Consider the following 57,364-nt stretch of genomic DNA (forward strand, 5'->3'; position numbering starts at 1 on the left):
CCGCGCCCTGCTCGGCGGTCTCGCCCGCGGGGGCCTCACCGGCGGGCGGCGGGGCCACTCGCCGGCCGGGGTCGGGCGCCGACCCGGTGGAGAAGAAGATGCCGGCCCACAGCTTCTTGAACACGTCGTCGGGGAACAGGGCTTCGGCGAGGTTCCAGTACGTGATCCGGGGGGCGATGGCGTCGACGCGCCTGTCGTACCCGGCGCCGAGCAGCGAGATCGCGCCGCCGTACGAGGAGCCGGTCATGCCGACGCGTGGATCGCCGTCCTTGTCGAGCTGCACCTCGGGCCGCCGCGCCAGCCAGTCGATCAGCCGGGAGACGTCCTTGACCTCCCTGTCGGGATCGTTGAGACCGATGCGTCCGGTGGACTGCCCGAAGCCGCGTGCCGACCAGGTCAGGACGGCGTAGCCGTCCTGGGCCAGCTTCTCCGCCTGGGCGCGTACGTCCTCCTTGGTGCCTCCGAAGCCGTGGCCGATGAGCACGGCGGGCCGGCGGCCGTCACCGCCGGCGGTGAAGTACGAGGTGTCGATCCCGGCCCCGGGCATGTCCAGCACCCGGTCCTCGCGGTGCACGGCGGGCGGGCCGTCGTCGGCGACCGCGGTCCAGGTGCCCGCGCCCGCGAGGACGGCGAAGGCCGCGACACCGGCGAGCCATCGGCCGCGTGGTCCGGTCCTGAGCCGGCCGAGGGACCGGGGAAGTCGGATCTCCATGGGAAAACCCTAAGCGGACAACCTGTGCGAGCTCGGCTGCCGTCAGGCGGAACCCATGGACCTTCCCGAGGAGTACGCGGCAGGGTTCCCGTACACCGGACGCGGTATGCCCACCGGACATTCCGGGCACGTGGCAGGGGCACACAAGACCCACACTTACTGACGAGTAGTCAGATGCCTTTGTTCACGCGGATCCCCTCCGCTTCCCGCCCTCTTGTGTCACAGGTCACAGCACACGACTCTGGTGGACGCAACCGCACGTCCTGGCACCATGCACGCCCGTACTTGCCCGTAACCGGTCAACGAAAGGTACAGGTGCACGAGATGGGCCCCACTGCCCGTCGCACGACGGCGCTGATATCAGCAGTCGCCGCAGCGACCGGTCTCCAGTTCGCCATGTCCCCCACCGCGCAGAGCGTGAACCTCGGCGATCTTCGTCTCGCCCCCACTGCAACCGCCGTACACAACAGCTGGATCGTCGTCCTGAAGGACGGCAGCACACGTGCCGCCGATCTCGGTGTCACGACCGAGCACACCTATCGCAGCGTCCTGACCGGCTTCTCCACCACCATGTCCATGGACAGAGCCAAGGAGGTCGCGGCCGACCCGCGGGTGGCGTACGTCGAGCAGAATTCGATCGTCCGCCTCAACGAGACCCAGCCGAACGCCACCTGGGGCATCGACCGCATCGACCAGCGCAGCCTGCCGCTGTCGAAGACGTACACGTACAACACGACCGCGTCGACCGTGAACGCGTACATCATCGACACCGGGATCCGCACCTCCCACAGCGAGTTCGGCGGACGCGCACGCGTTGGCACGGACACGGTGGGCGGCGGCCAGAACGGCCAGGACTGCCAGGGCCACGGCACCCACGTGGCGGGCACGGTCGGCGGCAGGACCTACGGCGTCGCCAAGAACGTCAACCTGATCGCCGTACGCGTCCTGGACTGCAACGGCTCCGGCACCACCGCCGGTGTGATCGCGGGCGTCGACTGGGTGACCGCCAACGCCAGGAAGCCGGCCGTGGCCAACATGAGCCTCGGCGGCTCGGCCAACACCTCGCTCGACAACGCGGTGAAGAAGTCGATCGCCTCCGGCGTCAGCTACTCCATCGCCGCGGGCAACGGCCTTCCCGTCCTGGGCCTGCCGGCCGACGCCTGCAACTACTCGCCCGCGCGCGTCCCCGAGGCGATCACGGTCGGCGCGACGGACAGCGCGGACCGCCGGGCGTCGTTCTCCAACTACGGCACCTGCCTGGACCTGTTCGCCCCGGGCGTGTCCATCACCTCGGCGTGGAAGGACAACGACACCGCCACGAGCACCATCTCGGGCACGTCGATGGCGGCCCCGCACACCGCGGGCGCGGCCGCGCTCTACCTGTCCACCCACCCCACGGCGACCCCGGCCCAGGTCAGGGACGCCCTGGTCGCCAACGCGACCGGCGGCAAGGTCCAGAACGCGCTCACGGGCTCCCCGAACAAGCTGCTGTACTCGCTGTTCTGAGCGCCCGTGCTCACACCGAAGGCGGGCCCGGCGACGGGCCCGCCCTCGGTCATCCGCGTCAGTGGTTGCGCGGGAAGCCCAGGTCCACGCCCGCCGGGGCGTCGGCCGGGTCCGGCCAGCGGGTCGTGACGACCTTGCCGCGGGTGTAGAAGTGCACGCCGTCGTTGCCGTAGATGTGGTGGTCGCCGAAGAGCGAGTCCTTCCAGCCGCCGAAGGAGTGGTAGCCCACCGGCACCGGGATCGGCACGTTCACACCGACCATGCCGGCCTCGATCTCCAGCTGGAAGCGGCGGGCCGCGCCGCCGTCACGGGTGAAGATCGCGGTGCCGTTGCCGAACGGCGAGGCGTTGATCAGCGCCACGCCCTCCTCGTACGTCTCGGCGCGCAGCACGCACAGCACGGGACCGAAGATCTCGTCGCGGTACGCGTCGGAGTCGGTGGAGACCTTGTCGAGCAGGGACAGGCCGATCCAGTGGCCGCCCTCGAAACCGTCCACGCGCAAGCCGGTGCCGTCGAGGACGACGTCAGCTCCCTGGTCGGCGGCGCCCTTGACGTAGGAGGCGACCTTGTCGCGGTGGGCGGCGGTGATGAGCGGGCCCATCTCGGAGGTGGGGTCGTTGCCCGGGCCGATCTTGATCTTCTCGGCGCGCTCGCGGATCTTCTCGACCAGCTCGTCGCCGACCGCGCCGACGGCGACCACCGCGGAGATCGCCATGCAGCGCTCGCCCGCCGAGCCGTACGCGGCGGACACCGCGGCGTCGGCCGCCGCGTCCAGGTCCGCGTCGGGCAGGACCAGCATGTGGTTCTTCGCGCCGCCGAGCGCCTGGACGCGCTTGCCGTTGGCGGAGGCGGTGGTGTGGATGTAGCGGGCGATGGGGGTGGAGCCGACGAAGGAGACCGCGGCCACGTCGGGGTGCGCGAGCAGCGCGTCGACCGCGACCTTGTCGCCGTGGACGACGTTCAGCACGCCGTCGGGCAGGCCGGCCTCGGCGGCGAGCTCCGCGAGCAGGTTCGCGGCTGACGGGTCCTTCTCGCTGGGCTTGAGGACGAAGGTGTTTCCACAGGCGATCGCCAGCGGGAACATCCACATCGGCACCATCGCCGGGAAGTTGAACGGCGTGATGCCGGCGACGACGCCGAGCGGCTGGCGGATGGCGGCGACGTCGACGCGGCTGGAGACCTGGGTCGACAGCTCGCCCTTGAGCTGGGTGGTGATGCCGCAGGCCAGCTCGACGATCTCCAGGCCGCGGGCCACCTCGCCCAGCGCGTCCGAGTGGACCTTGCCGTGCTCGGCGGTGATCAGGGCGGCGATGTCGTCGCGGCGGGCGTCGAGCAGCGCCCGGTAGCGGAACAGCACCGCCGTGCGCTGCGCCAGCGACGACGTGCCCCACGTCGCGAACGCCTCCCTGGCCGCGGAGACGGCCGCGTCGACCTCCTCCACGGAGGCCAGGGCGACCCGGGTCGTGGCCTCTCCCGTCGCCGGGTCGGTCACCGGACCCCAGTTGCCGGACGCACCCTCGACGGTCTTGCCACCGATCCAGTGGTTGACGGTCTTCGTCATGGCGAGAAACTCCTTCAGAGATGGCGGCGTCGGGATGCGACTTGCCGGTCGTACTCCTCCCGGGCCGAGGCCGCCGACGGGCGGGTCGCGGTCTCGGCCACCGGAACATCCCACCACGCCTGTGCCGCGGGCGCGCCCGACACAGTGTCTGCCGTTCCGGTCTCCACGTAGACACATGTGGGGGCGTCCGCCGCCCGTGCCTCGGCCAGTGCTTCGCGCAGGTCACGCACGGTCCCGGCGCGGATCACCCGCATGCCCAGCGACTCGGCGTTCGCCGCCAGGTCGACGGGCAGCGGCGGTCCGGAGTACGTGCGGCCTGGGCCGGTCCGCTGCCGGTAGTCCGTGCCGAAGCGCTCGGCACCGACCGTCTCGGACAGGCCTCCGATGGACGCGTACCCGTGGTTCTGCAGGATCACCATCCGGATCGGGACGCCCTCCTGCACGGCGGTGACGATCTCGGTGGGGTTCATCAGGTACGTGCCGTCGCCGACCAGCGCCCAGACCGGGCGTCCCGGTGCGGCCATCGCCACGCCGATCGCGGCCGGGATCTCGTAGCCCATGCAGGAGTAGCCGTACTCGACGTGGTACTGGTCGGCGGAGCGGGCGCGCCACAGTTTGTGCAGGTCGCCCGGGAGGGAGCCGGCGGCGTTGATCAGGATGTCGTCCCCGGTCACGAGGGCGTCGAGTGCGCCGAGGACCTGGGGCTGGGTGGGCGCCGCGTCCTCGTCACCCACCGCGTAGGCGGCGTCGACCCGCTGCTCCCAGCGCTCCTTGCCCCGCGCGTACTCCTTTTCGTACGCCGCGTCCACGCGATGGCCCGCGAGGGCGGCGGCCAGTTCGCCGAGTGCGGCGCGGGCGTCCGCGACGAGCGCGAGGCCGGACATCTTGTGGGCGTCGAACGCGGCGACGGAGATGTTGACGAAGCGGACGTCCGGGGCGGCGAAGAGGGTCGAGGACGCGGTGGTGAAGTCGGTCCACCGGGTGCCGACGCCGATCACCAGGTCGGCGGTGCGTGCCAGGTCGTCGGCGGTGGCGGTGCCGGTGTGGCCGATGCCGCCGAGGTCGCAGGGATGGTCGTGGGGCAGCGATCCCTTCCCCGCCTGGGTGGAGGCGACGGGAATGCCGGTGGCGTCGGCGAGCGCGCGCAGCGCCTCCTCGGCCTCGCTGTGGCGGACGCCCCCGCCGGCGACGATCAGCGGCCGGCGAGCCCGGCGCACCGCGTCGGCGGCCTGGGCGAGCGCGCCCGCGTCGGGGCGGGGACGGCGCACGTGCCACACCCGGTCGGCGAAGAACTCCTGCGGCCAGTCGTACGCCTCCGCCTGCACGTCCTGCGGCAGCGCGAGCGTGACCGCGCCGGTCTGCGCGGGGTCGCAGAGCACTCGCATCGCCTGCAGCGCGGCCGGGACCAGGGCCTCGGGGCGAGTGATGCGGTCGAACCAGCGGGAGACGGGGCGCAGGCAGTCGTTGACCGACACGTCGCCCGCGTACGGCACTTCGAGCTGCTGGAGCACGGGGTCGGCGGGGCGGGTGGCGAAGACGTCACCGGGCAGCAGGAGGACGGGCAGGTGGTTGACGGTGGCGAGTGCGGCGCCGGTGACCAGGTTCGTGGCCCCGGGGCCGATGGAGGTGGTGACCGCGTGCGCGGACAGCCTGCGGGACTGGCGGGCGTAGCCGACGGCGGCGTGCACCATGGACTGCTCGTTGCGGCCCTGCACGAACGGCATGTCCGCGGAGGACTCGACGAGGGCCTGGCCGATGCCGGCCACATTGCCGTGCCCGAAGATGCCCCAGGTGGCGGCGATCAGCCGCCGGCGGCGGCCGTCGCGCTCGGTGTACTGGTGGGACAGGAAGCGCACCAGAGCCTGGGCCGTGGTCAGCCGCGTCATCGGTAACCCTCCGCGTGGTCGGGGTGGAAGCGGATCAGCCATTCCCTCTCGGCGCCCGGTCCCGCCATCACATTGAGGTAGTACATGGCGTGTCCGGGCTCCGCGACGGACGGCCCGTGCCAGCCGTCCGGGACGAGCACGGCGTCGCCGCTGCGGACCTCGGCGAGCACGTCGGCGCCGCCGGGGCGCGAGGGCGACACGCGCTGGAAGCCGACGCCGCCGCCGTCGATCTCGAAGTAGTAGATCTCCTCGAGCTCGCTCTCCTCGCCGGGGACGCGCTCGTCGTGCTTGTGCGGCGGGTAGGAGGACCAGTGGCCGCCGGGGGTGACCACCTCGACGGCGATCAGCCGGTCGCAGGCGAACGCGCCGGCCGCCGCGAAATTGCGCACCTCGCGGGCCTGGATCCCGCTGCCGCGGGCCTCGACGGGTACCTCCGGCGCGGGGCCGTAGCGAGCGGGGAGTCGGCGCTCGCACCTCGCTCCTGCCAGGGCGAAGCGGCCTCCCGCGCCGGAGGCGATCTGGGCATGGGCGTCTGGCGGCACGTACGCGAAGTCGCTCACTCCGCCGAACACGCCGTCCCGCCCCTGCAGTTCAAAGATCTCGTCTTGCGTCTGCACCGTGCAACCGCCGCTGAGGGGCAGCACGATCCATTCGCTGTCGCCGGTGACGAACGGATGCGAACCGCCCGGTTCCAGCTCCAGCACGCGCAGCTGGGAGTAGCCCCAGCCGGCCTGCTCGGGGGTGACGCTCAGGGCGTACGGTCCGTGGGCGGCGCTGCCCGCGGGGACGTGCAGGCCGGGCAGCGCGCCGGCCGGCCCGCCGCCGCGCGGTGTGCCCTCGTGGGGTGTGCCCCGGTGTGGTTGGTCGTGGCTCATGCCTTCTCCGTACCCCCTACAGCAGGCCCACGGCCGTGTCGACCGCGCCCGTCACGTCGCCGTCGACCGGATAGAGCAGCGCGCGGCCGGCCACGAGCCCCTGGACCGTGGGCAGTTGCAGGGCCGCGCGCCATCTCTCGTACGCCCTGTCCTGGTCCTTGCCCGCGTCGCCGCCGAGCAGCACCGCGGGGAGGGTGGAGGTCTCCATCACGGCTCGCATGTCGTCGGGGTCCTCGGTCACGGGCACCTTGAGCCAGGTGTACGCGGAGGTGCCGGCCAGCCCGGAGGCGATGGCGATGGACCGGGTCACGGCCTCGGCCCCGAGATCGTTGCGCAGCCGGCCGTCGATCCGGTGACATATGAACGGCTCGACGAAGACGGGGAGCTGACGCTCCGCCATCTCGTCGACCGCGCGGGCGGCCGCGGCCAGGGTGTCGAGCGAGGCCGGGTCGTCGTAGTCGATGCGCAGCAACAGCTTTCCGGCGTCGAAGCCCAGCCGGTCCAGATCACGGGCGCGGTAGCCGGTGAACCGGTCGTCGAGTTCGAACGACGCGCCCGCGAGACCGCCGCGGTTCATGGAACCCATGACCACCTTGTCGTCGAGGGCGCCGATGAGCAGCAGGTCGTCGAGGATGTCGGAGGTGGCGAGGACGCCGTCGACCCCGGGACGCGAGAGGGCGAGGCAGAGCCGCTCCAGCAGGTCGAGCCTGTTGGCCATGGCGAGCGGGCGGTCGCCGACGGCGAACGTGCCGCGGGCGGGGTGGTCGGCCGCGATGATCATCAGCCGTCCGCCGTCGCCGACGAGACGCGTGCGTCTGCGACGCCGCGCAGCGGCCTCGGCGACGGCTTCGGGGTGCCGGGTCCGGATCCCCACGAGCTCGCCGATGTCGACGCGGCTCACGACGCCCCCCGCGTCCGGTCGGTGCGGCTGGGGTCCGGGGGGACGGGGCCGCCCGCGAGGACCCGGGCGACCTCCTCCTCGTACGGCATGGCCGTCGAGCAGGCGAGGCGCGCGGCGACCACCGCTCCCGCCGCGTTGGCGAAGCGCATCACGCGCTCCACATCCCAGCCGGCCAGCAGCCCGTGGCACAACGCCCCGCCGAACGCGTCCCCCGCTCCGAGCCCGTTCACCACGTCCACGGGCACGGGCGGCACCTCGGCGCGTGTGCCGTCCCGGTGCACGGCGAGCACCCCCTTGGGGCCCTGCTTGACCACGGCGAGTTCGACGCCGGCGGCCAGCAGCGCCTCGGCGGCCGCGTCCGGCTCGCGCTCGCCGGTCGCGACCGCGCACTCCTCGAGATTGCCCACGGCGACGGTCGCCAGGGCGAGTGCCTTCGCGTACTGCGCGCCGGCCGACCGCGGGTCGGCCCAGAACATCGGCCGCCAGTCGAGGTCGAACACCGTCGTCCCCGACTTCGCCCGGTGCGCGAGCGCGGCCAGCGTCGCCGTCCGGCTGGGTTCCGCGCACAGTCCCGTGCCGGTCATCCAGAAGATCCGCGCCGCCCGGATCGGCTCCGGCTCCAGCTCGCCCTCCCGGATCTCCAGGTCGGGCGCCTTGGGCTGCCGGTAGAAGTAGAGGGGGAAGTCGTCCGGCGGGAACACCTCGCAGAAGGTGACCGGCGTCGGGTACTCCTCGACCGGCGTCACCCACCGGTCGTCCACGCCGAACTCGCGCAGCGCCTGGTGCAGGTACTCGCCGAAGGGGTCCTGTCCGGTCCGGGTGATCACGGCCGTCCGCCGGCCCAGCCGGGCCGCCGCGACCGCGACGTTCGCCGCCGAGCCGCCGAGGAACTTCCCGAACGTGTCGACCTGCGCCAACGGGACCCCGGTACGCAGGGGATAGAGGTCCACCCCGATCCGGCCCATCGTGATCACGTCGTACGGCAAAGACATGCGCGTCCCTTCGGTCAGGGGGTGACCCCAGGTCTAGCCCTCCCCCATGAACCCTGTCAATGTTTTGTCCGGACATTCGGACCAAGCCTTGACACCCTTCTCCGGCGGCCGGAAAGCTGACCGGCATGACCTCCTCCGTCCCCGCCCTGAACCGCATCCGGGTCGGCTCGGCCCCCGACTCCTGGGGGGTGTGGTTCCCCGACGATCCCCAGCAGGTCCCCTGGCAGCGCTTCCTCGACGAGGTCGCCCGGGCCGGCTACGAATGGATCGAGCTCGGCCCCTACGGCTATCTCCCGAGCGACCCCGCGCGGCTCACCGAGGAGACCGCCCGAAGAGGGCTGAAGGTCTCGGCCGGCACCGTCTTCACCGCGCTGCACCACGGCCCCGACGTCTGGGAGAAGACGTGGGCCCACGTCTCGGACATCGCCGCGCTCACCCGCGCCATGGGCGCGGAGCACCTGGTCGTCATCCCCTCCTTCTGGCGCGACGACAAGACGGGCCGGGTGCTGGAGGACCGCACGCTGACCCCGCAGCAGTGGCGCGACCTCACCGCCCAGAGCGAACGCCTCGGCCGCGAGGTGCGCGAACGTCACGGGCTGAAGATCGTCGTCCATCCGCACGCGGACACCCACATCGACACGGAGGAGAACGTCAGCCGCTTCCTCGACGCCACCGACCCGGATCTCGTCTCCCTGTGCCTGGACACCGGCCACTACGCCTACTGCGGCGGTGACAGCGTGAAGCTCATCGAGACGTACGGCGAGCGGATCGGCTACCTCCACCTCAAGCAGGTCGACCCCGCGGTCCTGGCCCAGGTGGTGGCCGACGAGGCGCCTTTCGGCCCGGCGGTCGGCCGCGGTGTCATGTGCGAACCCCCGGCCGGCGTCCCCGCGCTGGAGCCCGTCCTGAACGCGGCCTCGGCCCTCGGTGTCGAACTCTTCGCCATCGTCGAGCAGGACATGTACCCCTGCCCGCCGGACAAACCCTTCCCGATCGCCCAACGCACCCGCGGATTCCTGCGGTCCTGCGGCGTCTGAGCGCCCGCCGCGCACCTGTGGCGGTTGTCGCCGCCTCATCACACATGTCGCCATTGCGCATGCGTTCCGTCACAGGCGGTCGACAGCCCTGCCCCCACCTCCCTCCACCGTCGTTCACGGGACACAGGCTCAGTTTCGCCAACGTCCGCGCGGCAGCTCCCCCTACGGCAACCCGCCCGCCGCTGCCGCGCGCAGGGAGGTGCCCGACACATGACGGACAGAAGGCTCTGGTCCTACAAGGACATCGCCGTGCACATCAAGGTGCAGACGGACACGGTCCGTTCGTACCGGAAGCACGGCCTTCTTCCGCCCCCCGACCACGTGGAGGCCGGCAAGCCGTACTGGTTCGCCGAGACCATCCGCCGCTGGGTGGCCAACAGGCCCGGCAACCGAGGGCGCCGGACGTGAGGCCCCCGGCACGCGACGCGCGGCCCGGAACCGCCGGCTCCTCGGCGAGGCGTCGCCGACGCCGTTGCCTCATACCCCCTAGGGGTATAGGCTGAGGTGTGTCAGGCAGCCTTGGCGTTCCCCCGGGCTCCTGGCGCATCATGCCTTGTACGTCCCGCTCACGAGGAGAACGCGATGACCGCCGAGACGAAGACCGAGATCGAGACCGTCCAGGGCTCCGGTTCCTGCTGTTCGGCCGACGGCTCCTGCCACGACGCCGGGGCGGACGCGCAGGCCGGCGGTCTCACCACCGTCTACCAGGTCTCCGGCATGACCTGCGGCCACTGCGAAGGCGCCGTCAGCGGCGAGATCTCGGAGATCCCCGGGGTCAGCTCGGTGAAGGCCGTCGCGGCCACCGGCACGGTGACCGTGGTCTCCGAGGCGCCGCTCGACGAGGCGGCCGTGCGCGCGGCCGTCGACGAGGCGGGCTACGAGCTGGTCGGCCAGGCCTGACCGCCACCGCAACCGAGCGCGCCGGGATCTGCCGGCGCATCGCACGGCACGTACCGGGGGACCGGGCCCGACCCGATCGGTCCGATACTGGTCGGGTAAGGCCCGGCCTCGGTACGCATGGAGTCCCGACGTGGAAACAGCCCAGGTGGAGCTCACCATCGGCGGGATGACCTGCGCCTCCTGCGCGGCCCGCGTCGAGAAGAAGCTGAACCGCATGGACGGCGTGAGCGCCACGGTCAACTACGCGACCGAGAAGGCCCACATCAGCTACCCGCCGGACATGCCGGTCGCCGCCCTCATCGCCACCGTCGTCAAGACCGGCTACACCGCCGAGGAACCACCGCCTCCGGCCCCCGAACCGGACGACACGGCTCCGGCGGCCGGGACCGGCGGAGGGCACGGGACCGGGACGGATCCCGAGCAGCGCGCCCTGCGGCAGCGTCTCGTCGTCTCCGCCGCCCTCTCCGCGCCCGTGGTCCTCATGTCGATGATCGGCGCTCTGCAGTTCGACAACTGGCAGTGGCTCTCGCTCACCCTCGCCGCTCCCGTCGTCGTCTGGGGCGGACTGCCCTTCCACCGCGCCGCCTGGACGAACCTGCGGCACGGCGCGGCCACCATGGACACGCTGGTGTCCACCGGCACACTGGCCGCGTTCGGCTGGTCCCTGTATGCGCTGTTCTTCGCGCAGGCGGGCATGCCCGGCATGCGTCACGCCTTCGATCCGGCCGTCTCCCGCACGGACGGGGGCTCGGCGATCTATCTCGAAGTGGCCGCCGGGGTGATCACGTTCATCCTGCTCGGCCGCTATATGGAGGCCCGATCCAAGCGCCGGGCGGGGGCGGCCCTGCGCGCGCTGATGGAGCTGGGTGCGAAGGACGTGGCCGTGCTGCGGAACGGCGCCGAGGTACGCGTTGCGGTCGACCGTCTGGCGGTGGGCGACCGTTTCGTCGTACGCCCCGGGGAGAAGATCGCCACCGACGGCACGGTCGTCGAGGGCGCGTCCGCCGTGGACGTCTCGATGCTGACCGGGGAGTCGCTGCCGGTGGACGTGACCGCGGGCGACGAGGTCACCGGCGCCACCCTCAACACCTCCGGCCGGCTCGTGGTCGAGGCCACCCGTGTCGGCGCGGACACCCGCCTCGCCCGTATGGCGAAGCTCGTCGAGGACGCGCAGAACGGCAAGGCCGAGGTCCAGCGTCTCGCGGACCGGGTGTCGGCGGTCTTCGTGCCCGTGGTGCTGCTGATCGCGCTGACGACGCTCGTGGTCTGGCTGATCGCGACCGACGACGCGACCGCCGCGTTCACCGCCGCCGTCGCGGTCCTGATCATCGCGTGCCCCTGCGCGCTCGGCCTCGCCACCCCGACGGCCCTCATGGTGGGCACCGGCCGCGGCGCACAGCTCGGGATCCTCATCAAGGGGCCCGAGGTGCTGGAGTCGACCCGCACGGTCGACACGGTCGTCCTGGACAAGACAGGAACGGTCACCACCGGCCGGATGACCCTTCAGGGCGTGCACCCGGCCGAAACCGCCGACGCGGCGGAGCTGCTGCGATTCGCGGGCGCGCTGGAGCACGCCTCCGAGCACCCGATCGCGCGTGCCGTCGTCGAGGGCGCCGAGGGGCGCGTCGGCCCGCTGCCCGCCGTCGAGAGGTTCGCGAACGTCCCCGGCCTCGGTGTCCGCGGAACGGTCGAGGGCCACGAGGTGCTCGTCGGGCGCGCGGCGCTGTTGCGGGACGCCGGCGTGGAGCTGCCCGAGGCGCTCGTGACGGCCGCGGCCGCCGACCGGGGCCGTACCGCCGTCTACGCCGCCCGGGACGGCAAGGCGCTCGGGGTGCTCACCGTCGCGGACGCGGTGAAGGAGACCAGCGCCGAGGCGGTGCGGCAGCTGCGGGCCCTGGGGCTCACCCCGGTGCTGCTGACCGGCGACGGGCGCGCCGTGGCGGAGGCGGTGGCCGCGGAGGTAGGCGTGGACGAGGTGTACGCGGAGGTCCTGCCCGAGGAAAAGGTGCGGGTCGTCGAGGCGCTGCGGGCCGAGGGCCGTACGGTCGCGATGGTCGGCGACGGCGTGAACGACGCCGCGGCGCTCGCGACCGCCGATCTCGGCCTGGCGATGGGCACCGGAACGGACGCGGCGATCGAGGCCGGGGACCTGACCCTGGTGCGGGGTGACCTGCGGGTCGCCGCGGACGCGATCCGTCTCGCACGTCGGACCCTTGCGACGATCAAAGGGAATCTTTACTGGGCCTTCGGCTACAACGTCGCGGCCCTGCCTCTGGCGGCGTTCGGCCTGCTCAACCCCATGATCGCGGGTTTCGCGATGGCCTTTTCGTCCGTATTTGTCGTCACCAACAGTCTCCGCCTGCGCTCCTTCTCGTGACTACAAACAGGTCACAAGACCTTCACAAGGAGACCTAGATCACAGATATTTGGGGGTAACCATTAAGGCTCCTCGCGAGTCTAAGTGGGCGATGCCGAGAACGTCTTGGGGGACGTTCATGGAATGTCTTGGGGGACGTTCCAGGCAAGCGTTGGCCGGGGCACGTGCCCGGGGAGCTTTGAGCGGCCCTCCCGTGCGTACGTACCCCGGCAGACCGCACGAGGAGCTTCTGCTGCCCAGCAGACGCCCGGCCGGATCCCGTGGGGGGAATCCGCTCGGGGATATGGGAAGCGCCCCGTCGCCGACCCGTGGGGGGATCGGCAGCGGGGCGCTTTCCGCGCCTGCTCGGCTTGTTCGCCTGCCGGCTCGCTCGTCCGGGGACACCCCGGCGAGCCCCTGAGGGGCAGCGGAGACCGAGCAACAGATTCTCGGCGAAAGGTCCTCGTCCGGGGCGCAGCCCACCGGACCGGGCCGGGCCCGGTCCGGGAAGGCCGGCCGTTGAGCGACCGGTCTTCGCGCGCCCTCGGCGCGCCTAGCGGGCTTCGACGGGGACGAAGTCGCGCAGGACCTCGCCGGTGTAGATCTGACGCGGACGGCCGATGCGGGAGCCGGGCTCCTTGATCATCTCGTGCCACTGGGCGATCCAGCCCGGCAGCCGCCCGAGGGCGAAGAGCACGGTGAACATCTCCGTCGGGAAGCCCATCGCGCGGTAGATCAGACCCGTGTAGAAGTCCACGTTCGGGTAGAGGTTGCGCGAGACGAAGTACTCGTCGGAGAGCGCGTGCTCCTCCAGCTTCAGGGCGATGTCCAGCAGCTCGTCGGACTTGCCGAGGGCCGAGAGGACGTCGTGCGCCGCCGCCTTGATGATCTTCGCCCGGGGGTCGAAGCTCTTGTAGACGCGGTGGCCGAAGCCCATCAGGCGGACGCCGTCCTCCTTGTTCTTCACCTTGCGGATGAAGGAGTCCACGTCGCCGCCGTTGGCCTGGATGCCCTCGAGCATCTCCAGGACGGACTGGTTGGCGCCACCGTGCAGGGGGCCCCACAGGGCGCTGATGCCGGCGGAGATCGAGGCGAACATGTTCGCCTGCGAGGAGCCGACGAGGCGCACCGTCGAGGTGGAACAGTTCTGCTCGTGGTCCGCGTGCAGGATCAGCAGCTTGTCGAGCGCGGAGACCACGACCGGGTCCAGCTCGTATTCCTGGGCGGGGACCGAGAAGGTCATGCGCAGGAAGTTCTCGACGTACCCGAGGTCGTTGCGCGGGTAGACGAACGGGTGGCCGATCGACTTCTTGTACGCGTAGGCCGCGATCGTCGGCAGCTTGGCCAGCAGCCGGATCGTGGACAGGTGGCGCTGCTTCTCGTCGAACGGGTTGTGGCTGTCCTGGTAGAACGTCGACAGCGCGCTGACCACGGAGGAGAGCATGGCCATCGGGTGCGCGTCACGCGGGAAGCCGTCGAAAAACCGCTTGACGTCCTCGTGCAGCAGGGTGTGCTGCGTGATCTCGCCCTTGAACCCCGCGAGCTGGTCGACCGTGGGGAGCTCACCGTTGATCAGCAGGTACGCCACCTCGAGGAAGGTGGAGCGCTCGGCCAGCTGCTCGATCGGGTAGCCGCGGTAGCGCAGAATGCCCTGCTCGCCGTCGAGGTAGGTGATCGCGGATTTGTAGGCGGCGGTATTGCCGTATCCACTGTCCAGGGTCACCAGACCGGTCTGGGCTCGGAGCTTCCCGATGTCGAAGCCCTTGTCACCGACGGTGCTCTCGACCACCGGGTAGGTGTATTCACCGTCCGCGTACCGCAGTACTACAGAGTTGTCGCTCACGTCATCCCTCACCGACGTAGTGCCTCTACTTCGAGGTGCCCTGACTGTCTCTACCATCCCCCATTTGGCTCAGGAGAGTGCACTCGGGGTCGACCATTGGGCCCATCGGCGGCACTCAGTGCCGCCAACCTGCTCATCTTGCCCCCTTCGCCCTGGTTCTGAAAGCCGGGACGGGAAGGCGTGGTATTTCCCACCCTTTCCGGCACCTTCCCTCAGGGCGGGCCCACCGAACCGCCGCCGGGCCGCTCAGGCGGTCGGCGGCCCGCCAGCCAGCCGGTGGTCCAGTGCGGTGAAGCGCCTGCCTGCGGAAACCGTGCGCACGGCCTGCCCTATCGCCTTCCGGGAGCCGACCAGCACGACGAGCTTCTTGGCGCGGGTGACGGCCGTGTACAGCAGGTTCCGCTGGAGCATCATCCAGGCGCCGGTGGTGACCGGGATCACGACGGCCGGATACTCGCTGCCCTGCGAGCGATGGATCGTGACCGCGTAGGCGTGGGCCAGTTCGTCCAGCTCGTCGAAGTCGTACGGCACCTCCTCGTCCTCGTCCGTGAGCACCGTCAGGCGCTGGTCGTCGGCGTTGAGCGAGGTGACGACGCCGACGGTCCCGTTGAAGACGCCGTTGCGCCCCTTTTCATAGTTGTTGCGGATCTGGGTCACCTTGTCGCCCACGCGGAACACCCGCCCGCCGAACCGCTTCTCCGGCAGATCGGGCCGGGCCGGGGTGATGGCCTGCTGCAACAGTCCGTTGAGCGTGCCCGCGCCGGCCGGACCGCGGTGCATCGGCGCGAGGACCTGCACATCGCGCCGCGGGTCCAGTCCGAACTTCGCCGGAATCCGCCGTGCCGCCACGTCCACGGTCAGCCTGCCCGCGTCCTCCGTCTCCTCAGCCACGAAGAGGAAGAAGTCCGTCATCCCCGAGGTGACCGGCTGCATCCCGGAGTTGATCCGGTGGGCGTTGGTGACGACGCCGGACTGCTGGGCCTGCCGGAAGATGCGCGTCAGCCGCACGCTGGGCACGGGCCCGCCGTCCGCCAGCAGGTCGCGCAGCACTTCGCCCGCGCCGACGCTCGGCAACTGGTCCACATCCCCCACCAGCAGCAGATGCGCCCCCATCGCCACGGCTTTGATGAGCTTGTTGGCGAGCAGCAGGTCGAGCATCGACGCCTCGTCGACGACCACGAGGTCCGCGTCGAGCGGCCGGTCCCGGTCGTACGCCGCGTCCCCGCCCGGCTTGAGCTCCAGCAGCCGGTGCACCGTCGACGCCTCGGCCCCGGTCAGCTCGGCGAGCCGCTTGGCGGCCCGGCCGGTGGGCGCCGCCAGCATGACCTTCGCCTTCTTGGCGCGGGCGAGCTCGACGATCGAGCGCACGGTGAACGACTTGCCGCAGCCCGGCCCTCCGGTCAGCACCGCGACCCTGCTGGTCAGCGCCAGCTTGACCGCGGCCTCCTGCTCGGGTGCCAGGGCGGCGCCCGTGCGCTGCGCGAGCCAGGCCAGCGCCTTGTCCCAGTCGACATCGCGGAACGCCGGCATGCGGTCCTCGTCCGCCCGGAGCAGCCTGCGCAGCTGACCGGCCAGGGACACCTCGGCGCGGTGGAAGGGCACCAGATACACGGCCGTGACCGGCTCACCGCCGTCGGGACCGGGCACCTGCTCCCGTACGACCCCTTCCTCGTCGGCCGCGAGCTCCGCGAGGCACTCGATGACCAGGCCGGTGTCGACCTGGAGGAGCTTCACCGCGTCCGCGATCAGCTGCTCCTCGGGCAGGAAGCAGTGCCCCTGATCGGTCGACTGGGACAACGCGTACTGCAGGCCGGCCTTCACGCGCTCGGGACTGTCGTGCGGTATGCCGACCGCCTGTGCGATCTTGTCGGCGGTCAGGAAGCCGATGCCCCACACATCGGCCGCCAGCCGGTACGGCTGGTTCTTCACGACCGAGATCGAGGCGTCCTCGTACTTCTTGTAGATGCGCACGGCGATGGACGTGGAGACGCCGACGCCCTGGAGGAAGACCATGACCTCCTTGATGGCCTTCTGCTCCTCCCAGGCGGCCCCGATCAGCTTCGTCCGCTTCGGGCCGAGACCGGGCACCTCGATGAGCCGCTTCGGCTCCTGCTCGATGACGTCCAGCGTGTCCACACCGAAGTGGTCGACGATCCGCTCCGCGATGCGCGGCCCGATCCCCTTGATCAGTCCGGAGCCGAGGTAGCGCCGTATGCCCTGGACGGTGGCGGGCAGCACGGTGGTGTAGTTCTCCACGGTGAACTGCTTGCCGTACTGCGGGTGGGAGCCCCAACGCCCCTCCATCCGCAGCGACTCGCCGACCTGCGCGCCGAGGAGCGACCCGACGACGGTGAGCAGCTCACCGGCGCCCCGGCCGGTGTCGACCCGGGCGACCGTGTAGCCGTTCTCCTCGTTGGCGTACGTGATCCGCTCGAGAACGCCTTCGAGGACGGCGAGGCGGGGCATGACCTGTTGGGACATGCTCCGACGGTATCGCCGGGGTCGGACAGCGCGGGAGGCCTGTGGACAACTGTGCGGGGTCTCCCCCGGGACCGCCCTCAGAACACCTCCGACACAAACCTCCTCGCCGTCTCCCCCAACACCTCCGCCCCGTCCCGCGCCCACAGCCCGTCGTTGAACAGCTCCACCTCGATGTGGCCCGTCCAGCCCGTCGCCTCCACGCGCTCGCGCCACTCGCGCAGGTCGATCACGCCGTCGCCCAGTTGGCCACGGCCGTTGAGGACGCCCGCCGGGAGAGGGGTCGTCCAGTCCGCCAGCTGGAAGGAGTGGATGCGGCCCTGTGCGCCCGCGCGGGCGATCTCGGCGGGCGCCCGGTCGTCCCACCAGATGTGGTACGTGTCCACGACCACGCCCACCTGCGACGCCGGGAAGCGTTCCGCGAGGTCCAGGGCCTGGGTCAGGGTCGAGACCACACAGCGGTCCGCCGCGTACATCGGGTGGAGCGGCTCGATCGCCAGGCGAACGCCGCGTTCGCCGGCGTAGGGGGCCAGAACCGAGAGCGCGTCCGCGATCCGTTCGCGCGCCGCGACCAGGTCGCGGCTGGCCGGCGGAAGGCCGCCCGAGACCAGGACCAGGGTGTCCGTGCCCAGGGCGGCCGCCTCGTCGATCGCCGCGCGGTTGTCGTCCAGCGCGCGAGTGCGTTCGGCCGGGTCCACAGCGGTCAGGAAGCCCCCGCGGCACAGGGACGTGACGGCCAGACCCGCGTCGCGCACCAGCTTCGCCGTCGCCTCCAGACCGTGCGCCGCGACCGGTTCGCGCCACAGGCCGACGGCGGGGACGCCCAGGCGGGTGCAGGCCCCGACGAGCGAGGGCAGCGTCAGCTGCTTCACCGTCATCTGGTTGACGCTGAAGTGCGAGAGGGCGTTCACTGCGGGACTCCGTACACCGTCAGCAGGGACTTCATGCGGGACTCGGCCAGCGCCGGGTCGGGGAACAGGCCGAGACCGTCGGCCAGTTCGTACGCGCGTGCCAGGTGCGGCAGCGAGCGCGCGGACTGCAGACCTCCGACCATCGAGAAGTGCGTCTGGTGGCCGGACAGCCAGGCGAGGAACACGACGCCCGTCTTGTAGAAGCGTGTCGGGGCCTGGAACAGGTGACGGGACAGCTCGACCGTCGGGTCGAGGAGTGTGCGGAAGCCCGCGGTGTCACCTGTGTCCAGCACCCGCACCGCCTCGGCCGCCAGCGGGCCCAGCGGGTCGAAGACGCCGAGCAGCGCGTGGCTGAAGCCGTGTGCGTCGCCCGCGATCAGTTCGGGGTAGTGGAAGTCGTCGCCCGTGTAGCAGCGCACGCCCTGCGGCAGGCGGCGGCGCAGGTCGACCTCGCGCCGGGCGTCCAGCAGCGAGACCTTGATGCCGTCGACCTTGTCGGGGTGTGCGGCGATCACGTCGAGGAAGACGGACGTGGCCACGTCCAGGTCCGCGGATCCCCAGTAGCCCTCCAGCGCCGGGTCGAACATGGGGCCCAGCCAGTGCAGGATCACCGGCTCCGACGCCTGGCGCAGCAGGTGGGCGCAGACGTCCACGTAGTCGTCCGGCGAGGATGCGGCGGCCGCGAGGGCGCGAGACGCCATCAGGATCGCCTGTGCGCCGGTCGACTCGACGAGAGCGAGCTGCTCCTCGTACGCGGCGCGGACGTCGTCGAGCGTCGCCGGTCCGGTCAGCTGGTCCGTGCCCACACCGCACGCGATCGTGCCGCCGACCGCCTTCGCCTCCGCCGCCGAACGGCGGATCAGCTCCGCGGCGCCCGGCCAGTCCAGGCCCATTCCGCGCTGCGCGGTGTCCATCGCCTCCGCGACGCCCAGGCCGTGCGACCACAGGTGGCGGCGGAAGGCGAGGGTGGCGTCCCAGTCGACGGCGGCGGCAGAGTCGGGGGTGGTGTCGGCGTACGGGTCGGCCACCACGTGGGCGGCGGAGAAGACCGTACGGGAGGTGAGGGGCGCGCCCGTGGTGAAGGTCAGCGGCTCCGTGCGGGGTTCGTAGGCGCGGGCCGTGCCGTCGGGGCGCGGGAGTCGGATCGTCACAGCGACAGCTCCGGGACGTCCAGGCGGCGGCCCTCGGCGTGGCTGCGCAGGCCGAGCTCGGCGAGCTGCACGCCCCGCGCTCCGGCCAGCAGGTCCCAGTGGTACGGCTCGTCCAGCACGACATGGCGCAGGAACAGCTCCCACTGGGCCTTGAAGCCGTTGTCGAACTCGGCGTTGTCGGGGATCTCCTGCCATTGGCCGCGGAAGGACTCGGTGACGGGCAGGTCCGGGTTCCACACCGGCTTCGGCGTGGCGGAACGGTGCTGGACGCGGCAGTTGCGCAGGCCCGCGACGGCCGATCCGTGGGTGCCGTCGACCTGGAACTCGACCAGTTCGTCCCGGTTGACGCGGACCGCCCAGGAGGAGTTGATCTGGGCGATCGCGCCGCTCTCCAGCCCGAAGATGCCGTACGCGGCGTCGTCGGCGGTCGCCTCGTACGGCTTGCCGTCCTCGTCCCAGCGCCGCGGGATGTGCGTGGCGACCTGCGCGGTGACGGAGGTGACCCGGCCGAACAGCTCGTGCAGCACGTACTCCCAGTGCGGGAACATGTCGACGACGATGCCGCCGCCGTCCTCCGCGCGGTAGTTCCAGCTCGGGCGCTGGGCCTCCTGCCAGTCGCCCTCGAAGACCCAGTAGCCGAACTCGCCGCGCACGGAGAGGATCTCGCCGAAGAAGCCGCCGTCGATCAGACGCTTCAGCTTCAGCAGGCCCGGCAGGAAGATCTTGTCCTGGACCACGCCGTGCTTCACGCCCGCGGCAGCGGCGAGACGTGCCAGTTCCAGGGCCCCCGTGAGGTCGGTGGCGGTGGGCTTCTCGGTGTAGAGGTGCTTGCCGGCGGCGACGGCCTTCTGCAGCGCCTCGACGCGGGCGGAGGTGACCTGGGCGTCGAAGTAGACGTCGATCGTGTCGTCGGCGAGCACGGCGTCGAGGTCGGTGGAGACCTCCGTCAGTCCGTGCCGCTCGGCGATGGCGCGCAGCGCGTGCTCGCGGCGGCCGACGAGGACCGGCTCGGGCCACAGGAAGGTGCCGTCGCCGAGGTCGAGACCGCCCTGTTCGCGGATCGCGAGGAGGGAACGCACCAGGTGCTGGCGGTAGCCCATTCGCCCGGTGACGCCGTTCACGGCGATCCGCACTGTCCTGCGTGTCACGTAGGTACCTCCATGTTCCCCTCGGTTTTCCCGAGATCCCCGATATGAGCGTAGCAAGCGCTTTCTACGCGGTATGAAGCTAGCCTGCCGACAGCGGCCCGGACAAGGGGGGCCGGTCCATCTCCTGCGGAGGAAGCGATGACAGTCACCCTGGCGGATGTGGCGGCGCGCGCCCGGGTGTCCCCGGCGACCGTCTCCCGCGTGTTGAACGGCAACTACCCGGTCGCGGCATCGACGCGGGAACGGGTCCTGCGCGCGGTCGACGAACTGGACTACGTGCTGAACGGCCCCGCGAGCTCGCTCGCCGCCGCGACCTCCGACCTGGTCGGCATCCTGGTCAACGACATCGCCGACCCCTTCTTCGGGATCATGGCCGGAGCGGCCCAGACCGAGATCGGCGGACAGGAGGGCTCGGGGCGGGCCGGCGGCGAGAAGCTGGCCGTGGTGTGCAACACCGGCGGCTCCCCGGAGCGGGAACTGACCTACCTGACCCTCCTCCAGCGCCAGCGGGCCGCGGCGGTGGTCCTGACCGGCGGGGCGATCGAGGACACCGAGCACATCGCGGCGATGAGCGCCAAGCTGACGAAGCTGGCTGACGCCGGGACGCGCGTGGTGCTCTGCGGGCGGCCCCCGCTGCCCGGGAGCGACGCGGTCCTCGCGGCCCTCGCCTTCGACAACCGCGGCGGCGGGCGGCGCCTCACCGAGCACCTGATCTCGCTGGGGCACCGGCGGATCGGATACGTCGCCGGGCCCGAGGAGCGCACGACGACCCGGCACCGGCTGGAGGGACACCGTGCGGCGATGGCCGCGGCGGGGCTGGCCGGCGAGGAGGCCGAAGGGGACCGGCTGACGGTGCACGGACCGTACGACCGGCGCTCGGGATACGAGGCCACGCTCGAACTGCTGCGGCGAGAGCCCGGGTTGACCGCCGTGGTGGCCGCGAACGACACGGTGGCGCTGGGCGCCTGCGCGGCGCTGCGCGACCAGGGCCTGCGCATCCCCGACGACATCTCGGTGGCCGGTTTCGACGACCTGCCGTTCTCGATCGACGCGGTGCCGGCGCTGACGACGGTGCGGCTGCCGCTGTTCGAGGCGGGGGCGCGGGCGGGGCGGCTGGCGATGGGGAACGAGGCGCCGCCGCCGGGAGGCATCGCGACGATCGCGGCGGAACTGATGGTGCGCGCGTCGACGGCCCGCCCCGGCGAGGGGCCGGGGCGGGCGGCGGGCGAGGACTGACGGCGTCGGGGCCGGCGGCGGGCGCCCAGCGTGCCCCACACCGTTCGGGGCACACGGCTGAGCATGGGCCCTGGGAGCAGGACTCACGCCCACTCAGTCTTCAGGAACGGTGCCCGGACATGGTGTCGTGGACGAACGACGTGCTGCACGCCGCCCGCCGGATGTACCAGCGGACGGGCTTCGCACTCGTCGCGGAGCAAACGCATCGCTCGTACGGGGCGGAGCTGGTCGGCAAGGACTGGCGGCTGCCCCTGCACGAACCGCCCCTGCAGGAAGGACCGACCCCATGAAGTTCGCCTTCTCGACCCTCGGCGTTCCCGGCATGCCCGTCGCGGATGTGGCCGCGCTCGCCGCCGCGACCGGATACCAGGGTGTGGAGCTGCGCACACACCCCGAGGAGCCGGTGCACCTGGACCTCACCACTCCCGAACGGCAGGCGGTGGTGCAGGAGTTCGGGCAGGCGGGCGTCGAGATCCTGACCGTCGCCGGGTACGCGCGGATCGCGGCGGCCGGTGACGACGGCCCCGTCCTGCGGGAGCTGGACCAATTGGTTCGCCTGGCCGGCGACCTGGGGGCCGCGTTCGTCCGGGTGTTCCCCGGCGGCGGCGACCAGGACCCGTCGGAGGCGGACGCGATCGCGGCGCGGCGGCTGGGCACGGCCGCAGAGACCGCGGCGAGCGCGGGTGTGCGGATCCTGCTGGAGACGCACGACTCGCACCGCACGGGCGCCGATGTCTCGCGCGTCCTCGGCACGGTCGGCCACAAGCACGCGGGCGCGCTGTGGGACGTGCTGCACCCCTGGCTCGGCGGCGAGGATCCCCGCACGACGCACGCCGGGCTGAGCCCGTTCCTCGGCTACCTCCAGGTCAAGGACGTGGCCTCGCGCGATGATCTGACGCCGCTCCCGCTCGGCGCCGGCCTGCTTCCGCTCGCCGAGTGCCTGTCCTTGGCGGATCCGGACGGCTGGGTCTGCTGGGAGTACGAGAAGCGCTGGTACGAGGGGGCGGCCGAGCTGCCGGGGCTGCTCGCGGCGGGCCGGGAACATCTGCGGGGCCTGATCTGAGGGGGACGGTTCGGCCGGGGCCGAAGGGACGAGCGCCCAGCATGTGGGGACGGCGTCCCATCGAAGGAACGAGGTCCCATGTACGAGAAGGAACTGGCCGAGCGCTTCCGCCGGATCAACGGCGACCATCCGATGACGCCCGCGGACGACGCGTATGTCACGGTCCAGTTCGCGGTGCTGGAGGAGTTGTGCGCGACCGAGGGCTGCGATCCCGGCGCCGTACGGCTGAGGATGCTCGCGGGGCTGCTGCCGCTGCCCGGCTACCTGCGCTCCGACGGCGCGGAGATGGTCCCCAGGGACCTGTTCGCACTGACGGAGCGGGCCGGAGGGGCTGAGCGGCTGGAGGAGTGGTTCACGGCGCACTGGGAGGACGGGGAGACGGGACGGCGGGAGTGGGAGGCGTATCTGAGCGGGCAGTACGTGTGCCTGCACGAGGTGAGTCCCGCCACGATCCGGCGCAAGGAGCACCTGACGGCGGCCATCACGGCGGCCCCGTCCGCGCCGGACGCGGGCTCGGCCGCATGGACGGCCCGGCTGCACGCGCTCATCGACGAGCTGGACGCCCTGGAGCCGGCGTTCACGGGCTACGACCGCCTGCGCTTCGGCGGCCCCACCTCCCGTGACGTGTGCGTCGACGCGATGCGGGCGCGCTACCCGCGTCCCGTGTCGGCCGTCGCCACGGGAGCGTGAGCCAGGGCTCTCCGGGTCGGAGGTGAGGGCCTCCCGCCACCTCCCGCCACTTGGAGGTGCCGACCGTCCCGCCGTACTGCCGCACGAGGGACTGGCGGACGGACAGGGCGCACCGCGGACCCGGCTGACGTACTCGGCGTTCAGGAGGGACGGCCGGCGGCGACCGGCTCCGACGCCGCCTGCGGGCTCGCCTGCCCGCCTGTCGGGCGGGCCGGCAGCGACGTCAGGGCCACACCGCCCACGAGCAGCGCGGCCGCGCACCAGCGGAGCGGGCTGACCGGCTCGTCGAGGAACAGGGCCGCCGACGACATGCCGAACACCGGCACCAGCAGGGAGAACGGCGCGACCGAGGAGGCCGGGTGGTGGCGCATCAGGTAGCCCCATGCGCCGAAGCCGAAGATCGTGGTGATCCAGGCGACGTAGACCACCACGCCGGCGCCCGTCCAGTCCAGGGATCGCAGGGCCGCCATGTCGCGGTCCACGCCTTCCACGAGCAGGGAGAGCCCGAGCAGCGGGAGGATCGGGACGACGCTCACCCACACCATGAAGTTCAGGGCGTCGGGCGGGGACGCCTTGCGGGTCATGACGTTGGAGACGCCCCAGCAGGCCGCCGCGGCGATGCAGAGCAGGAAGCCGAGCAGCGGGCCCGAGGTCCCTTCGTCGACCGCCGCGACCGCGATGCCGCCGAGGGCGACGGCCATGCCGACGACCCGCACGGGTCCCGGCCGTTCCCCCAGGGCCACGAAGGCGAACAGGGCCGTGAAGACCGCCTGCACCTGCAGGATCAGGGACGACAGGCCGGCCGGCGATCCCTGGTCCATGCCCGTGAAGAGCAGGCCGAACTTGGCCACCCCCAGGACCAGTCCGACCCCGACGATCCACTTCCAGGCGACCTTGGGGCGGCCGACGAAGAAGACCGCGGGCAGGGCCGCCGCGAGGAAGCGCAGGGCGGAGAAGAGGAGCGGCGGGAAGTGGTCGAGGCCGATCTCGATGACGACGAAGTTGACGCCCCAGACGGCGGCGACCAGGGCGGCCAGGGCGATGTGAGCGGGTGGCATGACGCGAGTGGGGCGCATGGCATCGAGCATCACCGCCGGGGACCGTGCAGGACCAGCGCAGATTTCTTCATGGTTGGATGAAGCACTGCTTACGAAAGGATGCGCTGTGCTCGATCTCGGCCGCCTGCGCGCCCTGCACGCCGTCTCCGTCCACGGCACGGTCGGCGCCGCCGCCGCAGCGCTCGGCTACACCCCCTCCGCCGTCTCCCAGCAGATCGCCAAACTGGAGCGGGAGACCCGTACGACGCTGCTGGAGCGGCAGGGCCGCGGCGTGCGGCTGACCGACGAGGCACAGCAACTCGCCGCGACGGCACAGCGGTTGATGGCCATCGTCGAGGAGGCCGAGGTGCGTCTCGAGGAGCGGCGCGGCGTGCCGTCCGGGCGGCTGGCCCTCGCGTGTTTCGCCAGCGCGGCGCGCGGCCTGATGCCCCTCGTACTCGCCGATCTCGCCCGCCGCCACCCCGCCCTGGACGCCCGGCTCCAGGAGATCGATCCGCACCTGTCGATCGACCTCGTCGCCCGCGGGGCGATCGACCTGGCCGTGGCGCACGACTGGGACATCGCCCCGATGCCGGCGCCGCCCGGCGTGGAGCAGGCGGTGATCGGCGACGACCTGTGCGACGTGCTCGTTCCGGCTGATCACCCGATGGCCGCCGAGAAGTCCGTCCGCCGCGAGGACCTGGGCGGCGAACGATGGATCACGCAGCCGCCGGGAACGGTCTGTCACGACTGGCTCATGCGCACTCTCCGTGCGGCGGGCCACGAGCCGTTGATAGCGCACCAGGCCGAGGAGTACCACACGCAGGTGGCCCTGGTCTGCGCCGGACTCGGCATCGCGCTGGTCCCCCGGCTGGGCCGCGGGCCGCTGCCGCCTCAGGTCACGGTCGTCGGACTGGATCCGGCGCCGAGCCGGCGTCTGCGCGCGCTGTGGCGTGCGGGTGCGGCGAGGCGTCCCGCGATCAGGGAGACGGTGCGCACGGTGCAGCGGCTGTGGCCGAAGGTCGCCGCCCCGGTGTGAGCAGCCGGCCCGGCGGCGTGAGCCGGACGATCCGCCGCCGGCGGTGCAGCCGCGACGGGAGGCACCGTTCGTGCCGGTTCTGCGCGGGGCCTTGACCTGGCAGTTACTTTCCGGATATCCGTGGCACCTTGGAAGTTTCCTTCAACCCCCTTGTGCAACTCGCCTGTGCAACTCCCTTGTGCAACTCCCTTGTCGAGCAAGGCCGGAAGGAGCACCAGTGCACGACCGGAACCTCTCCAGACGCACCCTTCTCACCGCGACCGCGGTCGCCGCAGGGGCGGTCGCGACGGCGTCACCCGCCGCCGCGACGTCCGCCGCCCCCGGCACCCGAGACCGCCTCAAGCGCCTCATCTCCCGGATGAGCCTGGAGGAGAAGGTCGGCCAGCTCTTCGTGATGCGCGTCTACGGGCACTCCGCCACCGCGCCCGATCAGGCCGATGTCGACGCGAACCTCAAGGAGATCGGCGTCCGCACGGCGGCCGAGCTCGTCGCCCGGTACCACGTCGGCGGCATCATCTACTTCGCCTGGGCGCACAACACCCGCGACCCGCACCAGATCGCTGACCTGTCGAACGGGATCCAGCGGGCCGGACTCGCCCAGCCCACGCCCGTGCCGCTGCTGATCTCCACCGACCAGGAGCACGGCATCGTCGCCCGCGTCGGCAAGCCGGCCACGCTGATGCCGGGCGCGATGGCGCTGGGGGCCGGTGGTTCGCGGTCCGCCGCCCGTACCGCCGCGCACATCGCCGGCACCGAGCTCGCCGCCATGGGCATCACGCAGAACTACGCGCCCGACGCCGACGTGAACGTGAACCCGGCCAACCCGGTCATCGGGGTGCGGTCCTTCGGCGCCGACCCGGCCGCCGTCGCCCGGATGGCCGCCGCCCAGGTGACGGGCTACCAGGCAGCGGGGATCGCCGCGACGGCCAAGCACTTCCCGGGCCACGGGGACACCACCGTGGACAGCCACACCGGCATCCCGGTCATCACCCACACCCGTGAGGAGTGGGAGCGGATCGACGCACCGCCCTTCCGGGCGGCGATCGACGCCGGGATCGACTCGATCATGACGGCGCACATCCAGTTCCCCGCCCTGGACCCGAGCAACGACCCGGCCACGCTCTCCCGTCCGATCCTCACCGGCATCCTGCGCGAGGAGCTCGGCTACGACGGCGTCGTCGTGACGGACGCGCTCAACATGCAGGGCGTGCGGGAGAAGTACGGCGACCACCGGGTGCCGGTGCTCGCTCTGCTCGCCGGTGTGGACCAGCTGCTCAACCCGCCGGACCTGGCGGTCGCCTGGCACGGCGTGATGGGTGCGGTCCGGAGCGGCGAGCTCAGCGTCGCCCGCATCGAGGAATCGATCCTGCGGATTCTGCTCCTCAAGGAGAAGCTCGGGCTGTTTCGCGACCCGTTCGTCACCCGCCGGGGCGTGGACCTCGCCGTCGGCACGGCCCCGCACCTGGCGGCCGCCGACCGGATCGCCGAGGGCACCACCACCCTGCTGACCAACCCGGAGGGGCTGCTGCCGCTCAGCCGCCGCAGCCGGCCGAACCTGCTGGTCGTCGGCGCCGACCCGGCCTCCCCCAGCGGCACGACGGGCCCGCCGACGTCCGTACTGGCGAACGCCTTCACCGAGCTGGGCTTCCGGGCGAGCGCCCTGTCCACGGGCACGGCACCCAGCAGCGCAAAGATCGCCGAGGCGGTGGCCGCCGCCCAGGGCAAGGACGTCGTCGTCGTGGGCACCTACAACGTCTCGGCGACCAGTTCGCAGCGGACGCTGGTGGACCGGCTGGTCGCCACGGGGGTGCCGGTCGTCGCGCTCGCGATCCGCAATCCGTACGACATCGCCCGGCTCAGCGGGGTGAAGGCGGCGCTCGCGAGCTACTCGTGGACCGACGTCGAACTCCGCGCCGCCGCCCGGGTCGTCGCGGGCGCGGCCGAACCGCAGGGCCGGCTGCCGGTCCCGGTGCAGCGCGCCGACGACCCGTCGCAGGTGCTGTTCCCGATCGGCCACGGGCTGTCGTACAGCTGACGCGCGAAGGGGCTGTGTCCGCCGTACCGCGGACACAGCCCCTCCGGTCGCACAGGGGTCACGGACGCAGGGTGCGCTCCGTGTCCCGCTTGTCGAGCTTGGCGTCCGCCTTGGCGAGCGGCCTGGCCTTCGTCGGGTCCTCCTGGACGGCGGCCGGGGCGACGCCCGCCCATGTCAGGATCGTGGCGGTGGCCTTCGCCTTCTCGTCGGCGGCGAGACGGGCGACGCTGGCGCCGTGGTTGGCGCCCGGCGCCGTGTAGACGTAGCTGTCGCGCGCGCCCGCACCGAGACGGAACGGTTCAGCACTCCACGGGTCGTTCTGGCCGTTGACGAACATCATCCGGGTGGCGTTGTGGCGCACCCAGGTGTCGATGTCCCTCATGACCCACGGCTTGAACCGCATCGGGATGTCACGCGGCACGAAGTTCCGCGGCGGCTGGTAGCCGTAGCGGCTCAGGCCGTCGAGGTGCGGCTGCCTGATGTCGGGGGAGCCGAGTTCGGTGCCCGCCTGGTAGTAGTACGGCGTGTAGGTCGAAAGACCCTGGTCCGCGTAGGCGGAGAAGCCCGAGATCGCGTCGATGCTGTCCCAGATCTCCTGGTCCGAGGCGGTGGCCGCGGCCGGGATGGTGTCGCAGTCCGCGAGCAGGCTGTACTGCCAGAACGCCCACACGTAGTCGAGGACGACGGCCTCGAAAGCGCGGTCCAGGCCGCCGACGGTGTCGAACGTGAGCTTGTTGTCCGCCGCGTACTTCTCGTACACGGCCTCCAGCGGTTCACGGCGCACGAGGGCCTCGCGCTGCACCGCGTTCAGCCTGTCGCGGCACTCCTTGGTGCCGACGTTCTCGAAGAAGCGGTCGTAGGCGCTGTCCTCGTTGTTGACGACGTCGTTGGGCGCGACGTAGGCGACGACACCGTCCATGTCGCGCGGGTAGTGGCGCTCGTAGTACGTGGCGGTCATGCCGCCCTTGGAGCCGCCGGTGGACAGCCACTTCTTGGTGTAGATCTTCTTCAGCTCGGCGAAGACCCGGTGCTGGTCGCTGGCGGCCTGCCAGATGTTCAGCGTGGACCAGTCCGCAGGAGCGGGCCGCGACGGCGTGAAGAAGCGGTACTCCAGGGAGACCTGGTTGCCGTCGATGATGGTCGTCGGCTCACTGCGGCGCGGCGTGGTGGACACGTTGTAGCCGGAGGTGAAGAAGACGGTGGGGCGGTCGGTGTCCTTGTGCAGCAGGGTGATCCGCTGCTTGAAGGTGCCCTTGTCCGGGTGCCGGTGGTCGACCGGCTGTGTGTAGTTGAGGACGAAGAACCGGTAACCCGGGTACGGCTTCTCCTCGATGAGACTCATGCCCGGAATCGCCAGGATCCGGTCCTTGATGTCCGTGCCGGCCGTCGGCTCGGCGGCGGTCGCCGCACCGGCCGTCGCTCCGGCCGCGCTCACGGTGCCTATGAGCACCACCAGCGACAGCAGCCATCTGAGCGCCTTGCGCATTCACCCTCCCCTGAAGATCTCCCCTTGAGATCAAACGGTCGCGGTGAACCTAGCGGTGCCAACACCGGCCCCGCCACCCCAAGTTGGCCATGGTGTGGCCGGGCGAGGAGTGCTCAGCACAGGATCCAGCCGGTCGAGCGGGAGGTGCCGGAGACGGCACCGGTGGCCTTCACGCAGCGGCCGCGCGCCGGCACGGTGACCGGCCCGGCCTGGCGCCTGAAGTTTCCGCTGTCGGTCTCCGCGTGGTCGCCGCGCACCTGGAGGGAGACGGACATGGGCCGCCTGGGGCCGGGGTTCCTGGCGAGGGTGACGGCGCAGACCTGCTGCCTGTTCTGGTAGACCCTCAGCTCACCGGTGGCGAAGGAGAGGGACTTCGCCAGACGTCCGGCGCACGGCGCCGCCGCCTCGGCGCTCTGGAGGCCCGGGCCCGCCAGCGCCATGGCGGACGCGGCCGTCAGCACGGCGAGCACCCGGGCCAGTAGCCGGGCCGCCCGCCGCGCGTGCTTGTTCCCGTTCCCCACCCGATCGGCCACGTCCGCTCCCCCCTGCCACTGCTCCGTACATGCGTACGACGCACGTACGGCGGGATTGGTTGCGAGGCGTCCGCGCGGGCAGCCGATCCGACGCCGCGCGGACTACCGGGTGCGGGCCGCGCGGTGGCGCATCGCGACGCCGAGGCCGGCGCGCGCGGCCACCGCCGCTGCCACGCCGATGGCGACGGCGGCGACGGCGACGGGCCCAACCGGAGCCGGTGGAGGCCGGGTTGCCGCCGCTCGTGGCTGATGCGGTGCTGTCGCCCGTGGAGGATCCGCCCGCGCCGCCGGAGCCGCCCGACGCCGAACCGCCGCCCGACCCGGAGCCGCCCGACGCCGAACCGCCGCCCGACCCGGAGCCGCCCGACGCCGAACCGCCGCCTGCACCGGAGCCGCCGGATCCGCCCGTGGACGAGCCGACACCCGAAGGTGACAGGCAGCTCGAAGCCGCTGCCGGGGCTTCACCCCCTCGACGGGCGCGATCGGTCCCCGGACGAGTCCCGCCCACCCGTCACACGGTCGCGGGCTCGTCCTCCCCTATGAAGGTGCGCCACAGAGCGGCGTAGTGGCCGCCGCGCGCGAGGAGTTCGTCGTGCGTGCCGTCCTCGGCGACCCGCCCGTGGTCCATCACCACGACCCGGTCGGCGCGGGCCGCGGTGGTGAGCCGGTGCGCGACCACCAGCGTGGTGCGGCGGCCGGTCAGCCGGTCGGTGGCCTGGTTGACCTGTGCCTCGGTCGCCAGGTCCAGCGCCGCGGTCGCCTCGTCGAGCAGCAGCACATCGGGGTCGACCAGTTCGGCGCGGGCGAGGGCGATCAGCTGGCGCTGTCCGGCCGACAGATTGCGTCCCCGCTCGGAGACCTCGTGCAGGTAGCCGCCGTCGAGAGTGGCGATCATGTCGTGCGCGCCGACGGCCCGGGCCGCGGCCTCCACCTCGGCGTCGCTCGCGCCGGGCCGGCCGTAGGCGATGGCGTCGCGGACCGTGCCGGAGAAGAGGTACGCCTCCTGGGGGACGACGCCGAGCCGGTGCCGGTAGGCGGTCAGGTCCAGCTCACGCAGGTCGTGGGCGCCCCCGGGACCCTCGCCCCCGTCGTCGCGGGAGGAGTCGTCGAGAGTGACCGTGATCCGGCCGTCGGTCGGGTCGTAGAACCGGGCCACCAGCTTGACCAGCGTGGACTTGCCCGCACCGGTCTCTCCGACGAACGCGACGGTCTGCCCGGCCGGGATGCGCAGGTCGATGCCGGTCAGCGCGTCCTCCTCGTCCCCGCCGGAACCGTAGGCGAACGACACGTTCTCGAAGGCGATGTCGCCGCGCAGCCTGCGCACCTGACGCGGCTGTTCCGCGGCGGCCGTCGACGCCGGCTCCCGCAGCAGCTCCTGCACCCGGCCCAGCGACACGGCGGCCTGCTGGTAGCCGTCGAAGACCTGCGAGAGCTGCTGTACGGGCGCGAAGAAGAGGTCGATGTACAGGAGGTAGGCGACGAGCGCTCCCGTGGTGAGCGTCCCGGCCTCCACGCGTCCCGCGCCGACGATCAGAACGGCCGCGGCCGCCACCGACGACAGCAGCTGGACGAAGGGGAAGTAGACGGAGATCAGCCACTGGCCGCGGACACGGGCCTCGCGGTAGCTGTCGCTGCGCGCCGTGAAGTCGGCCAGGCCGTCGCGCTCGCGCCGGAACGCCTGCACGATCCGCAGCCCGGAGACGGACTCCTGGAGATCGGCGTTGACGACGCTGATGCGCTCACGGGCGAGCTCGTAGGCCTTCACGCTCTTCCTGCGGAAGAAGTACGTGCCGACGATCAGGACGGGCAGGGTGGCGAACACGACGAGCGCCAGCTGCACGTCGATGACGACGAGCGCGACCATGATGCCGAAGAAGGTGACCACCGAGACGAACGCGGTGACCAGCCCCGTCTGCAGGAACGTGGACAGGGCGTCCACGTCCGTCGTCATCCGGGTCATGATCCGGCCGGTGAGCTCCCGCTCGTAGTAGTCGAGGCCGAGCCGCTGGAGCTGGGCGAAGATCTTCAGACGCAGGGCGTACAGGACCCGCTCGCCGGTGCGTCCCGTCATGCGGATCTCACCGGTCTGGGCGGCCCACTGCACGACGACGGTGCCGAGCGCCAGGAGGGACGCCATCCACACCGCGCCGAGCGCGAGCTGTTCGACGCCCTCGTCGATGCCGTGCCGGATCAGCACGGGCAGGAGCAGGCCCATGCCCGCGTCGACGGCGACGAGCAGCAGGCTGACCAGCAGGGGCAGGCCGAAGCCGTGCAGCAGCGCGCGGAGCCGGCCGCCCTCCCCCGCGCGGGCGCCGGCCGGTTCGGCCCGTACGGCCTCGGCCTCGTCGATGTCGGGGGTGTCCGTGGCCGGGGGAAGCGCCTCGACCTGGGCGAGCAGTTCGGGAGTGGCGCTCGCGTCCTCCTTGGCCTCCCTGGCCTCGTCGGCTCGTTCGTCGCGTACCCACAGCCGCCGGGTGATGCCGCGCTCGGCGTCGAACTCCGCGTCCAGTTCGTCCCGTACGGTGCGGTCCTCGTCCGGCTCGGGCGCGGGCTGCGGGAACACGTGGCCGGGCGAGACGCCGCCGAGCTCGTCCGGGTCGGTCAGCAGCCTGCGGTAGAGCGCGGAGCGCTCCTGGAGCTCCTCGTGCGTGCCGATGTCGGCGAGCCGGCCGCCGTCCAGGACGGCGATCCGGTCGGCGAGGCCCAGGGTGGAGCGGCGGTGGGCGATGAGCAGGGTCGTCCGGCCCGCCATGACCTGCCGCAGCGCCTCGTGGATCTCGTGCTCCACGCGGGCGTCGACGGCGGAGGTGGCGTCGTCCAGGAGGAGCAGGCGCGGGTCGGTGAGGATGGCGCGGGCCAGCGCGATGCGCTGGCGCTGGCCGCCCGAGAGGGTCAGTCCGTGCTCGCCCACCTTGGTGTCGTAGCCGTCGGGCAGCTCGGCGATGAACCGGTCGGCCTGGGCGGCGCGGGCGGCCCGGTCGATCTCGTCCTGAGTCGCGTCCGGCTTCCCGTACGCGATGTTCGCGCGGACGGTGTCGGAGAACAGGAAGCTGTCCTCGGGCACGATTCCGATGGCGGCCCGCAGCGAGTCGAAGGTCAGCTCGCGCACGTCGTGGCCGCCGACGAGGACGGCGCCGCGGGTGACGTCGTAGAAGCGCGGCAGCAGGAGCGACACGGTGGACTTGCCGCTGCCGGACGCGCCGACGACCGCGACGGTCTCGCCGGGCCGGATCTCCAGCGAGAAACCGTCCAGGACCGGCCTGCCGTCCGCGTACGCGAAGCTCACGTCGTCGAACTCGACGCTCGCCTCGGCGTCCGCCGGCAGCTCCTTCGTGCCCTCGTCCAGCGACGGCCGGGTGTCGATGAGCTCCAGCACCCGCTCCACACCGGCCCGTGCCTGCTGGCCGACGGTGAGCACCATGGCCAGCATCCGGACCGGTCCGACGAGCTGCGCGAGGTACGTCGAGAAGGCGACGAACGTGCCGAGCGTGATCTCGCCCTTCGTCGCCAGCCAGCCGCCGAGCGCGAGCATGGCCACCTGGCCGAGCGCGGGGACGGCCTGCAGCGCGGGCGTGTACCGCGCGTTGAGCCGGATGGTCCGCAGCCGGCCCGCGAACAGCCTCCGGCTCGCCTCGCGCAGCTTCCCGGTCTCCTGCTCCTCCTGTCCGAACCCCTTGACGACCCGCACGCCCGACACCGCCCCGTCGACGACTCCGGCGACGGCCCCGGCCTGGCTCTGTGCGTACCAAGTGGCCGGGTGGAGCCGGGAGCGGCTGCGCTTGGCGATGATCCACAGGGCGGGGGCGACGGCGAGGGCGATCAGCGTGAGCGGCAGCGACAGCCACGCCATGACGGCCAGGGAGATCGCGAACAGCAGGAAGTTGCCGATGGTCATCGGCAGCATGAAGAGCAGGCCCTGGATGAGCTGGAGGTCACTGGTCGCCCGTCCGACGACCTGGCCGGTCGACAGCTCGTCCTGGCGCCGGCCGTCGAGCCGGGTGATCGTGCCGAACATCTCGGTGCGCAGGTCGTGCTGGACGTCGAGCGCGAGCCGGCCGCCGTAGTACCGGCGGATGTAGGTGAGGACGTACACCGCGACGGCCGCGGCGATCAGCAGGCCGGTCCACATGGTGAGCGAGCGGGTCTTCGCTCCGATGACGTCGTCGATGACGACCTTGGTGATGAGCGGTACGAGCGCCATGACGGCCATGCCGCCGAGCGAGGACCCGAGCGCGAGCACCACGTTGCGCCGGTAACGCCAGGCGTAACCGGCCAGACGCCGCGCCCAGCCGTCCTCTTTTCGAGCCGCCGCAGCCACCTGGGCCTCCCCGTCCGCATCCTCGGATCCCGCTGATCCCGTCGACCTGATCTTCCGGAAGGCACCAACGCGGACCGGAACGGATTTCATCCCTCCGCAACAAATCCCCGCCCCTGGTCCCAGGACCGGCTGGATGGTCCTAGGACCCGTCGGACGGCGCTGGGACCAGGCGGATGGTGCTGGGACCCGTCGGACGGTGCTGGGACCCGTCGGACGGTGGTGGGACCGGCCGAACGGCCGGCGCATCTCGGCGACGGCCCTGCGCGGCGGTGGACCCGAGGGACCCCGCCGCGCCTGCCGGAGGGACTGGGACCGCGGGCAGGCGCCGGTTCGCCGGACGCGGGCACGGGTAGTCACTGACGGCGCCCGGCGGGCAGCCGGGGCTGTGACGAGGGAGGGGACATGCCCGACGCTCCACCGAGCACCGGTCATCTCTGCGGTCAGCTGTACGCGACCCTCCGGGCGCTGGAGGCTCTCGCCGCCGCCCACCGGAAGCTGGAGGATCTGCGACCGAACGACAAGGTGCGGACCAGTCCGCTGAAGTGGCTGCCGGGCATGCTGGGCGAGGCGGGTGGCCACCTGGTCCGGGCCCGGCGGCGGGGCCCCGCGCACGGCGCGGCGGCCGACGAGCTGTTCCGGGCCATACCCGACTGCCTGCCGCCCAGGGGAAACCTTCCCGGCTCCCTCTCGCACGGGGAGCCGGACCGGTTCGACGAGGGCTACCGTCTGCGGATGGCCGAGTACACCGCCGCTCACAGCGCACTGCTGGCGTGATCGGGGTGCGCCTCAGGCGTCCCGCCGCACCAGCCGCCGGCCGCCCGCCCACAGGGCCGCCGCCACCCACAGCACCAGGACGCCCGTGCCGGTCCAGGGACCCAGCGGGCCGTCCGGCTCCTGGAGGAGGATCTGCTGCCCGGCCCTGTCGGGCAGGAAGTCGACCCAGCCGCCGCCCTGGGACACGTCCCCGAGGACGAACGACAGCATCAGCAGGAACGGGATGAGGATGCCCATGACGGCCGGGGCACTGCGCAGCAGGGCGGCGAGCCCGGCGGCGAACAGCGTGATCAGCGCCAGATACAGCCCGCACCCCACGACGGCCCGCAGCGCCCCGGGTGCGCCGATGCCCACGCCGTGGTCACCGAGGAGCGCCTGGCCCAGCGCGAAGCAGGCCGCGCTCGTGGCCAGACCGACCGCGAGCGAGAGCAGCCCGACGACCGCGGTCTTGCCGGCCCAGAAGACGCCCCTGCGCGGCACGGCGGCCAGCGAGACGCGGACGGCTCCGCCGCGGTACTCGCCCGCGACGGCGATCGAGCCGAAGCAGATGGCGGCGATCTGACCGAAATTGAGACCGAAGAACGACGAGCGGACGGGATCGAACCCGGGCTCGGACAGTTCCTCGGCGCCGAGGGTCGCGCACATCAGCGCCGAGAACCCCACGGTCGCCGCGAACACGGCGGCGAGTGTGAGGCACTGGGAGCGCACGGAGCGGATCTTCAGCCACTCGGAGCGCAGGACGGGCAGCACGGCCGAGGCGGAGGGGATGGTCGGGGCGGGAACGACGGACATGGTTCATGCCTCCTGGACGGCCGGGGCGGGGCGGGTGGCGGTGTACTCGGCCTCGCCGGCGGTGAGCGCGAGATAGGCCTGCTCCAACGTGGCTTCCTCTCCGGCGAGTTCGAGGACGGGGACGCTCTCGCGCGCCATGAGCGGCCCGATGTCCTCCACGCGGGCGCCGTCGACGGTCCACCGGCCGTCCTCGCCCTCCACCGCCGTGAACCCCTCGCCCGCGAGGGCGGCGCGCAGCCGCGCGCCCTCGGTGGTGCGCAGCCGCACCCGCGGTGTCGTCCAGGTGTCGATGAACTCCCGCGTGCCGGTGTCGGCGAGCAGCCGGCCCCGGCCGAGGACGACGAGGTGGTCGGCGAACGAGGCCGTCTCGCCCATCAGATGACTGGAGACGAGGACGGCCCTGCCCTCGCGGGCCAGTTCCCGCATCAACTCGCGGATCCAGATGATGCCTTCGGGGTCGAGCCCGTTGGACGGCTCGTCGAGCATCAGGACAGCCGGGTCGCCCAGCAGCGCCGCCGCGATCCCGAGCCGCTGGCGCATGCCGAGCGAGTACGTCCTGATCCGCCGGTCCGCCGCGCTGGCGATCCCGGCCTGCTCCAGCACCTGCTCCACCCGCCGGGCCGGGATCCGGCCGGCGGCGGCGAGGACGCGCAGATGGTCGCGTGCGGTGCGGGACCCTGCCGCGGCCCGTGCGTCGAGCAGGGCGCCGACGTGCCGCAGCGGCTCGTCGAGCGCCGCGTAGGGGCGTCCGCCGACGGTCGCGGTGCCGGAGGTCGGCCGGTCCAGGCCGAGGACGAGCCGCATGGTGGTCGACTTCCCGGCGCCGTTCGGCCCGAGGAAGCCGGTGACCCGGCCGGGCCGCACGCCGAACGTCAGGCCGTCCACGGCGCGCGTCCTGCCGTACTCCTTGGTGAGGTTGGTGACGTCGATGCTGGTCATGGCTTCAGCCTGGCCGGGAAGAGGGGAGCGGGTCCTCCCCCGCCCGTGGAGACCGTCTCCCCCGTGCGGGGGAGCCGCGGTGCGGGGGCCCGCTGGCACGATGGCGGGATGCTCCGCTCGCTGCGCCCGCCGGCCCACCGGGTCGTCCGCAATCGTTGGCTGCGCCCGCTGATCCGCCGGGTCACCTACACCCGCTGGCTCCATCTGCTCATCAGCACCCTCGTCTTCGGCGTGTGGCTCTTCATCTCCGAGGACGCCCTGTACGTCCCGGTGATCGCGCTCGCGCTGCTGGGCTTCCTCCCGGCGATGCGGCTGGTCGAGGGGCTCCAGGCACGGCTGCTGCTGTCGCCGTACGGGTACAAGGACGACGCCTCGGGCATCGCCGTGGCGTCGTCGGCGACCTGGGCGGACCGGTGGCGGACCGTGCTGTGGCTCGAACTGCGGCTCGGCCTCGGCATGGTGACCGGCCGGGCCACGGTCGGGCTGCTCGGGCTCTCGACCGACCTCGCGCTGACGGCCGGCGGCGGCACTCCGGGCACGGGCTCCCTCATCCCGCTGCCGCCCGGCGAGGGCCACTGGTGGTACGCGCTGCTCGTCCCCGTGCCGATCGCGGTGCTTCTCGCCGCGGTCGTCGGGCTGGGCGAGCTGATGGCCTTCCTCGCGCGCCGCCTGCTCGGCCCGTCGGCGGCGGAACGTCTCGCCGCCCTGGAGGAGCGCACCGAACAGCTGCTGGAACGCAACCGCATCGCCCGGGAGCTGCACGACTCGATCGGTCACGCCCTGACGGTGGCGGTGGTGCAGGCGGGTGCGGCACGGGCGGCGGGCAGACCGGAGTTCACCGAACGCGCGCTCACGGCCATCGAGGAGACCGGCCGGGCCGCGCTGGAGGACCTGGAACGCGTACTGCTGGTGCTGCGCGAGTCGGGGCAGCGGCCCGCCGGCGGGCGGCCGACGCTCGCCGACGCGGACCGGCTGCTGGAGTCCGCCCGCGCCTCGGGCGCCGCACTGGACGGGGAGGTGTCGGGACCGCTGGCGCGGGTGCCGGGCCCCGTCTCCCGGGAGGGCTATCGCATCGTGCAGGAGGCGCTGACCAACGTGTTGCGGCACGCGGGCCCGGTGCCGACCCGGGTCAGGATCGCCGTCGCGGCCGGGCGGCTGGAACTGGAGGTGTGCAATCCGCTTGCCGGCGGCGGGAACGGGAACGTCAACGGCAGCGGAACCGGGAACGGCAGCGGCCTGCGCGGCATACGCGAACGGGCGGCGCTGCTGGGCGGGGAGGCGTCGGCCGGTCCGCACGGCGACGAGTGGCGGGTGAGGGTCGGACTGCCGCTGGACGGGCAGCGCTGAGGCCGGACGGGCCCCGCCGAGCCCGGAGTCCGCACTGCCGCCGGACCGCCTGCGCCGAGGCCGGGGGCCGGCCCGCGTCCCGGCCGCCACGACGGCCTACGCTGAGCGGGTGCCGATCACCGTACTGCTTGTCGACGACGAACCACTGGTACGGGCGGGCCTGCGTGCCGTGCTGGAGGCGCAGCCGGACATCGAGGTGACCGGGGAGGCCGCGGACGGGGCGGCCGTGATCCCGCTGGTGCGCAAACTGCGTCCGGACGTCGTGGCGATGGACGTCAGGATGCCGCTGCTCGACGGCATCGAGGCGACCCGCGCGGTACTGCGGACCGTCGACGCCCCGCCCAAGATCCTGGTGGTCACGACCTTCGAGAACGACGAGTACGTGTACGAGGCGCTGCGCGCCGGCGCCGACGGCTTCCTGCTCAAGCGGGCCCGCCCGGCGGAGATCGTGCACGCGGTGCGGCTCGTCGCGGAGGGAGAGTCGCTGCTCTTCCCCGCGGCGGTCCGCTCGCTGGCCGCCGAGTACGGGACCACGGCGGCCCGCGCGGCGATGGACCGGGCCGCCCTGACGGACCGTGAGGCGGCGGTGCTGCGTCTGATGGCGCGGGGCATGTCCAACGCGGAGATCGCCGCGCAGCTGGTCGTCGGCACGGAGACCGTGAAGACGCATGTGAGCGCCGTGCTGGCCAAGCTGGGCGCGAGGGACCGGACGCAGGCGGTCATCGCGGCGTACGAGTCGGGGTTCGTCACCCCCGCGTGAGCGATGGGTTCCGACTCGCGGCGGGGTCCACGCGGGCGAACGCGCCGAGTACACCGAGACCCGGCCGCGGCTCCGCACCGGGCTCCGCGAGGAGCGGGGCGTCGGGTGGTCGCGCACGAGCACGTTCGGTCGCCGGCACGGCCGGCGGGCGCGGCACTGGACGAGTCCGGCCCCGCCCGCCCCCGAACGGCGGGCGGCGGGGCCGGAGCCGCGGGTCACGCCGCGTGCGTCACAGGTGCGTCGGGGCGAACATCCGCAGCAGGGCGGGCAGTACGACCACCGACGGACCGGGCCGGGACAGCGCCTCGGCCAGGTCCTCGGACAGCGTCTCGGGGCTCGTCCGGGTCGCCGGGACGCCGAAGGACTGCGCCAGCGCGACGAAGTCCGGGCGCGCCAGTTCCGTCGCCGTGGCCTTCCCGAACGCGTCCGTCATGTACTCGCGCAGGATGCCGTAGCCGCCGTCGTCCACGATCAGCCAGGTGACCGGCAGGTCGTACTGGCGGGCCGTGGCCAGCTCGGCGATCGAGTACATCGCGCCGCCGTCGCCCGACACGGCGAGGACCGGGCGGGTGGGGTCGGCGGCGGCCGCGCCGAGCGCCGCAGGGAAGCCGTAGCCGAGGCCGCCGGCGCCCTGGGCGGAGTGCATCGTGTTGGGCCGGCGGGCGTCGAAGGCGGACCACGCCCAGTAGGCGAGGATCGTCATGTCCCAGAAGCTGGGCGAGTCGTCCGGCAGGGCCTCGCGCACCGAGACCAGGACCTGCTGCTCCAGGGTGAGTTCCTGGGAGTCGATCCGGGCGCGGACCGCGGCGAGGACCTCGCGCACGGCGTCGGCCGCCGACGGGTCGCGGCGGTCCCCCACCGTCTCCAGCAGGGCCGACAGCGCGAGGCGCGCGTCGGCGTGGATGCCGAGGCCGGCGTGGTTGGACTCCAGCTTGCCGAGGTCGGCCTCGATCTGGATCACGCGGCCGCGCGGGGCGAACGTGTGGTAGTTCGAGGACAGTTCACCGAGGCCCGAGCCGACGACGAGCAGTACGTCGGCCGACTCCAGGAAGTCGGTCGTGTGGCGGTCCTCCAGCCAGGACTGGAGGGACAGCGGGTGCTCCCAGGGGAAGGCGCCCTTGCCGCCGAAGGTGGTGACGACCGGCGCGTCGATCTTCTCGGCGAGCGCGCGCAGCTTGCCCGAGGCGTCGGCGCGCACCACGCCGCCGCCGGCGATGATCACGGGGCGCTCGGCGGTGGACAGCAGGTGGGCGGCCACGGCGGTCAGTTCGGGCCGCGGCACGACCTCCTCGGGCGTGGCGTCCGTCGCCGTGACGACCGGCAGAGCGGTCTCGGCGAGCAGGACGTCCTGCGGGATCTCCACCCACACGGGTCCGTGCGGCGCGGTCAGCGCCGACTTCCACGCCGCCGCGATCGCCGACGGGATCTGCGAGGCGGTGCGCACGGTGTGCACGGACTTCACGATGTCGCGGAACGACGCCTGCTGATCGCGCAGTTCGTGCAGGTAGCCGTGGCGTCCGCCGCCGAGCCCGGCCGTGGGGACCTGGCTGCCGATCGCCAGCACGGGCGACGAGGCCGCGGCGGCCTCCTGGAGCGCGGCGAGCGACATCAGCGCGCCGGGGCCGGTGGACAGCAGCAGCGGCGCGGCCTCGCCGGTGACGCGGCCGTAGGCGTCGGCGGCGAAGCCCGCGTTGTTCTCGACGCGCAGCCCGACGTAGGTCAGGGTCGAGCGGCGCAGCGCGTCGAACATGCCGAGCGCGTGCTGCCCGGGCAGCCCGAAGACGGTCGTCGCCCCGAGGCCCTGAAGGGTCTCGACGACGAGGTCGCCGCCGTTGCGCCCGGCGGGCGGGTTCAGCGCGGCCTCGGTCTGCGCGGCGGTGGGCCGCAGGACGAGGTCGTGGTCGTGGGTCACCGTGGCGTCCTCAGCATCTCGATCGTTCGTACGTCTGCCTCCGGGCGTCTGCGCCCGGAGCCGGGGCCTTCCGGCCTCCCGGCTCGACGTTACGCGCGCCTGCCCGGCCACCGGCCGGTCCCGGTGCCGGTCCCGGTGGCGGGACCGGCGGCGCGGTCACTTCGCGGCTTCGCCCGCGCCCTGGGCGCGGTTCGCGGCGATCTGGCGCGACATGATCGTGGTCAGCTCGTACGCCGTGTGCGAGGCGGCGACCGCGGTGATCTCGGCGTGGTCGTACGCCGGGGCCACCTCCACCACATCGGCCGAGACCAGGTTGCAGGAGGACAGGCCGCGCAGGATCTCCAGCAGCTCGCGGGAGGTCATGCCGCCCGCCTCGGGGGTGCCGGTGCCGGGAGCGTGCGCCGGGTCGAGGCAGTCGATGTCGATGGAGATGTAGAGGGGGCGGTCGCCGATGCGCTGGCGCAGCTGGTCGGCGACCTCGTCGGCGCCACGGCGGTAGATGTCGGACGAGGTGACGATGCCGAAGCCCATCTTCTCGTCGTCGGTCAGGTCCTGCTTGCCGTACAGCGGGCCGCGGGTGCCGACGTGGGACAGCGCCTCGGTGTCGAGGATGCCCTCCTCGACGGCCCGGCGGAACGGCGTGCCGTGGGTGTACTCGGCGCCGAAGTAGGTGTCCCAGGTGTCCAGGTGCGCGTCGAAGTGCAGCAGCGCGACCGGGCCGTGCTTCTTGGCGACCGCGCGCAGCAGCGGCAGCGCGATGGTGTGGTCGCCGCCGAGCGTCATCATCCGGGCGCCGGTGGCGAGCAGGTCGTCGGCCGCCGCCTCGACCGTCTCGACGGCCTCGTTGATGTTGAACGGGTTGGCCGCGATGTCACCGGCGTCGGCGACCTGGGCGAGCGCGAAGGGCGAGGCGTCCTGCGCCGGGTTGTAGGGGCGCAGGAGCCTCGACGCCTCACGGATGGCGTTGCCGCCGAAGCGCGCACCGGGACGGTAGGAGACCCCGGAGTCGAAGGGCACGCCGACCACGGCGACGTCGGCGGTGCCGACCTCGTCGAGCCGCGGCAGCCGGGCGAACGTGGCGGGTCCGGCGTACCGCGGGATGCGGGACGAGTCGATCGGACCGCGCGGCTGCTCGTAGCTGCTCATGTGTGATGCCTTCCTTCTGCGCTTCGTTGCGCATTCATCCAGTAGAGGACATTTGTCCGATTTTAACTGTGGACCGGGGCGGGCTCGGCGGCCGGGGCCTCCGGCTCGGCCTCGTCGCCTGCGCGGCCGGCCAGCCGCTCACGCCAGTTGGCGAGCACGGCGGGGTCGGTGGGCCGGGTGACCAGGCTGCCGACCACGTAGGCGGCGAGCGAGGCCAGCAGGCCGTAGTAGACGGGCTCGTTGGCGAGGATGCCGTAGGTCGCCATCAGGCCGACGACCGACAGACCTCCGACGGCCACGGCGGCGAGCGCGCCCTGCACGGTGCCGCGCTTCCACAGCAGGCCGCCGAGGATGGGCACCAGCAGGCCGCCGACGAGCAGGTTGTACGCGACGGTCAGGGCCTGGACGACGTCGTTGAGGGCGATGGCGATGAGGACGACGGCGACACCCATGATCAGGATGAAGGCGCGGTTGCCCTTGACCTCGTCGTGTTCGCCCTCCGCCTTCTTCGCGGTGAGGCCGCGCAGCCGCGACCAGATGTCGTTGTTGGCGACGGTTGCACAGGCGATGAGCGCGCCGGAGGAGGTGGACATGACGGCGGCGAGCGCGGCGGCCAGCACCAGGCCCCTCACGCCCATCGGCAGCTCGTCCTTGACGATGGTGGCGAAGGCGTCGTCGGCGCTGGGCAGCTTCGGGTAGAGCACCTTGGCGGCGGTGCCGATGACGGCGCCGGCCAGGGCGTACGCGAGACAGTACGTACCGGCGACGGTGCCGCCCCACTTGGCGACCTTGTCGGTGCGGGCCGTGAAGACCCGCTGCCAGATGTCCTGACCGATGAGCATGCCGAAGGTGTAGATCAGGACGTACGTGAAGATCGTCTCGCCGCCGATGCCGAGCGGCTCGAAGTACGCGGTCGGCAGCGCGGCCTTCATCTCGGCGAAGCCGCCCGCCTTGACGACCGCGATGGGCAGGAGCAGAAGCAGCACGCCGATGGTCTTCACCACGAACTGCACCATGTCGGTGATGGTGATGGACCACATGCCGCCGAGCGTCGAGTAGGCGACGACGATCGTGCCGCCGAGGACGATCGCGGCCGTCCGGGGCAGGTCGAAGAGGACGTCGAAGATCGTGGCGTAGGCGATGGTCGAGGTGACCGCCAGCATGAGCGTGTACGCCCACATGACGACGCCGGAGATGACGCCGGCCTTGCCGCCGTAGCGCAGGTCGAGCATCTCGGAGACGGTGTAGACCTTGAGCCGGGCTATCCGCGCGGAGAAGAAGACGGACAGGGCGAGCAGGCCGAGGCCGATGGTGAAGACCATCCAGGCACCCGAGAGTCCGTACTTGTAGCCGAGTCCGACGCCGCCGATGGTGGACGCGCCGCCGAGGACGATGGCGGCCATGGTCCCGGAGTACATCCAGGGCCCGAGGCGGCGGCCCGCGACGAGGAACTCGCTCTTGGACTTGGCGCGGCGCATGCCCCACCAGCCCATCGCCAGCATGCTGGCCAGATACAGGACGATCACTGTGTAGTCGACGGCCATGGGGCCCTCCTCTGCTCACCTCGGTGGCGTGTCGTGCGGGGAAAGGTGCCAGGGCCGTTCGCGGGGACATCCGCCCGTACCCGCTGCCGCTGGATGGCACGACAGTAGGTGGCCGGAAAGCGACGCTGAAGTGTACGTTTCCTCCACTGTTCCTACGATGGATGTACGAAGGGTCCACGGTCATGTCCGCACAGGAGCCCACATCCACCCCACCGGCGCCACCGGTCCCGCTCGCCGCCCTGCTCGCCCGCCGGGACCTCGGGCTGCGCCTGCTCACGGGTCCCGAGGACGCCGCCCTCCACTGGGTGCACACCTCCGAGATGGCCGACCCCTATCCGTACCTCCTGGGCGGTGAGCTGCTGATGACGGCGGGCGTGCAGCTCACCGACCCGGCCCGGTACGTGGAGCGGGTCGTGGAGGCGGGCGCGGCGGCACTCGGCTTCGGCGTGACACCGGTGTACGACACCGTCCCGGCGGAGCTCGTCGAGGCCTGCACCCGGCACGGCCTGCCGCTGATCGAGGTGCCACCGCAGACGCCGTTCACGGCAGTGGCGAGGGCGCTGTGGCGGCTGATGGCCCAGGCCCGCCTCCAGGAACTGCGCCGGGTGACCGAGGCCCAGCAGTCGCTGGCGACGGCGGCGGCCCGGCCGGCCCCTGTGCCGGCGGTGCTCGGCGCGCTGGCCTCGCGGCTCGGCGGACGTGCCGTGCTCTTCGCCCCGGACGGCACGGAGACGGCGGCGGCCGGCCGGCCGGTCCCGGATGCGGCGAGCCGGGCGCTCGCGGATCTGGCCGGCGTGGTGGGACCCCGTCCGGGCGGCCCGGCGACGGCGAGCGGGGACGGCGGCGGACTGCGGCTCGCCGCGTACGCGCTGGGCGGCTCCGACGGCCTCACGCTCGGGGTGGCGTCCGAGACGCACGAGCCCGGGAACCACACGATCGCCGGGGTGGCCGTCGTTCTCCTGTCCCTCCTCACCGCCCCGCGACAGGCCGGGGACTCGGCGGTGCGCGACGCGGCCCTGGTCCGCCTTCTGCTCGGCGAGGCCCCGGCCGACACGGCGCGCACCCTTGATCCGGGCCCCTGGACGGTGGTCCACGCCCGGGGCGGCGACGGTACCCCGTTCGCGGCGGCGGCCCTGGCGGCGGCGCTGGGCACCCCGCTGTTCGAGACGCCGGAGGCCACGGCGGTGCGGCTGCTGCTGCCTGCGAGCACGGCCGTCGTGGCGCAGCCCGACTGGACGCTCGGGGTCAGCGCCCCCGTCGAGGCGCGCGACCTGGCCGCCGCCGACACACAGGCGGCCCGTGCCCTGCGCCGTGCGCTGACGGCACGCAAACCCCTGGTGCGCCACCGCGACGCGGGCCCGTTCTCCGCCGACGCCGCCCGCGCGCGGCTGGCCCCGCTCGCGGACTCCCCCGCGCTCGTCGAGACGCTGCGCACCTGGCTCTCGCTGCACGGCAGCTGGGACCGGACGGCGGCGGCGATGGGGATCCACCGCAACACGGTCCGCCAGCGCATCGCGCGCGTCGCCGCGCTGCTGGACGAGGACCTGGACGATCCGGACGTCCGGATGGAGCTGTGGTTCGCGCTGCGGCAGGGGTGAGAGGCCGGACGTCCACGGATCCGTGGAAAGCCCACCAAGAACGCCTGCCAGGACTGTCATGACAAAGCCAATTCCCTTGCAGGGCAGGTGTGTTGGAATTTCCGCATGACCATCGCCCCTGACGGCACCACCCGGTCCACACCGGACGAACCCGCCCGTCGTCTGCGCGCCGAGATCACGCGGCTGCGCGAGGAAGCGGAGCGGCAGCGCAGGCTCGCCCACCGCAGAGCGGAGTTCTGGACCAAGGTCGACATCGCCCTCGGCTTCCCCGCGGCCCTCCTCGCCGCGACGGCCGGCGCCACGGGCCTGGCCACGGCGAACGCCCGCATCCCGGCGGCGCTGGCGGCCCTGGCCGCGGCCGGGTTCGCGGCGGGCGCGGGCTTCCTCCGCAGCGACAACCGCCGCCGGGCCAACAAGCGCGCCCGCCACGCGTGGGCGGCGACGGAGGGCCGGGCCACGGTGAAGCTGACGCAGGAACACCTGACCCACGAGGACCTGGCCGAACTGCTGGAGTACCGCCAGGCGGCCCTGGCCGCCTACGACGGTGACGAGCCGTCGGGCTGAGCGCCGGGCCGCCGCCGCGGGGTCCTCTGCGTGCGCAGCATCACTATGGACACTTTCAACAACTGCCGGGTAACTTGCTCTGAGCAAGCGCTTAGACATTGTCGTACCCCGCAGTCACGAGGAGGCGTCCGTGCGCCGGACCGTATTCAACGAGGACCACGAGGCGTTCCGGGACACCATCCGGGCCTTCGTCGAGGCCGAGGTCGTCCCCGTCTACGACGACTGGTTCGCAGCGGGCCAGGCGCCGCGCGACTTCTACTACAAGCTCGGCGAGCTGGGCGTCTTCGGCATCAACGTCCCCGAGGAGTTCGGCGGCGCCGGCCTGGACACCCACAAGTTCGAGGCCGTCCTGTACGAGGAGACCTCCCGCGCGGGCGTCAACTTCGGCGGCTCCGGCGTGCACGTCCTGCTCGCCCTGCCCTACATCAAGATGCTCGCCACCGACGAGCAGAAGAAGCGCTACCTGCCGAAGTTCGTCAGCGGCGAGGAGATGTGGGCGCTGGCGATGACCGAGCCGGGCACCGGCTCCGACGTCGCGGGCATGAAGACCACCGCCAAGCTCTCCGAGGACGGCACGCACTACGTCCTCAACGGCGCCAAGACCTTCATCACCGGCGGTGTGCACGCCGACCGCGTCATCGTCTGCGCCCGCACCTCCGCCCCGAGCGAGCAGGACCGCCGCTTCGGCATCTCCCTGTTCGCCGTGGACACCAAGTCCGAGGGCTACTCCATCGGCCGCAAGCTCGACAAGCTGGGCCTGCGCACCTCCGACACCGCCGAGCTGGCGTTCGTCGACGTCAAGGTCCCGGTCGAGGACCTGCTCGGCGAGGAGAACAAGGGCTTCTACTACCTCGGCCAGAACCTGCCCTCCGAGCGCTGGGGCATCGCCTTCGGCGCGTACGCGCAGGCCAAGGCCGCCGTCCGGTTCGCCCAGCAGTACGTGCAGGAGCGCACCGTCTTCGGCAAGCCGGTCGCCACCTTCCAGAACACCAAGTTCGAGCTGGCCGCCTGCCAGGCCGAGGTGGACGCCGCCGAGGCCGTCGCCGACCGCGCCCTGGAGGCCCTGGACGCCGGCGAGCTCACGCCCGCCGAGGCCGCCTCCGCCAAGCTGTTCTGCACCGAGGTCGCCCACCGCGTCATCGACCGCTGCCTCCAGCTGCACGGCGGCTACGGCTACATGAACGAGTACCCGATCGCCCGCCTGTACGCCGACAACCGCGTCAACCGCATCTACGGCGGCACCAGCGAGGTCATGAAGTCGATCATCGCCAAGTCGATGGGCCTGTAGGTCGCGGACGTGACCCAAGCGCTCGACGAACTGCTCGATCTGCTCGACCTGGAGCAGATCGAGCAGAACATCTTCCGGGGCAGCTCGCGTTCCGCCCTGGTCCCGCGTGTCTTCGGCGGGCAGGTCGCGGCCCAGGCGCTCGTCGCCGCGGGCCGCACCGTCCCCGCCGACCGCACGGCGCACTCGCTGCACTCCTACTTCCTGCGCATGGGCGACCCGGGCGCGCCGATCGTCTACACGGTCGACCGCATCCGGGACGGCCGGTCGTTCACGACCCGCCGGGTGGTCGCCGTCCAGCACGGGCAGCCGATCTTCCACCTGTCGGCGTCCTTCCAGGTGCCCGAGGAGGGGCTGGAGCACCAGGCGGACATGCCGGCGGCGCCGGACCCCGAATCGCTGCCGACGGCCGCCGAGATGCTGCCCCGGCACCTGCCTCTCGAGGTCGCCCAGCGGCTGATCGAGGCCCGGGCCGCCGTGGACCTGCGCTACGCGGACACTCCCCCGTGGGGCAGCGTCGGCGAGCCGCGCGAGCCGCGCTCCCAGGTCTGGTTCCGCACAAACGGCAAACTCGCTGACGACCCGTTGCTCCACGTCTGCCTCGCCACGTACGTCTCCGACATGACGCTGCTCGACTCCGTGCTCCTCGCACACGGCCGGGGCGGCTGGGCGGTCGGCGACGTGGTGGGCGCGTCACTGGACCACGCGATGTGGTTCCACCGGCCGTTCCGCGCGGACGAATGGCTGCTGTACGACCAGCAGTCGCCGTCCGCGTCCGGCGGCCGCGGCCTCGGCCAGGCGCGCATCTACACGCAGGACGGCCGGCTCGCGATCTCGGTCATCCAGGAGGGCGTGGTCCGCGTCCCCCGCTGACCGTGACACCCCGGCCGCTCAGGCGGCCGGGGTGTGGGCGGTGAAGGTGACGCGCGAGGTCTCGCCGTCCAGCTCCACGCTGAGCGCCGCGTCGAGAGCGCGTGCGAGGCGGGCGAGCAGGGGCAGCGTCGGCATGGTGCCGCCGAGCTCCAGCTTGGAGATCTGAGGCTGTGTCATCCCGGCGCGCTTGGCCAGCTCGGTCTGGGAGATCCCGACCTCGGTGCGCCGGTCGTGGACCGCCTGCCCGAGGTCATGAGACAGCCGGATCTCTTCACGCATCTTTTCCAGCTCCGGACCTTCACTGATCCCTTTGGCGATCTCCTTGTCGCGGGAGAGTTTCCATCGCGCGTGACCTGTCATCGGAGCTGCTCCTTATTGAAGATGCGGGTGTATTCCTCATGTGCCGGTTCGTGTTGGGCCGCGCAGGTCGCCTGCGCCCGTTTGGCGCGGGCGACTTCGGAGGACTCGCGCAGCTTGCTCTTCCTGAAGACGGTGAGCAGGATGATCCTCCGTCCCGGTGCAAGCCAGTACGGGATCCGTATGGCGTCACGATCGTTTCCAAGGTCGAACCGCAATTCGCGGACAGCGCCTCCGAGATGGCGCGAGTACGGCTCCCCGAGGGTGGTGGGACTGTCGACCAGACGCTCCACAATGTCCTCCACATTGAGATAGTCGCGTGGGGACAGGTTGGCGAGCCACAGCCTGACCTCGCGTTCGATCTCGACGACATAAGGATCTTCCATACAGCCGAACGTATATATCGTCGAGTGTATGGCAGGGCGCAAGCGGCAGGAAGTCCGCCAATCGAGTCACCGGCTTCGTGGTTGACCGCCCACAGGAAGTGGCCCTGTGGGAGTGCCCCGGCCGCTCAGGCGGCCGAGGTGTGGGCGGTGAAGATGACGAGGACGCCTTGTCAGGCGTCCCGGGTCGTCGGGCCGGACGGGCCGGTCAGGGGCAGGAGTGCGTCGAGCACGTAGCCGCCGTCCGGTGTCGGGTACGCGGACAGCGTGCCGCCCAGGGCCGCCGCGCGCGTGCGCAGGCCCGGCAGACCCTCGCCCCCGCTGTCGGGGGCCGGGCGGGGCGGCCCGGCCGGCGGGGTGTTGCGGACGGCGATGCGCAGGCCGTCGTCCGTACGGCGGACCGAGACCGTGGCCTCGGCCCCCGGCGCGTGACGGCGGACGTTCGCCAGCGCCTCCTGCACGATCCGGTACGCGGCGTGCTGGACCTCCGGCGGGCAGTCGGCCGCCTCCAGCCGGTCCAGCTCGGCCCGTACGCCGCCGCCGGCCGCCTCGACGAGCTCCGGCAGCTGCGCGAGACCCTGGCCGGGGCGGCGGATCGTCCGGCGCAGGTCGGCCGCGGCCCGCCGGGCCAGTTCGCCGAGCGTCTCGGCCTCGTCCCGGCAGGCGGGGGACTCCACGGACGCGGCGAGCACCGACGACCGCAGGCTGATCAGGCTCAGGTGGTGGGCCGCGGTGTCGTGCACGTCGCGGGCCAGCCGTTCCCGCTCCCGCAGCGCGGCCTGTTCGGCGGCGTACAGGCGTTCACGCTCCCGCGACAGGGCCAACTCGGCGAGGCGGGCCGCCAGTTCGCGGCGGGCACGGCCGAGGAGGCCCAGGGCTGCGGGCGCGACGGCCAGCAGCCCCGCGAGCAGGACCCCCAGGGTGACGTCGGGGAGGGACCACGGATAGTCACCCATGTTCCGCCACGGCACGAACGACACGACGGCCACGGCCGCCGCCGATGCGACCACCTCGCAGCGGCGCCGCTCGGACGCGGCGACGGCGTGCAGCGCGGCCATCGCCGGAATCCACAGCACGCCGGTGGCCAGGGTCGGCAGGGCGAGGAGCATCAAGGCGCGGGGGAAGCGCCGACGCAGCGGAAGCACGCACGCGACGACCGGCGAGGCCCAGACCGCCCAGTCGGGGAGCCAGTGCCCGGTGGCCAGTGCCTCGGCGAGGGCGGCGGCTACGACCAGGGCCTCGACGGCGACGGTCGCAGGCTCGGGCCGGCGCCGGGGACGGCCCGGTCGCGGAAGGCGGAGCCGCGCTCGCGCGTGCCCCGAACGGCCGTCCCCGGCCCTGCCCGACCCCCGACCGCCGGTCCGGGCACGTCCGGACCGGCGGTCGGGCCCCGGCCGGGTCGCCCCGTCGCGCCCGCGCCCCCGCGCGCCCGCGCTCATGGCGTGGCCGACCGGTGGACCACGGTCGCCAGCGCGACGCGGCTGTCGACCGACAACTTCCGCTTCAGCGCGCCGATGTGGGTCTTGACCGTCGTCACTCCCATGCCGAGATGGGCCGCGATGTCGGCGTTGGACAGTCCGGCCGCGATCAGTGCCAGGACGTCCCGTTCGCGGGCCGTGAGGCGGTCGAGGGCCTCGGGCGCGCGGGGGGCGGCCGCCGGGGCCGCGGCCGCGTACCGGGAGAGCGCCTCGGCGCTGCCGGACGGCGTGCAGACCACCCCGCCCGCCGCGAGGAGCCGCACGGCCTCGGTGAACATCCGCGGCTCGGTGGTCTTGAGCAGGAAGCCCGACGCCCCCTCGCGCAGCGCGCGTTCCACGTCGGCCGCGGTGTCCAGGGCGGTGAGCATCGCGACGGCGGGCGGCCGCGGCAGGGCCTTCAGGGCGCGCAGCACGTCGAAGCCGTGCGCGGACGGCATGTCGATGTCCAGCAGGACCAGGTCGGGCGCGAGGTCGCGCACGGCGTCGACGGCGTACGGGCCGTCGCAGGTGCCGGCGACGGTCACGCCGTCGGCCGAGCCGAGAACCTGCTGGAGCGCGGTGCGTACGAGTTCCTCGTCGTCGACGAGGAGGACCCGCACCGGCCTCAAGTCGTAGGGCAAAGGTCGTCCTGTGGTCTGAGCGATGCGGCGGCGGCTGCTGGGAGTCTGGATGCAGATCCTAGGCAGTACCCGCCGGGCATCCCCGTGCGCCCCACACGCACGGGGCGGCTCGCGGTCACTGCTCGGGGCGCCACAAGCGCCCGTGCGGATCCCCGGGGGCCGACCATCCCCCGGGACCACGCCTGCCCGGGCGGCGCACCGGGACCGTCGAAGGAACCGACACCCGTGAGCGCTCAGCCGCCGGCCGAGGAGGAACCGTCGTACGACGACCCGTCGTCGTACGACGCGGCCGGGACCACCGGGTGGGCGACGGCGTCACCCGCCGCACGGGCGCTGTGGACCGTCGGCGGGGGCGCGCTGATCCTGGGCGCCGTGGTGCTGCTGATGGTCCTGCGTGACTGGTCCGCCGGGCTCCCCGGCGGTGTCCGTCAGGGCCTCGGGCTCGTGGTGCGGGGCGCGCTGATGCTCATGCTGCTGGGCGGCACGTACGGCGTCGTGCGCGGCACCTGGCGCGACTGAGGGCCCGCAGGCCCGGCCTCACGCGGCCGGGCCGAGCCCGGCCGCGTCCAGCAGGTACGCCGTCATCGGGTCGTAGAAGCGCGGGTCGGTCACGTGGTCGTCCAGCGGGACCGTCACCTGGAGGGTGCCCTCGGCCTCGCCGATGAACAGGGCCGGGTCGTTGCAGTCCGCGTAGCCGACGGCGTCGATGCCCCGCTGGCCCGCGCAGCCCGCCCAGCCGTGGTCGGCCACGACCAGGTCGGGCAGCGGCCGGCCCTCGCGCGCGAGACCGTCGAGGATGGCGGCCATCGGCGCGGGCGAGTGGGTGTGCCACAGGGTCGCGCCGCGCTCCAGCACGGCGACGTCGGCGAACTGGAAGACCATGCCCTCGTCGGCCATCAGGCCGCCGGGGATGCGTACGATCTCGCATCCGGCGGCCCGGAGCGCCTCAGCGGTCTGCCGGTGCACGTCCAGCAGGCCGCCGGGGTGCCCGGTCGCGAACAGCACCCGCTCCTGCGCGTCGGCGGCCTTGCGCAGGCGCGCGGCCATGCGCTCCAGGGCGTCGACGGTCAGCTCGGGGTCGATGGTGTCCTGGCCCTGCCGGTGCTCGGGGTCGTCGTCGACGCCGCACCGTTCGGCCATGACGGCCAGCACGTCCTGCTCGTCGCTCCAGCGGTCGCCGAGCTCCAGCCCCAGCCAGTAGTGCCGGTCTCCGTTGGCGAGCCTGCGGTAGTGGGAGAGGTTGTTGTCGCGGGGGGTGGCGACGTTCCCGGCGATACGTGTGCGGACGAGGTGGTCGACCAGAGCGGCGCGGCTGGGTATCGGCATGAGCCCATTGTGCCGTGGGGTGCGCGGAGCGTACGCACCGTCTTGTCCTGCGGACGTGTCGCACGTCCGCGGGACGCGCGGCCGGCGGCCCGTCGGTCAGCCGGTCAGCCGGTCAGCCGGTCAGCCGTCCGGAGAGGGGCCCCTTCAGCCGCTCAGGGACGCGAACGCCCCGTGCGCCAGCCGCCGCAGGAGCGACTCGGTCGCCGCGCGGCCCAGCGGGCCTCCCCCGTTCGCACCGAGGTGCGGGGTCGAGTTGAGCAGGCCGAACACCGCGTGCACGGCGGCCCGCGCCTCCGACTCCGCCACGGCCGGATGCAGCTCGCGCACCACCGTCACCCACAGCTCCACGTACTGGCGCTGCAGCTGGCGGACCAGCTTGCGGTCGCTGTCCCGCAGGCGGTCCAGCTCGCGGTCGTGCAGAGTGATCAGCGGGCGGTCGTCCAGCGCGAAGTCGATGTGCCCGTCGATCAGGGACTCCAGGACCGCGTCCGGGCCCGCCGACGCCTCCTCGACCCGCAGCCGGCCACCGCTCAGGAGCCGTTCGCTGATGCCCACGAGCAGCTCCGCGAGCATCGCGTCCTTGCCGGGGAAGTGGCGGTAGAGACCGGGTCCGCTGATGCCCACCGCGGCCCCTATCTCGTCGACGCCCACGCCGTGGAAGCCGCGCTCGGCGAAGAGGCGCGCGGCCTCCTTGAGGATCTGCTCGCGGCGCGTCGGGGCCGAGGTCCTGGTGCTCATGGGAATTCATTCTAGACAGGGCTGTTAGCGGTCGTTAACCTTGGAGCAACACGTTAACGCTCATTAACCGAGCAAGGGAGCTCGAGCAATGCAGCAGGCACCAGTGCTGGCGAGCGCCGCGGACCCGGCGTCCGAGGCCTGGCAGGCCAACGAGGCGGCACACCAGGAGCTCGCCGACGGTCTGCGCTCACGCCTGGCGGCGGCCCGCCTCGGCGGCGGCGAGAAGGCGCGCGCCCGCCACACCGCGCGCGGGAAGCTGCTTCCGCGCGACCGCGTGGACACCCTCCTCGACCCCGGCTCGCCGTTCCTTGAGCTCGCGCCCCTCGCCGCGGAGGGGATGTACGACGGACAGGCGCCGGCGGCCGGGGTGATCGCCGGGATCGGCCGGGTCAGCGGCCGCGAGGTCGTCGTCGTGGCCAATGACGCCACCGTCAAGGGCGGCACGTACTACCCGATGACGGTGAAGAAGCACCTGCGCGCCCAGGAGGTGGCCCTGGAGAACCGGCTGCCCTGCGTGTACCTGGTCGACTCCGGCGGCGCGTTCCTGCCGATGCAGGACGAGGTCTTCCCCGACCGCGAGCACTTCGGCCGGATCTTCTACAACCAGGCCCGCATGTCCGGCGCGGGCATCCCCCAGATCGCCGCGGTGCTCGGCTCCTGCACCGCCGGCGGGGCGTACGTGCCGGCCATGAGCGACGAGGCCGTGATCGTGCGCAACCAGGGCACGATCTTCCTCGGCGGCCCGCCGCTGGTGAAGGCCGCCACCGGCGAGGTCGTCACCGCCGAGGAGCTCGGCGGCGGCGAGGTCCACTCGCGGATCTCCGGCGTCACCGACCACCTCGCGGAGGACGACGCGCACGCGCTGCGGATCGTGCGGAACATCGTGGCGACCCTGCCGGAGCGCGGGCCGCTCCCGTGGTCCGTCGAGCCGGCCGAGGAGCCCAAGGTGGACCCGGCCGGGCTGTACGGCGCGGTCCCCGTCGACTCGCGCACGCCGTACGACGTGCGCGAGGTGATCGCCCGGATCACCGACGGCTCCCGGTTCGCCGAGTTCAAGTCGGAGTTCGGGCAGACGCTGGTCACCGGCTTCGCCCGGATCCACGGCCACCCGGTCGGCATCGTCGCCAACAACGGCATCCTGTTCGCCGAGTCCGCCCAGAAGGGCGCCCACTTCATCGAGCTGTGCGACCAGCGCGGCATCCCCCTGCTCTTCCTGCAGAACATCTCCGGCTTCATGGTCGGCAAGGACTACGAGGCGGGCGGCATCGCCAAGCACGGCGCCAAGATGGTCACGGCAGTGGCGTGCACGCGCGTGCCCAAGCTGACCGTGGTGGTCGGCGGTTCGTACGGCGCGGGCAACTACTCGATGTGCGGCCGTGCGTACGGCCCCCGGTTCCTGTGGATGTGGCCCAACGCCAAGATCTCGGTGATGGGCGGCGAGCAGGCCGCGTCCGTGCTGGCCACGGTCAAGCGCGACCAGCTGGAGGGACGCGGCGAGGAGTGGTCCGCCGAGGAGGAGGAGTCCTTCAAGGCCCCGATCCGCGCCCAGTACGAACAGCAGGGCAATGCCTACTACGCGACGGCCCGCCTGTGGGACGACGGCGTGATCGACCCGATGGACACCCGCCAGGTGCTGGGTCTGGCCCTGACCGCGTGTGCCAACGCCCCGCTGGGTGAGCCCGGCTTCGGCGTCTTCCGGATGTGAGGGACCTTCCACGATGACGATGTTCGACACCGTTCTGGTCGCCAACCGCGGCGAGATCGCGGTACGCGTGATCCGCACCCTGCGGTCCCTCGGCGTGCGCTCCGTGGCCGTCTTCAGCGACGCGGACGCCGGCGCCCGCCATGTGCGCGAGGCGGACACCGCCGTGCGCATCGGGCCCGCGCCGGCCGCCGAGAGCTATCTCTCGATCGACCGCCTGCTGGACGCGGCCGCACGGACCGGCGCCCAGGCCGTCCACCCCGGCTACGGCTTCCTCGCGGAGAACGCGGGCTTCGCCCAGGCGTGCGCCGAGGCCGGTCTGGTCTTCATCGGCCCGCCCCCGTCCGCGATCTCGCTGATGGGCGACAAGATCCGCGCCAAGGAGACCGTGCGGGCGGCCGGCGTCCCGGTCGTCCCCGGGTCCTCGGGCAGCGGGCTCACCGACGAGGAACTGGCCGCGGCCGCCCGTGAGATCGGCATGCCGGTGCTGCTCAAGCCCTCGGCGGGCGGCGGCGGCAAGGGCATGCGCCTCACCCGCGTCGAGTCGGCGCTGCTCGACGAGATCGCGGCGGCCCGGCGCGAGGCACGCGCGTCGTTCGGCGACGACACCCTGCTCGTCGAGCGCTGGATCGACCGCCCGCGCCACATCGAGATCCAGGTGCTGGCCGACGGCCACGGCAACGTGGTCCACCTCGGCGAGCGCGAGTGCTCGCTCCAGCGCCGCCACCAGAAGATCATCGAAGAGGCCCCGTCCGTCCTGCTGGACGAGGCGACGCGTGCCGCGATGGGCGAGGCGGCCGTGCAGGCGGCCCGTTCCTGCGGTTACCGGGGCGCGGGCACGGTGGAGTTCATCGTCCCGGGCACCGACCCTTCGCAGTACTACTTCATGGAGATGAACACCCGTCTCCAGGTCGAGCACCCGGTCACCGAGCTCGTCACGGGTCTCGACCTGGTGGAGTGGCAGCTGCGGGTCGCGGCGGGTGAGCGACTGCCGTTCGCCCAGGACGACATCACCCTCACGGGCCACGCCGTCGAGGCGCGCGTCTGCGCCGAGGACCCCTCGCGCGGCTTCCTGCCCTCCGGCGGCACGGTGCTGCGTCTGCACGAGCCCCAGGGCGACGGGGTGCGCACCGATTCCGGCCTGACCGAGGGCCTTGAGGTGGGCAGCCTGTACGACCCGATGCTCTCCAAGGTCATCGCGTACGGCCCCGACCGGGCCACCGCGCTGCGCAAGCTGCGCGCGGCCCTGGCCGAGACGGTGACGCTGGGCGTGCCGACCAACGCCGGTTTCCTGCGCCGGCTGCTCGCCCATCCGGCGGTCGTCTCCGGCGAGATGGACACCGGCCTGGTCGAGCGGGAGGCGGAGGCACTCGTTCCGGACGGAGCGCCGGACGAGGTCTACGAGGCGGCGGCGGCCGTGCGGGCCGCCGAGCTGGCGCCGCCGCGGACGACGGGCTGGACGGACCCCTTCTCGGTGCCCAGCGGCTGGCGGATGGGCGGCGAGGCGGCCCCGCTCGCCTTCTCGCTGCGCGTGCCGGGACTCGACCCCGTCACCCACACCGTGGGGCGCCAGGCGGCCGCCCGTGTCGAGGAGGGCACGGTCGCCGTCGAGATGCACGGCGTCACGCACACCTTCCACCGCGCGGGCGACTGGCTCGGCCGGGACGGCGACTCCTGGCACGTGCGGGACCACGACCCCGTCGAGGCGGCCCTCAGCGGCACCGCGCACAGCGGCGTGGACACCCTGGCCGCGCCGATGCCCGGCACCGTCACCGTCGTCAAGGTGGCGGTGGGCGACGTGGTGGCGGCCGGTCAGAGCCTGCTGGTGGTGGAGGCGATGAAGATGGAGCACGTCATCTCCGCACCGCACGCGGGCACGGTCACCGAGCTCGACGTCACCGCGGGCTCGACCGTCGCCATGGACCAGGTGCTCGCCGTGGTCACCCCGGACGAGACCGACGAGGAGGCGGGGGCATGACCGGCACCGAAGGACTGCCCATGACGGTGCGGGCCCACGGCCTGCCGCCGAGGGTGCGCATCCACGAGGTCGGCCCCCGCGACGGCCTGCAGAACGAGAAGTCGGTGGTTCCGGTCGAGGTCAAGGCGGAGTTCATCCGCCGGCTGGCCGCCGCCGGGCTCACCACCGTGGAGGCGACGAGCTTCGTCCACCCCAAGTGGGTGCCCCAACTGGCGGACGCCGAGCAGCTGTTCCCGCTGGTCGCCGACCTCCCCGGGGTGCGGCTGCCCGTCCTCGTGCCGAACGACCGCGGCCTGGACCGGGCCCTGGGCCTCGGCGCCCGCGAGATCGCCGTGTTCGCCAGCGCCACGGAGTCTTTCGCCAAGGCCAATCTCAACCGCACGGTCGACGAGGCGCTCGCCATGTTCGAGCCGGTCGTCACCAGGGCCGTCGAGCACGGTCTGCGGGTGCGCGGCTATCTGTCGATGTGCTTCGGCGACCCGTGGGAGGGCCCGGTCCCGGTCGACCAGGTCGTCGCGGTCTCCCGCCGCCTGCTCGACATGGGCTGCGACGAGCTCAGCCTCGGCGACACGATCGGCGTGGCGACGGCCGGCCACGTGCGCGCGCTGCTGACCGCGCTGAACGACAGGGGCGTGCCGAGCACCGCGATCGCGGTGCACTTCCACGACACCTACGGCCAGGCCCTCGCCAACACCCTCTCCGCGCTCGAGTGCGGAGTGACCACGGTGGACGCCTCCGCGGGCGGCCTCGGCGGCTGCCCGTACGCGAAGAGCGCCACCGGAAACCTCGCCACCGAAGACCTCGTGTGGATGCTCGACGGCCTCGGCATCGAGACCGGGGTCGACCTCGGCCGGCTCACCGCCACCAGCGTGTGGATGGCCGAACAGCTGGGCCGTCCCAGCCCCTCCCGTACCGTCCGCGCCCTCTCCCACAAGGAGTGACTCCCTGATGTCCCTGGACCACCGGCTCTCCGCCGAGCACGAGGAACTCCGCCGTACGGTCGAGGAGTTCGCGCACGACGTGATCGCGCCCAAGATCGGCGACTTCTACGAGCGCCACGAGTTCCCCTACGAGATCGTCCGCGAGATGGGCCGCATGGGCCTGTTCGGGCTGCCGTTCCCCGAGGAGTACGGCGGCATGGGCGGTGACTACCTCGCCCTCGGCATCGCCCTGGAGGAGCTGGCCCGCGTCGACTCCTCGGTGGCCATCACCCTGGAGGCCGGCGTCTCGCTGGGCGCCATGCCCGTCTACCGGTTCGGCACCGAGGAGCAGAAGCGCGAGTGGCTGCCGCGGCTGTGCTCGGGCGAGCTGCTGGGCGCGTTCGGCCTGACCGAGCCGGAGTGCGGCTCGGACGCGGGCGGCACCCGGACGACGGCCGTGCGCGACGGCGACGAGTGGGTCGTCAACGGCTCCAAGTGCTTCATCACCAACTCCGGCACCGACATCACGGGCCTGGTGACGGTGACGGCCGTGACGGGCCGCAAGCCCGACGGCCGTCCGGAGATCTCGTCCATCATCGTCCCGTCGGGCACGCCGGGCTTCACGGTCGCCGCC

The 57,364-nt window shown here is 72.4% G+C and carries 48 protein-coding genes and 1 pseudogene (2 of these 49 cut by a window edge); 23 read left to right on the top strand and 26 right to left on the bottom strand.

What is annotated here, in order from left to right; all coding sequences use genetic code 11:
- Positions 1–712 carry the start of an alpha/beta fold hydrolase gene (locus AB0K02_RS02875; protein ID WP_365990528.1) on the bottom strand. The gene continues 2,060 nt to the left of window position 1, outside the view, so only the first 712 of its 2,772 coding nucleotides appear in the window; the start codon lies at positions 710–712; the stop codon falls past the left edge of the window.
- Positions 713–1,036: 324 nt separating this feature from the next.
- Between AB0K02_RS02875 and AB0K02_RS02880 the strand changes: the two genes are divergently transcribed.
- A complete protein-coding gene (locus AB0K02_RS02880) occupies positions 1,037–2,218 on the top strand; it encodes a S8 family peptidase (RefSeq protein WP_365990529.1) in 1,182 nt (393 codons plus the stop codon).
- A 58-nt stretch (positions 2,219–2,276) separates the two neighbouring features.
- Here the strand turns inward: AB0K02_RS02880 and mmsA are convergent, their stop codons facing one another.
- Genes mmsA through iolC form a run of 5 tightly spaced genes read right to left on the bottom strand, consistent with a single transcriptional unit; the run spans position 2,277 to position 8,433 of the window.
- The gene (mmsA, locus tag AB0K02_RS02885) at positions 2,277–3,779 is read right to left on the bottom strand and encodes a CoA-acylating methylmalonate-semialdehyde dehydrogenase (protein WP_365990530.1); all 1,503 of its coding nucleotides are present in this window, start codon (positions 3,777–3,779) and stop codon (positions 2,277–2,279) included.
- 14 nt (positions 3,780–3,793) lie between these two features.
- Positions 3,794–5,665, bottom strand: a complete 1,872-nt coding sequence (gene iolD / locus AB0K02_RS02890; protein WP_365990531.1) for a 3D-(3,5/4)-trihydroxycyclohexane-1,2-dione acylhydrolase (decyclizing) — start codon at positions 5,663–5,665, stop codon at positions 3,794–3,796.
- Positions 5,662–6,540, bottom strand: a complete 879-nt coding sequence (iolB, locus tag AB0K02_RS02895) for a 5-deoxy-glucuronate isomerase (RefSeq protein ID WP_365990532.1) — start codon at positions 6,538–6,540, stop codon at positions 5,662–5,664. The genes iolD and iolB overlap by 4 nt, the downstream gene beginning before the upstream one ends.
- Before the next feature lie 16 nt (positions 6,541–6,556).
- Entirely contained in the window at positions 6,557–7,441 is an 885-nt protein-coding gene (locus tag AB0K02_RS02900; protein WP_365990533.1) for a deoxyribose-phosphate aldolase, read from the bottom strand.
- Positions 7,438–8,433, bottom strand: a complete 996-nt coding sequence (iolC, locus tag AB0K02_RS02905; protein WP_365990534.1) for a 5-dehydro-2-deoxygluconokinase — start codon at positions 8,431–8,433, stop codon at positions 7,438–7,440. Before iolC ends, AB0K02_RS02900 begins: the two co-directional genes overlap by 4 nt.
- Before the next feature lie 125 nt (positions 8,434–8,558).
- Here iolC and AB0K02_RS02910 point away from each other — a divergent pair, with 125 nt between their 5' ends.
- The 4 genes from AB0K02_RS02910 (at position 8,559) to AB0K02_RS02925 (ending at position 12,747) form a co-directional block, all read left to right on the top strand.
- Positions 8,559–9,470 carry a sugar phosphate isomerase/epimerase gene (locus AB0K02_RS02910; protein ID WP_365990535.1) on the top strand — a complete coding sequence of 304 codons (912 nt, stop codon included), beginning with the start codon at positions 8,559–8,561 and terminating at the stop codon, positions 9,468–9,470.
- A gap of 210 nt (positions 9,471–9,680) precedes the next feature.
- Positions 9,681–9,878, top strand: coding sequence for a MarR family transcriptional regulator (locus AB0K02_RS02915; RefSeq protein ID WP_365990536.1), 198 nt, complete (start codon positions 9,681–9,683; stop codon positions 9,876–9,878).
- Positions 9,879–10,052: 174 nt separating this feature from the next.
- Positions 10,053–10,370: a heavy-metal-associated domain-containing protein gene (locus AB0K02_RS02920; RefSeq protein ID WP_365990537.1), complete on the top strand. Its 318-nt coding sequence runs from the start codon at positions 10,053–10,055 to the stop codon at positions 10,368–10,370.
- Positions 10,371–10,500: 130 nt separating this feature from the next.
- A complete protein-coding gene (locus AB0K02_RS02925) occupies positions 10,501–12,747 on the top strand; it encodes a heavy metal translocating P-type ATPase (RefSeq protein ID WP_365990538.1) in 2,247 nt (748 codons plus the stop codon).
- A gap of 532 nt (positions 12,748–13,279) precedes the next feature.
- Here AB0K02_RS02925 and AB0K02_RS02930 read toward each other — a convergent pair.
- The 5 genes from AB0K02_RS02930 to AB0K02_RS02950 all read right to left on the bottom strand — a co-directional run bounded on the left by AB0K02_RS02930 (position 13,280) and on the right by AB0K02_RS02950 (position 20,257).
- The gene (locus AB0K02_RS02930; RefSeq protein WP_365990539.1) at positions 13,280–14,569 is read right to left on the bottom strand and encodes a citrate synthase; all 1,290 of its coding nucleotides are present in this window, start codon (positions 14,567–14,569) and stop codon (positions 13,280–13,282) included.
- Positions 14,570–14,815: 246 nt separating this feature from the next.
- Positions 14,816–17,035, bottom strand: coding sequence for an ATP-dependent RecD-like DNA helicase (locus tag AB0K02_RS02935; protein WP_365990743.1), 2,220 nt, complete (start codon positions 17,033–17,035; stop codon positions 14,816–14,818).
- Between the two features lie 92 nt (positions 17,036–17,127).
- Entirely contained in the window at positions 17,128–17,958 is an 831-nt protein-coding gene (locus AB0K02_RS02940; protein WP_365990540.1) for a sugar phosphate isomerase/epimerase family protein, read from the bottom strand.
- Positions 17,955–19,109 (bottom strand): dihydrodipicolinate synthase family protein, encoded by a 1,155-nt coding sequence (locus AB0K02_RS02945; RefSeq protein WP_365990542.1) that lies wholly within the window; start codon positions 19,107–19,109, stop codon positions 17,955–17,957. Before AB0K02_RS02945 ends, AB0K02_RS02940 begins: the two co-directional genes overlap by 4 nt.
- Positions 19,106–20,257 (bottom strand): Gfo/Idh/MocA family oxidoreductase, encoded by a 1,152-nt coding sequence (locus tag AB0K02_RS02950; RefSeq protein ID WP_365990543.1) that lies wholly within the window; start codon positions 20,255–20,257, stop codon positions 19,106–19,108. Before AB0K02_RS02950 ends, AB0K02_RS02945 begins: the two co-directional genes overlap by 4 nt.
- A 138-nt stretch (positions 20,258–20,395) precedes the next feature.
- Here AB0K02_RS02950 and AB0K02_RS02955 point away from each other — a divergent pair, with 138 nt between their 5' ends.
- The 4 genes and pseudogenes from AB0K02_RS02955 (at position 20,396) to AB0K02_RS02970 (ending at position 23,246) form a co-directional block, all read left to right on the top strand.
- Complete coding sequence (locus AB0K02_RS02955) at positions 20,396–21,493, top strand: LacI family DNA-binding transcriptional regulator (protein WP_365990544.1); 1,098 nt, start codon at positions 20,396–20,398, stop codon at positions 21,491–21,493.
- A 116-nt stretch (positions 21,494–21,609) separates the two neighbouring features.
- Positions 21,610–21,783 (top strand): annotated as a pseudogene (locus AB0K02_RS02960) (MarR family transcriptional regulator); the annotation flags it as partial.
- Positions 21,780–22,556 carry a sugar phosphate isomerase/epimerase family protein gene (locus tag AB0K02_RS02965; protein ID WP_365990545.1) on the top strand — a complete coding sequence of 259 codons (777 nt, stop codon included), beginning with the start codon at positions 21,780–21,782 and terminating at the stop codon, positions 22,554–22,556. The pseudogene AB0K02_RS02960 and the gene AB0K02_RS02965, both read left to right, overlap by 4 nt.
- 78 nt (positions 22,557–22,634) lie before the next feature.
- Entirely contained in the window at positions 22,635–23,246 is a 612-nt protein-coding gene (locus tag AB0K02_RS02970; RefSeq protein WP_365990546.1) for a DUF6058 family natural product biosynthesis protein, read from the top strand.
- A 140-nt stretch (positions 23,247–23,386) separates the two neighbouring features.
- Here AB0K02_RS02970 and AB0K02_RS02975 read toward each other — a convergent pair whose 3' ends face one another.
- The gene (locus AB0K02_RS02975) at positions 23,387–24,304 is read right to left on the bottom strand and encodes an EamA family transporter (protein WP_365990547.1); all 918 of its coding nucleotides are present in this window, start codon (positions 24,302–24,304) and stop codon (positions 23,387–23,389) included.
- A 106-nt stretch (positions 24,305–24,410) separates the two neighbouring features.
- On the opposite strand from AB0K02_RS02975, the gene AB0K02_RS02980 reads away from it, so the two are divergent.
- Both AB0K02_RS02980 and AB0K02_RS02985 read left to right on the top strand, forming a co-directional pair.
- On the top strand, positions 24,411–25,322 hold the full coding sequence (locus AB0K02_RS02980) for a LysR family transcriptional regulator (protein WP_365990548.1): 912 nt from the start codon (positions 24,411–24,413) through the stop codon (positions 25,320–25,322).
- Positions 25,323–25,539: 217 nt separating this feature from the next.
- Positions 25,540–27,357, top strand: a complete 1,818-nt coding sequence (locus AB0K02_RS02985) for a glycoside hydrolase family 3 N-terminal domain-containing protein (RefSeq protein WP_365990549.1) — start codon at positions 25,540–25,542, stop codon at positions 27,355–27,357.
- Positions 27,358–27,415: 58 nt separating this feature from the next.
- Here the strand turns inward: AB0K02_RS02985 and AB0K02_RS02990 are convergent, their stop codons facing one another.
- The 3 genes from AB0K02_RS02990 to AB0K02_RS03000 form a co-directional block, all read right to left on the bottom strand.
- Positions 27,416–28,843, bottom strand: coding sequence for a S28 family serine protease (locus AB0K02_RS02990; protein ID WP_365990550.1), 1,428 nt, complete (start codon positions 28,841–28,843; stop codon positions 27,416–27,418).
- A 113-nt stretch (positions 28,844–28,956) separates the two neighbouring features.
- Complete coding sequence (locus AB0K02_RS02995; RefSeq protein WP_365990551.1) at positions 28,957–29,376, bottom strand: hypothetical protein; 420 nt, start codon at positions 29,374–29,376, stop codon at positions 28,957–28,959.
- Between the two features lie 511 nt (positions 29,377–29,887).
- Positions 29,888–33,694, bottom strand: a complete 3,807-nt coding sequence (locus AB0K02_RS03000) for an ABC transporter ATP-binding protein (RefSeq protein ID WP_365990552.1) — start codon at positions 33,692–33,694, stop codon at positions 29,888–29,890.
- Between the two features lie 402 nt (positions 33,695–34,096).
- Here AB0K02_RS03000 and AB0K02_RS03005 point away from each other — a divergent pair, with 402 nt between their 5' ends.
- Positions 34,097–34,468, top strand: coding sequence for a hypothetical protein (locus AB0K02_RS03005; protein ID WP_365990553.1), 372 nt, complete (start codon positions 34,097–34,099; stop codon positions 34,466–34,468).
- A 12-nt stretch (positions 34,469–34,480) separates the two neighbouring features.
- Here the strand turns inward: AB0K02_RS03005 and AB0K02_RS03010 are convergent, their stop codons facing one another.
- Positions 34,481–35,260, bottom strand: a complete 780-nt coding sequence (locus AB0K02_RS03010) for an ABC transporter permease (RefSeq protein ID WP_365990554.1) — start codon at positions 35,258–35,260, stop codon at positions 34,481–34,483.
- A 3-nt stretch (positions 35,261–35,263) separates the two neighbouring features.
- Positions 35,264–36,199: an ATP-binding cassette domain-containing protein gene (locus AB0K02_RS03015; RefSeq protein ID WP_365990555.1), complete on the bottom strand. Its 936-nt coding sequence runs from the start codon at positions 36,197–36,199 to the stop codon at positions 35,264–35,266.
- Between the two features lie 108 nt (positions 36,200–36,307).
- Here AB0K02_RS03015 and AB0K02_RS03020 point away from each other — a divergent pair, with 108 nt between their 5' ends.
- Positions 36,308–37,546 (top strand): histidine kinase, encoded by a 1,239-nt coding sequence (locus tag AB0K02_RS03020; protein ID WP_365990556.1) that lies wholly within the window; start codon positions 36,308–36,310, stop codon positions 37,544–37,546.
- Between the two features lie 109 nt (positions 37,547–37,655).
- On the top strand, positions 37,656–38,306 hold the full coding sequence (locus tag AB0K02_RS03025) for a response regulator transcription factor (RefSeq protein WP_365990557.1): 651 nt from the start codon (positions 37,656–37,658) through the stop codon (positions 38,304–38,306).
- Positions 38,307–38,535: 229 nt separating this feature from the next.
- Here the strand turns inward: AB0K02_RS03025 and AB0K02_RS03030 are convergent, their stop codons facing one another.
- From AB0K02_RS03030 to AB0K02_RS03040, 3 genes are all read right to left on the bottom strand, one after another.
- Positions 38,536–40,218, bottom strand: coding sequence for a thiamine pyrophosphate-binding protein (locus AB0K02_RS03030; RefSeq protein WP_365990558.1), 1,683 nt, complete (start codon positions 40,216–40,218; stop codon positions 38,536–38,538).
- A 156-nt stretch (positions 40,219–40,374) separates the two neighbouring features.
- Positions 40,375–41,364 carry an agmatinase gene (gene speB / locus AB0K02_RS03035; RefSeq protein WP_365990559.1) on the bottom strand — a complete coding sequence of 330 codons (990 nt, stop codon included), beginning with the start codon at positions 41,362–41,364 and terminating at the stop codon, positions 40,375–40,377.
- Positions 41,365–41,426: 62 nt separating this feature from the next.
- Positions 41,427–42,908 carry a sodium:solute symporter gene (locus tag AB0K02_RS03040; RefSeq protein WP_365990560.1) on the bottom strand — a complete coding sequence of 494 codons (1,482 nt, stop codon included), beginning with the start codon at positions 42,906–42,908 and terminating at the stop codon, positions 41,427–41,429.
- Positions 42,909–43,090: 182 nt separating this feature from the next.
- Between AB0K02_RS03040 and AB0K02_RS03045 the strand changes: the two genes are divergently transcribed.
- From AB0K02_RS03045 to tesB, 4 genes are all read left to right on the top strand, one after another.
- Entirely contained in the window at positions 43,091–44,506 is a 1,416-nt protein-coding gene (locus tag AB0K02_RS03045; protein ID WP_365990561.1) for a PucR family transcriptional regulator, read from the top strand.
- A 105-nt stretch (positions 44,507–44,611) separates the two neighbouring features.
- A complete protein-coding gene (locus AB0K02_RS03050; RefSeq protein WP_365990563.1) occupies positions 44,612–45,070 on the top strand; it encodes a hypothetical protein in 459 nt (152 codons plus the stop codon).
- A 130-nt stretch (positions 45,071–45,200) separates the two neighbouring features.
- Complete coding sequence (locus AB0K02_RS03055; protein ID WP_365990564.1) at positions 45,201–46,358, top strand: acyl-CoA dehydrogenase family protein; 1,158 nt, start codon at positions 45,201–45,203, stop codon at positions 46,356–46,358.
- 9 nt (positions 46,359–46,367) lie between these two features.
- Positions 46,368–47,228: an acyl-CoA thioesterase II gene (gene tesB, locus AB0K02_RS03060; protein ID WP_365990565.1), complete on the top strand. Its 861-nt coding sequence runs from the start codon at positions 46,368–46,370 to the stop codon at positions 47,226–47,228.
- An 18-nt stretch (positions 47,229–47,246) separates the two neighbouring features.
- Here tesB and AB0K02_RS03065 read toward each other — a convergent pair whose 3' ends face one another.
- The 4 genes from AB0K02_RS03065 to AB0K02_RS03080 all read right to left on the bottom strand — a co-directional run bounded on the left by AB0K02_RS03065 (position 47,247) and on the right by AB0K02_RS03080 (position 50,066).
- Complete coding sequence (locus AB0K02_RS03065; RefSeq protein ID WP_365990566.1) at positions 47,247–47,588, bottom strand: helix-turn-helix transcriptional regulator; 342 nt, start codon at positions 47,586–47,588, stop codon at positions 47,247–47,249.
- A complete protein-coding gene (locus tag AB0K02_RS03070) occupies positions 47,585–47,971 on the bottom strand; it encodes a type II toxin-antitoxin system RelE/ParE family toxin (protein ID WP_365990567.1) in 387 nt (128 codons plus the stop codon). Before AB0K02_RS03070 ends, AB0K02_RS03065 begins: the two co-directional genes overlap by 4 nt.
- A gap of 170 nt (positions 47,972–48,141) precedes the next feature.
- Positions 48,142–49,113, bottom strand: coding sequence for a histidine kinase (locus tag AB0K02_RS03075; protein ID WP_365990568.1), 972 nt, complete (start codon positions 49,111–49,113; stop codon positions 48,142–48,144).
- Positions 49,114–49,403: 290 nt separating this feature from the next.
- The gene (locus tag AB0K02_RS03080) at positions 49,404–50,066 is read right to left on the bottom strand and encodes a response regulator transcription factor (RefSeq protein ID WP_365990569.1); all 663 of its coding nucleotides are present in this window, start codon (positions 50,064–50,066) and stop codon (positions 49,404–49,406) included.
- Positions 50,067–50,291: 225 nt separating this feature from the next.
- On the opposite strand from AB0K02_RS03080, the gene AB0K02_RS03085 reads away from it, so the two are divergent.
- Entirely contained in the window at positions 50,292–50,585 is a 294-nt protein-coding gene (locus AB0K02_RS03085) for a hypothetical protein (protein ID WP_365990570.1), read from the top strand.
- Positions 50,586–50,603: 18 nt separating this feature from the next.
- Here AB0K02_RS03085 and AB0K02_RS03090 read toward each other — a convergent pair whose 3' ends face one another.
- Entirely contained in the window at positions 50,604–51,392 is a 789-nt protein-coding gene (locus tag AB0K02_RS03090; RefSeq protein ID WP_365990571.1) for a phosphatase, read from the bottom strand.
- 144 nt (positions 51,393–51,536) lie between these two features.
- Positions 51,537–52,130, bottom strand: coding sequence for a TetR/AcrR family transcriptional regulator (locus AB0K02_RS03095; protein ID WP_365990572.1), 594 nt, complete (start codon positions 52,128–52,130; stop codon positions 51,537–51,539).
- Positions 52,131–52,218: 88 nt separating this feature from the next.
- Here AB0K02_RS03095 and AB0K02_RS03100 point away from each other — a divergent pair, with 88 nt between their 5' ends.
- The 4 genes in view from AB0K02_RS03100 to AB0K02_RS03115 are tightly spaced (at most 19 nt apart) and all read left to right on the top strand, a layout consistent with a single transcriptional unit that may run on beyond the window.
- Positions 52,219–53,835, top strand: coding sequence for a carboxyl transferase domain-containing protein (locus AB0K02_RS03100; RefSeq protein ID WP_365990573.1), 1,617 nt, complete (start codon positions 52,219–52,221; stop codon positions 53,833–53,835).
- A 19-nt stretch (positions 53,836–53,854) separates the two neighbouring features.
- A complete protein-coding gene (locus tag AB0K02_RS03105) occupies positions 53,855–55,810 on the top strand; it encodes an acetyl-CoA carboxylase biotin carboxylase subunit (protein ID WP_365990744.1) in 1,956 nt (651 codons plus the stop codon).
- On the top strand, positions 55,807–56,751 hold the full coding sequence (locus AB0K02_RS03110) for a hydroxymethylglutaryl-CoA lyase (protein WP_365990574.1): 945 nt from the start codon (positions 55,807–55,809) through the stop codon (positions 56,749–56,751). The genes AB0K02_RS03105 and AB0K02_RS03110 overlap by 4 nt, the downstream gene beginning before the upstream one ends.
- Before the next feature lie 7 nt (positions 56,752–56,758).
- Positions 56,759–57,364, top strand: partial view of an acyl-CoA dehydrogenase family protein gene (locus AB0K02_RS03115; protein ID WP_365990575.1) — the 5' portion only. The gene runs 555 nt beyond the window's last position; only the first 606 of its 1,161 coding nucleotides appear in the window; its start codon is at positions 56,759–56,761; its stop codon lies off the right edge, out of view.

Origin of the sequence: Streptomyces sp. NPDC049597 (genome assembly GCF_040675505.1) — a bacterium.
Taxonomy (GTDB): Bacteria; Actinomycetota; Actinomycetes; order Streptomycetales; family Streptomycetaceae; genus Streptomyces.

What these genes read in the sequence shown, in the direction of transcription:
- AB0K02_RS02880 (WP_365990529.1), top strand. Translation starts at nt 1,037, where the DNA reads ATGGGCCCCACTGCCCGTCGCACGACGGCGCTGATATCAGCAGTCGCC.
- mmsA (WP_365990530.1), bottom strand. Translation starts at nt 3,779, where the DNA reads ATGACGAAGACCGTCAACCACTGGATCGGTGGCAAGACCGTCGAGGGT.
- iolD (WP_365990531.1), bottom strand. Translation starts at nt 5,665, where the DNA reads ATGACGCGGCTGACCACGGCCCAGGCTCTGGTGCGCTTCCTGTCCCAC.
- iolB (WP_365990532.1), bottom strand. Translation starts at nt 6,540, where the DNA reads ATGAGCCACGACCAACCACACCGGGGCACACCCCACGAGGGCACACCG.
- iolC (WP_365990534.1), bottom strand. Translation starts at nt 8,433, where the DNA reads ATGTCTTTGCCGTACGACGTGATCACGATGGGCCGGATCGGGGTGGAC.
- AB0K02_RS02910 (WP_365990535.1), top strand. Translation starts at nt 8,559, where the DNA reads ATGACCTCCTCCGTCCCCGCCCTGAACCGCATCCGGGTCGGCTCGGCC.
- AB0K02_RS02915 (WP_365990536.1), top strand. Translation starts at nt 9,681, where the DNA reads ATGACGGACAGAAGGCTCTGGTCCTACAAGGACATCGCCGTGCACATC.
- AB0K02_RS02920 (WP_365990537.1), top strand. Translation starts at nt 10,053, where the DNA reads ATGACCGCCGAGACGAAGACCGAGATCGAGACCGTCCAGGGCTCCGGT.
- AB0K02_RS02935 (WP_365990743.1), bottom strand. Translation starts at nt 17,035, where the DNA reads ATGCCCCGCCTCGCCGTCCTCGAAGGCGTTCTCGAGCGGATCACGTAC.
- AB0K02_RS02955 (WP_365990544.1), top strand. Translation starts at nt 20,396, where the DNA reads ATGACAGTCACCCTGGCGGATGTGGCGGCGCGCGCCCGGGTGTCCCCG.
- AB0K02_RS02965 (WP_365990545.1), top strand. Translation starts at nt 21,780, where the DNA reads ATGAAGTTCGCCTTCTCGACCCTCGGCGTTCCCGGCATGCCCGTCGCG.
- AB0K02_RS02970 (WP_365990546.1), top strand. Translation starts at nt 22,635, where the DNA reads ATGTACGAGAAGGAACTGGCCGAGCGCTTCCGCCGGATCAACGGCGAC.
- AB0K02_RS02975 (WP_365990547.1), bottom strand. Translation starts at nt 24,304, where the DNA reads ATGCCACCCGCTCACATCGCCCTGGCCGCCCTGGTCGCCGCCGTCTGG.
- AB0K02_RS02990 (WP_365990550.1), bottom strand. Translation starts at nt 28,843, where the DNA reads ATGCGCAAGGCGCTCAGATGGCTGCTGTCGCTGGTGGTGCTCATAGGC.
- AB0K02_RS03005 (WP_365990553.1), top strand. Translation starts at nt 34,097, where the DNA reads ATGCCCGACGCTCCACCGAGCACCGGTCATCTCTGCGGTCAGCTGTAC.
- AB0K02_RS03010 (WP_365990554.1), bottom strand. Translation starts at nt 35,260, where the DNA reads ATGTCCGTCGTTCCCGCCCCGACCATCCCCTCCGCCTCGGCCGTGCTG.
- AB0K02_RS03015 (WP_365990555.1), bottom strand. Translation starts at nt 36,199, where the DNA reads ATGACCAGCATCGACGTCACCAACCTCACCAAGGAGTACGGCAGGACG.
- AB0K02_RS03020 (WP_365990556.1), top strand. Translation starts at nt 36,308, where the DNA reads ATGCTCCGCTCGCTGCGCCCGCCGGCCCACCGGGTCGTCCGCAATCGT.
- speB (WP_365990559.1), bottom strand. Translation starts at nt 41,364, where the DNA reads ATGAGCAGCTACGAGCAGCCGCGCGGTCCGATCGACTCGTCCCGCATC.
- AB0K02_RS03040 (WP_365990560.1), bottom strand. Translation starts at nt 42,908, where the DNA reads ATGGCCGTCGACTACACAGTGATCGTCCTGTATCTGGCCAGCATGCTG.
- AB0K02_RS03045 (WP_365990561.1), top strand. Translation starts at nt 43,091, where the DNA reads ATGTCCGCACAGGAGCCCACATCCACCCCACCGGCGCCACCGGTCCCG.
- AB0K02_RS03050 (WP_365990563.1), top strand. Translation starts at nt 44,612, where the DNA reads ATGACCATCGCCCCTGACGGCACCACCCGGTCCACACCGGACGAACCC.
- AB0K02_RS03065 (WP_365990566.1), bottom strand. Translation starts at nt 47,588, where the DNA reads ATGACAGGTCACGCGCGATGGAAACTCTCCCGCGACAAGGAGATCGCC.
- AB0K02_RS03070 (WP_365990567.1), bottom strand. Translation starts at nt 47,971, where the DNA reads ATGGAAGATCCTTATGTCGTCGAGATCGAACGCGAGGTCAGGCTGTGG.
- AB0K02_RS03090 (WP_365990571.1), bottom strand. Translation starts at nt 51,392, where the DNA reads ATGCCGATACCCAGCCGCGCCGCTCTGGTCGACCACCTCGTCCGCACA.
- AB0K02_RS03095 (WP_365990572.1), bottom strand. Translation starts at nt 52,130, where the DNA reads ATGAGCACCAGGACCTCGGCCCCGACGCGCCGCGAGCAGATCCTCAAG.
- AB0K02_RS03100 (WP_365990573.1), top strand. Translation starts at nt 52,219, where the DNA reads ATGCAGCAGGCACCAGTGCTGGCGAGCGCCGCGGACCCGGCGTCCGAG.
- AB0K02_RS03105 (WP_365990744.1), top strand. Translation starts at nt 53,855, where the DNA reads ATGTTCGACACCGTTCTGGTCGCCAACCGCGGCGAGATCGCGGTACGC.
- AB0K02_RS03110 (WP_365990574.1), top strand. Translation starts at nt 55,807, where the DNA reads ATGACCGGCACCGAAGGACTGCCCATGACGGTGCGGGCCCACGGCCTG.